Origin of the sequence: Streptomyces sp. NPDC048297 (genome assembly GCF_043201585.1) — a bacterium.
Lineage (GTDB): Bacteria > Actinomycetota > Actinomycetes > Streptomycetales > Streptomycetaceae > Streptomyces.
The window spans coordinates 1-49,967 of the sequence record NZ_JBICZA010000047.1; the positions used below are offsets into that span (position 1 = coordinate 1).

At 72.7% G+C, this 49,967-nt stretch carries 45 protein-coding genes and 2 pseudogenes; 27 read left to right on the forward strand and 20 right to left on the reverse strand.

What is annotated here, in order from left to right; genetic code table 11:
• Nucleotides 1-541: 541 nt before the first annotated feature.
• Nucleotides 542-1,318: a class I SAM-dependent methyltransferase gene (locus tag ACGFYV_RS33885; protein ID WP_393882365.1), complete on the forward strand. Its 777-nt coding sequence runs from the start codon at nt 542-544 to the stop codon at nt 1,316-1,318.
• 105 nt (nt 1,319-1,423) lie between these two features.
• Here ACGFYV_RS33885 and ACGFYV_RS33890 read toward each other — a convergent pair.
• The 6 genes and pseudogenes from ACGFYV_RS33890 to ACGFYV_RS33915 form a co-directional block, all read right to left on the reverse strand.
• Nucleotides 1,424-1,563: pseudogene (locus ACGFYV_RS33890) on the reverse strand (GntR family transcriptional regulator); the annotation flags it as partial.
• Nucleotides 1,564-1,662: 99 nt separating this feature from the next.
• Nucleotides 1,663-2,829, reverse strand: a complete 1,167-nt coding sequence (locus ACGFYV_RS33895; protein ID WP_393882366.1) for a serine hydrolase domain-containing protein — start codon at nt 2,827-2,829, stop codon at nt 1,663-1,665.
• Between the two features lie 133 nt (nt 2,830-2,962).
• Nucleotides 2,963-3,931 carry an acetylxylan esterase gene (locus ACGFYV_RS33900; protein ID WP_393882367.1) on the reverse strand — a complete coding sequence of 323 codons (969 nt, stop codon included), beginning with the start codon at nt 3,929-3,931 and terminating at the stop codon, nt 2,963-2,965.
• Between the two features lie 93 nt (nt 3,932-4,024).
• Nucleotides 4,025-4,609: a hypothetical protein gene (locus ACGFYV_RS33905; RefSeq protein WP_393882368.1), complete on the reverse strand. Its 585-nt coding sequence runs from the start codon at nt 4,607-4,609 to the stop codon at nt 4,025-4,027.
• Nucleotides 4,610-4,858: 249 nt separating this feature from the next.
• Nucleotides 4,859-5,656 (reverse strand): ferredoxin reductase, encoded by a 798-nt coding sequence (locus tag ACGFYV_RS33910; protein ID WP_393882407.1) that lies wholly within the window; start codon nt 5,654-5,656, stop codon nt 4,859-4,861.
• 79 nt (nt 5,657-5,735) lie between these two features.
• A complete protein-coding gene (locus tag ACGFYV_RS33915; protein ID WP_393882369.1) occupies nt 5,736-6,341 on the reverse strand; it encodes a sulfite oxidase-like oxidoreductase in 606 nt (201 codons plus the stop codon).
• A gap of 441 nt (nt 6,342-6,782) precedes the next feature.
• Here ACGFYV_RS33915 and ACGFYV_RS33920 point away from each other — a divergent pair, with 441 nt between their 5' ends.
• The gene (locus ACGFYV_RS33920; RefSeq protein ID WP_393882408.1) at nt 6,783-7,460 is read left to right on the forward strand and encodes a GNAT family N-acetyltransferase; all 678 of its coding nucleotides are present in this window, start codon (nt 6,783-6,785) and stop codon (nt 7,458-7,460) included.
• A 124-nt stretch (nt 7,461-7,584) separates the two neighbouring features.
• Here ACGFYV_RS33920 and ACGFYV_RS33925 read toward each other — a convergent pair whose 3' ends face one another.
• Entirely contained in the window at nt 7,585-8,025 is a 441-nt protein-coding gene (locus ACGFYV_RS33925) for a MarR family winged helix-turn-helix transcriptional regulator (RefSeq protein WP_393882370.1), read from the reverse strand.
• Nucleotides 8,026-8,134: 109 nt separating this feature from the next.
• Between ACGFYV_RS33925 and ACGFYV_RS33930 the strand changes: the two genes are divergently transcribed.
• Nucleotides 8,135-9,259, forward strand: coding sequence for a hypothetical protein (locus tag ACGFYV_RS33930; protein ID WP_393882371.1), 1,125 nt, complete (start codon nt 8,135-8,137; stop codon nt 9,257-9,259).
• A gap of 21 nt (nt 9,260-9,280) precedes the next feature.
• Here ACGFYV_RS33930 and ACGFYV_RS33935 read toward each other — a convergent pair whose 3' ends face one another.
• Nucleotides 9,281-10,510 carry a VWA-like domain-containing protein gene (locus ACGFYV_RS33935; protein WP_393882372.1) on the reverse strand — a complete coding sequence of 410 codons (1,230 nt, stop codon included), beginning with the start codon at nt 10,508-10,510 and terminating at the stop codon, nt 9,281-9,283.
• Nucleotides 10,507-11,091: pseudogene (locus tag ACGFYV_RS33940) on the reverse strand (AAA family ATPase); the annotation flags it as partial. The gene ACGFYV_RS33935 and the pseudogene ACGFYV_RS33940, both read right to left, overlap by 4 nt.
• A gap of 257 nt (nt 11,092-11,348) precedes the next feature.
• Between ACGFYV_RS33940 and ACGFYV_RS33945 the strand changes: the two are divergent.
• Nucleotides 11,349-12,152 (forward strand): putative protein N(5)-glutamine methyltransferase, encoded by an 804-nt coding sequence (locus tag ACGFYV_RS33945; RefSeq protein ID WP_393882373.1) that lies wholly within the window; start codon nt 11,349-11,351, stop codon nt 12,150-12,152.
• A 164-nt stretch (nt 12,153-12,316) separates the two neighbouring features.
• Here ACGFYV_RS33945 and ACGFYV_RS33950 read toward each other — a convergent pair whose 3' ends face one another.
• On the reverse strand, nt 12,317-14,395 hold the full coding sequence (locus ACGFYV_RS33950) for a SpoIIE family protein phosphatase (protein ID WP_393882374.1): 2,079 nt from the start codon (nt 14,393-14,395) through the stop codon (nt 12,317-12,319).
• 380 nt (nt 14,396-14,775) lie between these two features.
• Here ACGFYV_RS33950 and ACGFYV_RS33955 point away from each other — a divergent pair, with 380 nt between their 5' ends.
• From ACGFYV_RS33955 to ACGFYV_RS33970, 4 genes are all read left to right on the forward strand, one after another.
• Nucleotides 14,776-15,654: a hypothetical protein gene (locus ACGFYV_RS33955; protein ID WP_393882375.1), complete on the forward strand. Its 879-nt coding sequence runs from the start codon at nt 14,776-14,778 to the stop codon at nt 15,652-15,654.
• A gap of 196 nt (nt 15,655-15,850) precedes the next feature.
• Nucleotides 15,851-16,225, forward strand: a complete 375-nt coding sequence (locus tag ACGFYV_RS33960; protein ID WP_393882376.1) for a hypothetical protein — start codon at nt 15,851-15,853, stop codon at nt 16,223-16,225.
• A 251-nt stretch (nt 16,226-16,476) separates the two neighbouring features.
• Nucleotides 16,477-18,492, forward strand: a complete 2,016-nt coding sequence (locus ACGFYV_RS33965) for an FAD-dependent oxidoreductase (protein ID WP_393882377.1) — start codon at nt 16,477-16,479, stop codon at nt 18,490-18,492.
• Between the two features lie 31 nt (nt 18,493-18,523).
• On the forward strand, nt 18,524-19,108 hold the full coding sequence (locus tag ACGFYV_RS33970) for a PadR family transcriptional regulator (protein ID WP_393882378.1): 585 nt from the start codon (nt 18,524-18,526) through the stop codon (nt 19,106-19,108).
• Nucleotides 19,109-19,126: 18 nt separating this feature from the next.
• Here the strand turns inward: ACGFYV_RS33970 and ACGFYV_RS33975 are convergent, their stop codons facing one another.
• Both ACGFYV_RS33975 and ACGFYV_RS33980 read right to left on the reverse strand, forming a co-directional pair.
• The gene (locus tag ACGFYV_RS33975) at nt 19,127-19,693 is read right to left on the reverse strand and encodes a hypothetical protein (RefSeq protein ID WP_393882379.1); all 567 of its coding nucleotides are present in this window, start codon (nt 19,691-19,693) and stop codon (nt 19,127-19,129) included.
• 274 nt (nt 19,694-19,967) lie between these two features.
• Nucleotides 19,968-20,951, reverse strand: coding sequence for a fibronectin type III domain-containing protein (locus ACGFYV_RS33980; protein WP_393882380.1), 984 nt, complete (start codon nt 20,949-20,951; stop codon nt 19,968-19,970).
• 395 nt (nt 20,952-21,346) lie between these two features.
• Between ACGFYV_RS33980 and ACGFYV_RS33985 the strand changes: the two genes are divergently transcribed.
• Nucleotides 21,347-22,225, forward strand: a complete 879-nt coding sequence (locus tag ACGFYV_RS33985; RefSeq protein ID WP_393882381.1) for a glycoside hydrolase family 75 protein — start codon at nt 21,347-21,349, stop codon at nt 22,223-22,225.
• Nucleotides 22,226-22,273: 48 nt separating this feature from the next.
• Here the strand turns inward: ACGFYV_RS33985 and ACGFYV_RS33990 are convergent, their stop codons facing one another.
• The 3 genes from ACGFYV_RS33990 to dhaK all read right to left on the reverse strand — a co-directional run bounded on the left by ACGFYV_RS33990 (nt 22,274) and on the right by dhaK (nt 24,405).
• Nucleotides 22,274-22,684, reverse strand: a complete 411-nt coding sequence (locus ACGFYV_RS33990; RefSeq protein ID WP_393882382.1) for a PTS-dependent dihydroxyacetone kinase phosphotransferase subunit DhaM — start codon at nt 22,682-22,684, stop codon at nt 22,274-22,276.
• Nucleotides 22,677-23,288: a dihydroxyacetone kinase subunit DhaL gene (gene dhaL / locus ACGFYV_RS33995; RefSeq protein WP_393882383.1), complete on the reverse strand. Its 612-nt coding sequence runs from the start codon at nt 23,286-23,288 to the stop codon at nt 22,677-22,679. The genes ACGFYV_RS33990 and dhaL overlap by 8 nt, the downstream gene beginning before the upstream one ends.
• A 124-nt stretch (nt 23,289-23,412) precedes the next feature.
• Nucleotides 23,413-24,405 (reverse strand): dihydroxyacetone kinase subunit DhaK, encoded by a 993-nt coding sequence (gene dhaK, locus ACGFYV_RS34000; RefSeq protein ID WP_393882384.1) that lies wholly within the window; start codon nt 24,403-24,405, stop codon nt 23,413-23,415.
• Nucleotides 24,406-24,718: 313 nt separating this feature from the next.
• On the opposite strand from dhaK, the gene ACGFYV_RS34005 reads away from it, so the two are divergent.
• Together ACGFYV_RS34005 and ACGFYV_RS34010 are read left to right on the forward strand one after the other, a co-directional pair.
• Nucleotides 24,719-25,045 (forward strand): DUF3040 domain-containing protein, encoded by a 327-nt coding sequence (locus ACGFYV_RS34005; protein WP_393882385.1) that lies wholly within the window; start codon nt 24,719-24,721, stop codon nt 25,043-25,045.
• A 111-nt stretch (nt 25,046-25,156) separates the two neighbouring features.
• A complete protein-coding gene (locus tag ACGFYV_RS34010) occupies nt 25,157-25,612 on the forward strand; it encodes an RpiB/LacA/LacB family sugar-phosphate isomerase (RefSeq protein ID WP_393882386.1) in 456 nt (151 codons plus the stop codon).
• A 157-nt stretch (nt 25,613-25,769) separates the two neighbouring features.
• Here the strand turns inward: ACGFYV_RS34010 and ACGFYV_RS34015 are convergent, their stop codons facing one another.
• Nucleotides 25,770-26,135 (reverse strand): DUF6479 family protein, encoded by a 366-nt coding sequence (locus tag ACGFYV_RS34015; protein WP_393882387.1) that lies wholly within the window; start codon nt 26,133-26,135, stop codon nt 25,770-25,772.
• A gap of 178 nt (nt 26,136-26,313) precedes the next feature.
• Between ACGFYV_RS34015 and ACGFYV_RS34020 the strand changes: the two genes are divergently transcribed.
• From ACGFYV_RS34020 to ACGFYV_RS34050, 7 genes are all read left to right on the forward strand, one after another.
• Entirely contained in the window at nt 26,314-26,688 is a 375-nt protein-coding gene (locus ACGFYV_RS34020; protein ID WP_393882388.1) for a ferredoxin, read from the forward strand.
• A 121-nt stretch (nt 26,689-26,809) separates the two neighbouring features.
• Complete coding sequence (locus ACGFYV_RS34025; RefSeq protein WP_393882389.1) at nt 26,810-27,988, forward strand: acyl-CoA dehydrogenase family protein; 1,179 nt, start codon at nt 26,810-26,812, stop codon at nt 27,986-27,988.
• A 79-nt stretch (nt 27,989-28,067) separates the two neighbouring features.
• Nucleotides 28,068-28,988, forward strand: a complete 921-nt coding sequence (locus tag ACGFYV_RS34030; RefSeq protein ID WP_393882390.1) for an oxygenase MpaB family protein — start codon at nt 28,068-28,070, stop codon at nt 28,986-28,988.
• Nucleotides 28,989-29,046: 58 nt separating this feature from the next.
• Nucleotides 29,047-30,612, forward strand: coding sequence for a phytoene desaturase family protein (locus ACGFYV_RS34035; protein WP_393882391.1), 1,566 nt, complete (start codon nt 29,047-29,049; stop codon nt 30,610-30,612).
• Between the two features lie 132 nt (nt 30,613-30,744).
• Nucleotides 30,745-31,857: an NAD(P)H-dependent flavin oxidoreductase gene (locus tag ACGFYV_RS34040; protein WP_393882392.1), complete on the forward strand. Its 1,113-nt coding sequence runs from the start codon at nt 30,745-30,747 to the stop codon at nt 31,855-31,857.
• A 67-nt stretch (nt 31,858-31,924) separates the two neighbouring features.
• Nucleotides 31,925-33,397: an acyl-CoA synthetase gene (locus tag ACGFYV_RS34045; RefSeq protein ID WP_393882409.1), complete on the forward strand. Its 1,473-nt coding sequence runs from the start codon at nt 31,925-31,927 to the stop codon at nt 33,395-33,397.
• A gap of 42 nt (nt 33,398-33,439) precedes the next feature.
• A complete protein-coding gene (locus ACGFYV_RS34050; RefSeq protein ID WP_393882393.1) occupies nt 33,440-34,945 on the forward strand; it encodes an acyl-CoA synthetase in 1,506 nt (501 codons plus the stop codon).
• Between the two features lie 224 nt (nt 34,946-35,169).
• Here ACGFYV_RS34050 and paaK read toward each other — a convergent pair whose 3' ends face one another.
• Nucleotides 35,170-36,465, reverse strand: coding sequence for a phenylacetate--CoA ligase PaaK (paaK, locus tag ACGFYV_RS34055; protein ID WP_393882394.1), 1,296 nt, complete (start codon nt 36,463-36,465; stop codon nt 35,170-35,172).
• A 257-nt stretch (nt 36,466-36,722) separates the two neighbouring features.
• Here paaK and ACGFYV_RS34060 point away from each other — a divergent pair, with 257 nt between their 5' ends.
• Both ACGFYV_RS34060 and ACGFYV_RS34065 read left to right on the forward strand, forming a co-directional pair.
• Nucleotides 36,723-37,658 (forward strand): alpha/beta fold hydrolase, encoded by a 936-nt coding sequence (locus ACGFYV_RS34060; protein ID WP_393882395.1) that lies wholly within the window; start codon nt 36,723-36,725, stop codon nt 37,656-37,658.
• Between the two features lie 38 nt (nt 37,659-37,696).
• Complete coding sequence (locus ACGFYV_RS34065; RefSeq protein WP_393882396.1) at nt 37,697-38,401, forward strand: alpha/beta fold hydrolase; 705 nt, start codon at nt 37,697-37,699, stop codon at nt 38,399-38,401.
• Between the two features lie 47 nt (nt 38,402-38,448).
• Here the strand turns inward: ACGFYV_RS34065 and ACGFYV_RS34070 are convergent, their stop codons facing one another.
• Nucleotides 38,449-40,059 (reverse strand): acyl-CoA synthetase, encoded by a 1,611-nt coding sequence (locus ACGFYV_RS34070; RefSeq protein ID WP_393882397.1) that lies wholly within the window; start codon nt 40,057-40,059, stop codon nt 38,449-38,451.
• Nucleotides 40,060-40,241: 182 nt separating this feature from the next.
• Between ACGFYV_RS34070 and ACGFYV_RS34075 the strand changes: the two genes are divergently transcribed.
• The 7 genes from ACGFYV_RS34075 to ACGFYV_RS34105 all read left to right on the forward strand — a co-directional run bounded on the left by ACGFYV_RS34075 (nt 40,242) and on the right by ACGFYV_RS34105 (nt 46,251).
• Complete coding sequence (locus ACGFYV_RS34075; protein ID WP_393882398.1) at nt 40,242-41,042, forward strand: crotonase/enoyl-CoA hydratase family protein; 801 nt, start codon at nt 40,242-40,244, stop codon at nt 41,040-41,042.
• Between the two features lie 29 nt (nt 41,043-41,071).
• Nucleotides 41,072-42,013, forward strand: a complete 942-nt coding sequence (locus ACGFYV_RS34080) for a Zn-ribbon domain-containing OB-fold protein (RefSeq protein ID WP_393882399.1) — start codon at nt 41,072-41,074, stop codon at nt 42,011-42,013.
• Nucleotides 42,010-43,080 (forward strand): thiolase domain-containing protein, encoded by a 1,071-nt coding sequence (locus ACGFYV_RS34085; protein ID WP_393882400.1) that lies wholly within the window; start codon nt 42,010-42,012, stop codon nt 43,078-43,080. Before ACGFYV_RS34080 ends, ACGFYV_RS34085 begins: the two co-directional genes overlap by 4 nt.
• Nucleotides 43,077-44,243 carry a thiolase domain-containing protein gene (locus ACGFYV_RS34090; protein WP_393882401.1) on the forward strand — a complete coding sequence of 389 codons (1,167 nt, stop codon included), beginning with the start codon at nt 43,077-43,079 and terminating at the stop codon, nt 44,241-44,243. The genes ACGFYV_RS34085 and ACGFYV_RS34090 overlap by 4 nt, the downstream gene beginning before the upstream one ends.
• A gap of 82 nt (nt 44,244-44,325) precedes the next feature.
• Nucleotides 44,326-44,568, forward strand: coding sequence for a DUF397 domain-containing protein (locus tag ACGFYV_RS34095; RefSeq protein WP_393882402.1), 243 nt, complete (start codon nt 44,326-44,328; stop codon nt 44,566-44,568).
• A 166-nt stretch (nt 44,569-44,734) separates the two neighbouring features.
• Complete coding sequence (locus tag ACGFYV_RS34100; RefSeq protein WP_393882403.1) at nt 44,735-45,634, forward strand: universal stress protein; 900 nt, start codon at nt 44,735-44,737, stop codon at nt 45,632-45,634.
• 119 nt (nt 45,635-45,753) lie between these two features.
• Entirely contained in the window at nt 45,754-46,251 is a 498-nt protein-coding gene (locus ACGFYV_RS34105) for a hypothetical protein (RefSeq protein WP_393882404.1), read from the forward strand.
• A 16-nt stretch (nt 46,252-46,267) separates the two neighbouring features.
• On the opposite strand, the gene ACGFYV_RS34110 is transcribed toward ACGFYV_RS34105, so the two are convergent.
• Entirely contained in the window at nt 46,268-48,253 is a 1,986-nt protein-coding gene (locus ACGFYV_RS34110) for an N-acetylmuramoyl-L-alanine amidase (RefSeq protein WP_393882405.1), read from the reverse strand.
• Between the two features lie 295 nt (nt 48,254-48,548).
• The gene (locus tag ACGFYV_RS34115; RefSeq protein WP_393882406.1) at nt 48,549-49,694 is read right to left on the reverse strand and encodes an aminoglycoside phosphotransferase family protein; all 1,146 of its coding nucleotides are present in this window, start codon (nt 49,692-49,694) and stop codon (nt 48,549-48,551) included.
• Nucleotides 49,695-49,967: the final 273 nt, after the last annotated feature.

The following is a 49,967-nucleotide window of genomic DNA, read 5'->3' on the forward strand; positions in this document are numbered from 1 at the left end:
GCCCTACCAGCCCGACCGGCACGGCGGACTTCAACGTCTCACAACCCCACAACCGCTCGCTCAAGCGGTGTGAGGTTGACACAGGGGGTGTCATGAGGGGACGTCCTTTCGTGGACGGTCTCGGGGAAACGGAGAACGGAAGGGATGGGGGATGCCGCGAGCGGGAGGCGGAGAGGCCTGCCTCCGGGCGGCGCGGACGGCACCTCGGGTACGGCGATGAAGCCCTGGTCACGAGGTGGTGCCGAGAAGAAGCCCGCACCGGACGGAAACCGTCGGCACGAGGGCTGGGTGAGAAGAGAGCGGCAACGGCGCCCGAACGACGGGACGCGCACCTGCGCTGATCGCACTATACCGGTGCTCTCGCGGCCGTCAACAGGACACCGAGCGCGGATATTCCCGGGCCGCTGCCGGTGAGGACGGACGCCAGGCCATCTTGGACCAGTTGGAGGACCGAAGCTTGGAGGACTGCAGCTTGGAGGGCCGAAGCTTGGAGGACTGAGGCTTGGAGGACTGCAGCGGCGTCTGCCCCTAGGCTGGCGGGATGTTCAGCCCCGAGGGTCCCACGCTGCGTGAACTCGCCGTCCAGGCGCTGTCGTCCGTCGAGCACGGATACGACCTGCTCGCCCCGAAGTTCGACCACACCCCCTTCCGCACGCCCGACGCCGTCCTGGAGTCCGTGGCGAAGGCGCTGGACCGGCTCGGCCCGTTCGAGGACGGTCTCGACCTGTGCTGTGGCACGGGCGCCGGTCTTGAGGTGCTGACCGGGCTGTGCCGCCGCAGCGTCACGGGGGTCGACTTCAGCGCGGGCATGCTGGAGGTCGCCCGGCGGCGGAGCGAGGCCGCGGCGCAGGGGCTCCGGGCGCGTTCCGGTGGCCCGGACGTCGCCTGGGTGCGTGCGGACGCGCGCGCCCTGCCGTTCACGGCCGCCTTCGACCTGGTGGTCAGCTTCGGCGCGTTCGGGCACTTCCTGCCGCGGGAACTGCCCGGACTGTTCGCGCAGGTCCACACGGCACTGCGGCCCGGGGGCCGGTTCGCCTTCCCCGTCCTCGCCCCGCCCCGCCCGACGAGCGCCGCGTTCTGGATGCTGCTCGGCTTCGACGCGGTGATGCGCGTGCGCAACGCCGTGTGGCGGCCACCGTTCGTCATGTACTACCGGGCCTTTAGACTCGGCGACGTCATGGGCGAGTTGAGGCGCGCCGGCTTCGGCGTCGAACTGCGGGCCCTGCCCGAGTTCGGGCAGCGCGCTGACAACAGCCCCCGCGTCCGCCTGGTCGTGGCCCACCGTGAAACAGGGCTCACCCCGGTGCGGAAAGCGTGAACTCGTAGTCCCGGACGTCCTGTTCGGCGTTCACCACAGGTAGGTCGGCCCGGTCGCGGTAGCGGCCCGGATTCTCGACCTCGGACAGCGCCATCGCCGAGAACGCGTGACATGGCTGCCCCGCCGGCCGATGGCGATCCCGCAGCTGTGCCGCAGGACCTCCAGCGCTTGCCGGACCGTCTCCCGGCTGGCCCCGAACGGCGTGACCAAGAGGCCAAGTGCCGCTTGCCGGGCAGCCGTTCACCGCGCAGCCGTTCGCCGGGCTCATTGCGCGACCACATCCAGCATTGGTCCACATCACGGGGCCCGCCGGTTCGGCCGAGACCCGCCCGTGCGACCCGGCGTCACAGGACCCGGTAGAGGGCTTCCACGAGGGCCATCTTGCGGGGGTCGTCCGCGATGTGCGGGCCCATCCGGTTCATCGTGTAGCCGAGCGAGACGCCCGCGTCCGGATCGGCGAGCCCGCAGGAACCCCCGAAGCCGTCGTGTCCGAAGGCGCGCGGATCGGGGCCGTACGCGCCGTCCGGGCCGCTCAGCCACAGGCCGAGTCCGATCTCCGTCTCGTGCTCGAAACCCGCCCCCAGCACGAGATCACGGCACGCGCCCTGCCCCTCGCGCACGCGCTCCGCCGCCTCGGCCGACAGGATCCGCCGGCCACCGTAGGAGCCGCGACCGGCGAAGACGCCGTAGAGCGCGGCGACGGCCCGCGCGGTGCCGTGCCCGTTGGCCGCCGGGATCTCCGCGGCCCGCCACTCGGGCGTGTTCGCCTGCGCCGCGCCCACCGGCGGGTTCGTCAGCGCGGCGATCGCGGCGGGGTGCAACTGGCTGAAAACGGCGGCCTGTTCGCCGGAGGCCGCGTTCCACGCGTGCACCAGTTCGGCCGCCCGGCCGGACTCCTTCTCCGGCAGGCCGATCGTGAAGTCGATCCCGAGCGGCCCGGTCACCTCCTGCTCCAGGAACGCCCCCGGCCGCATGCCCGAGACGCGCCGCACCACCTCGCCGACCAGGAAGCCGTACGTCAGCGCGTGATACCCGGACCGCGTGCCCGGCTCCCACCACGGCTCCATGGCGGCCAGCCGTGCGGTCGTCAACTCCCAGTCGTAGAGCTGCTCCAGCGAGTGCGGCTCCCGCAGGCCGGCCAGTCCGGCGCGGTGCGACAGCAGATGCCGGACGAGCACCCCCTCTTTGCCCGCCGCCGCGAACTCCGGCCAGTACGCGGCCACCGGACGGTCGAAGTCCAGCAGTCCCCGGTCGGCGAGGATGTGCGCGCACAGCGCCACCGGGCCCTTGGTGGTCGACCACACGTTGACCACCGTGTCCCGCTCCCACGCACGGGTGCGGTCCACGTCCGCCCAGCCGCCCCACAGGTCCACCACCGGCTCACCGCCGACGGTCACCGCCACCGCGGCGCCCAGCTCGTCACGCTCCCGGAAGTTCTCCTCGAAGGCCTCCCGCACCGCGGCGAACCGCGGGTCGCAGTGGCCGTGAACCTGTGTGTCGTGCGCGGACATCGAACCTCCGTCGTCGCCGGAAAGCCCGGTCCGCGACGCGGGGACCCGGGCGACCCGAACATACTGACTGGTCGGACTGGTGGGAAGTGCGCGGACAGAGCCCGGCCCGGCCCCCTCGCCGGCAGGGGGACCGTCAGGCGTACGACCGCAGCCAGCGCAGCTTGCGCTGCTCGTGGAACGGGCCGCCGCCCTCATGGTCGTTGAAGTCGTACACCTCGATCGCCTTGTCCTCGTGCGCCCAGGCGTTGAACGCCGCGAACACGGTCGACGGCGGGCAGGTCTGATCCTCCAGGCCCGTCGAGAACAGGGCCGGGACCCGGCCTCGCGCGGCGAAGTGCACGCCGTCGAAGTAGGAGAGGGTGCGCAGCGCGTCGGCCGTGTGCCCGCGGTGCGTCTTGAGGAACAGGGCCACCTCCCGGTACGGGTGACGGTCCGTCAGCGTCGTCGCACGCGGGAAGTCGCACAGGAACGGGACGTCCGGGGCGACGGCCGCCAGGTCCGGGACGAGACCGCCGACGGCGATCGTGATGCCGCCGCCCTGGCTGTCGCCGATCACGACGGTCCGCGAGGCATCGGTGAGCGGGTGCGAGCGGGCCGCCTCCACCGCCCGCACGGCGTCCGTGAACACGCGGCGGTAGTAGTAGTTCTCGGGAGCGTCGATGCCCCGGGTCATGAACCCGGGATAGGCCGGCGCGGCACCCACCGGATCCGCGGTGCCGCCCCCGCCGCCCCACCCGCTGCCCTGCCCACGGGTGTCCATCACGAAGTGGGCCCGGCCCGTCGAGGCCCACAGCAGGTTCTCGTGCGGCAGGCCGCGCCCGCCGCCGTAGCCGATGAACTCGACCACCAGCGGCAGTGGTTCCAGGGCACCGGCCGGCAGCCGCAGCCAGCCCTTCACCGGGTGACCACCGAACCCGGCGAACGTCACGTCGTACACCCGCACCGTGGTCAGCCCGGTGTCCACCGGCTCGAACCGGGCGTCCAGGTCGTGCTCACGGGCTTCCTGGAGCGTCTTGCTCCAGAAGACGTCGAAGTCCTCCGGGGCGCCGGACTTCGCGCGGTACGTGCGCAACTCGTCGAGAGGGAGGTCGAACAATGCCATCGACAACCGCCTTGGTGGAGAGGGAGGGAAGGAGGGTACGTGGGGCCACCGTATTGCGGGCGGGCCGGTGAGGAGAATCGGCACCTCGTCCCGTCAGGCCCGGGGCTGGGTCCACCTCGGGCCCGTACGGGCCCACTCCCGTTCCCACTCGTCCAGCCGGTGCCGCAGCGCGATCCGGCGCTCCAGGGCGTGGCCGAGGAGCACCACCCCCGCCGCGCCGCCCACCGCGCACACGCCGATGGTGACCGTGTGCTGCCACACCGCGACCCTGCTGGGCGGCGGGGCCACGCTGCGTCCCCTGCTGTCGAACCAGACGGTCACCACGTCGTCGGCCCGGGTCCCGCCCGGCACCCGGGCCATCGCGGTACGGGTGCCCTTGCCCGGCTCGGTCCAGCGGACCTGCGCGCGGTACGGGTGCTCACGGTCGCCCTTTGCGGCGGGCAGCCGCCGGGAGGCGGTGCCGACCACCGTCGCGTGCACCTGGTGCCGCTCGGCCCGCTGCGTCCGCGCGAGGGTCTCGGCCCGGTCATGGGCGTACAGACCCGCCGCCACCCCGGCGAGGGGCGCGACCACGAACAGCAGGACGGCGACCACCAGCACCGTCCACGCCTCCACGACGTCCGAACGGCGCCGCAGCGGATTGCGCCGCCAGCGCCAGCCGGGCACCTGGGTCCGCATGGCCACCTCCTCGCCGTGGGCCGGAGCCGGAGGACCGGACGGACCGGGTCACCGGCCCGCCGTCACCCGCGCACGAACGTCCACACCCGTTTCGTACCCCGTACGACGCATCTCGCCCACCCGGTGTACCGCGACTTCAGGCCCTCTGGAGCGCGGCCGACGGCCTGCGCCCCGAGGGCAGCCCCGAGATCACGCCGTCGGCGCGGTCGGGCGGCCCCGAGCGCCCGCCCGGGGCCCGGCACCGCCTGCTCAGCCGAAGCGCTCGATGCGGATCCGGTCCACCGGCTGCCCGGCCGCGACCAGCAGCCGGGAGGCGTGCTCGGCGAACCCGTTGGAGCCGCACACATAGGCCTCCCATCCATGGGCAGGCGCCTCGGCCAGGAGCGGCGCCACATGTGCGGCCGCCATACGACCCACCGGCGTCCCCGCCGGGGCACTGCGCGTGAACACGGCCGTCGTCTCCGCGCCCAGCTCCCGGGCGTAGATCAATTCCTCGGAGCTGCGCGCCGACACCAGCATGCGCAGCGGCACCGACAGACCCCGCGCCCGGTGGTGCCGCACCATCGACATCAGCGGTACGACCCCGGAACCGGCCCCGAGCAGCAGCGCGGGCCGATCGCCCGGCCAGGCGAAGAAGCCGCTCAGCGGGCCGCGCACCTCCACCGTGTCGCCGGGCCTGGCCGCCGTGTGGAACCAGCCCGAGACCTCGCCGTCCGGCACCCGGTCCAAGGTCAGCTCGATGTGTCCGGAATCGTCCGGCGCGGACGCGATCGAGTAGTGGCGCTGCGCCACATAGCCGTCCGCGGCGGTCAGCCGCAGCATCAGATGCTGTCCGGGCAGATGCCCCGCCCAGTGCGGGACCGCGAGGCGGAAGGTGGCCGCGTGCGGCGTCTCGCGCCGGATCCCGGTCAGCGTCGCCGTCTGCCAGGCCGTCGCCACCTGCTGGCTCACGGCGATGCGCCCGGGGACCGCGAAGCGTCGCGCGGGCGCCGGGGGAGCGGGCGCCGCGCCGGGTCCCGTGGTCGTCGTGCCAGGGCCTGTGGTCATCGCGCCGGGTCCCGTGGTCGTGGTGCCGGGACCTGCGGTCATCGCGCCGGGGCCCGCGCTCATCGTCTCGGACATCGGCTCAGTCACCGGAGTACCGCTGCTCCTCCCAGGGATTTCCCCGCTCGTGGTAGCCGTTGCCCTCCCAGAAACCCGGCTCGTCGTGGTCGAGGAGTGTGATGCCCGCGATCCACTTGGCGCTCTTCCAGAAGTACAGATGCGGCACCACCAGCCGTGCCGGACCGCCGTGCTCGGGCGCGAGCGGCTCGCCGTCGTAGTCCCAGGCGATCCAGGCCCGTCCGCCGGTGAGGTCCGCGAGCGGCAGGTTCGTGGTGTAGCCGGTGTGCGAGCGGGCGACGGCATGGGTGGCGGACCCATGGGGGCGCACCACATCGAAGAAGGTGTCGAGCGAGACGCCGCCGAACCGGACCCCGAACTTCGACCAGCCCGTCACACAGTGGATGTCGCCCTCGTACGCCGACGCGGTCAGCGCCCGTGCCTCGTCCCAGCCCCAGGTGTGCGGCCGCTCCACCAGCCCGTCGACGCGCAGGGACCAGTCGGCGGGCGCCAGGTCGGGGGTGACCTCGGCGGACAGGACGGGCCAGTCGTCGCCGGCGTCGTACTGCCCCGGGGGAAGTCCGGGGTTGTGGGCCCGCCGGCGGCCCGTGAAGCCTCGGGTGACGTTCATGGTTCAACCGTACGTTGTCGCCGTGGGTGTTCCGCCCCTGGTCAGCGGGTCGGACAGGGGGACGCGCACGAATTCCGTACGGGTCGCGGGAATAGTCGTCCGCCGCTCTTCCTTGGCATCTGAGAGCCGGCTCGGGTGCGCCGGCCACGGCACGACGGAAACGAGGACGAGGATGCCCGAACGGATCGCTTCCCCGGAACACGGAGGCAGGACCGCATGAGCGATCCGATGAAGACAGCCGACGTGCTCGGGCCGGCCGCGACCGGGTCCCGCCGCCCGGCGGACCTCCCGCAGCAGGCGGGGCACGCGCGGAGCGCCCCCGGGCACGCGGACACGCACGTCGGGGCCGGTACTCACGTTGAGGCCGACGCGTACATCGGGGGCGACACCTCCCACGTCTCCCACGTCTCCCACGTCCTCGACAACCCCACGCTCGCCTCCATGACCGGCCCTCACGCCCTCTTCGCCGAGCGGCGGGGCCGTGTGCTGCGCTACCCGGTCGACGTGTCCCCGTGGTCGGCCCTGCCCGACGAACCGGACGCGGACGACTGGGCGGATCTCGCCGCGCTGGCCGGACCCGGGGCGGAGGTCTCGCTGGCCGCGTTCCACGGACAGGTGCCCGCGGGCTGGGGGATGACCTTCCAGGTGGAGGGCGTGCAGCTCGTGGACGACGGCCTGGCCGCCGCTCCGGAGCCCCAGGCGGTCCGCCTCGGCCCCGCGGACGTACCGGAGATGCTGGACCTCGTGGCCCGCACCCAGCCGGGACCCTTCCTGCCGCGCACCGTCGAACTCGGCACCTACCTCGGCATCCGCCGCGACGGCGCCCTGATCGCCATGGCGGGGGAGCGGCTGCACCCGCCGGGCTGGACGGAGATCAGCGCGGTCTGCACCGACCCGGCCTTCCGCGGCGAGGGGCTGGCCACCCGGCTGATCCTCGCGGTCGCGCACGGCATCCGGGAACGCGGCGAGACCCCGTTCCTGCACGCCAGCGCGCAGAACACCCATGCCATCCGGCTGTACGAGTCCCTCGGCTTCCGGCTGCGCCGCCGCACGACCTTCCTCGGGGCCCGGGTGCCCGAGCACCTCACGGACGGCCTGGCCGCCGTACCGGTGTCGTAGGGGCCGACCGCCCGCAGTCCCTGGGGGCGCCGTGGTCGCCGGGCCGGGCCGTTCCTTCAGCCGGACCTGCCTTCAGCCGGAGCCGCCCTCAGCCGGAAACCCGCCGTCAGTCGGAAACCCGCCGTCAGTCGGACCCGGCGGCCGGGCCGGCGTCGTTGTACCGCTCCAGATAGGCCGCGAAGCGGACCAGGTCCTCCTCGGGCCAGTCCGCGAGCCGCTCCTGGAAGGCGTCCCGGCGGCTGCGGGTGACCTGGGCCAGGATCTCCTCGCCCGCCTCGGTGAGGTGCAGCACGTGGACCCGGTGGTCCTCGGGATCCAGCCGCCGCTCGATCAGCCCGGTCCGCTCCAGCGTGGCGACCTGCCGGCTGACCGTCGACTTGTCCAGGGCGTAGTGCGCGGCCAGGTCGGTCGCCCGGCAGCCGCCGGACAGCTCCAGGTGACCGAGCAGGGTGTACGACACCAGCGACAACTCGGGATGCATGCGCCCCGCCGTGGCACGGGCCCGGCGGGCGAAGATCGTCATCTCGCGCTGGATCGTCTCCACGGCCGTCTGTGCCGCCGTCATGGGAACACCTCCACGGAATCCCGCCACCGCCGTTCTGGTTGTATAGTACAACTTGAAGAAAGAGTTGTATAAGCCAACTGATTGGCCGACCCATGGAGGTTGCGACGCGATGAGGTCACCGGCACTGCGCCATGTATTGACGCACCTGATCACCCCGCTCCTGATGTGTCTGGGCATGGGGCTCGCGTACATGGGGGCCTTCGTGACCCCGGAGCCGCACCACCTGCCCGTCGCCGTCGTCGGCGCGGGCCCCCGGGCGAAGGTGTTCGCTCAGACGGTCAAGGACACCGCGGGGGACAAGCTCGACGTGCGCACGGTCGCCACCCGCGCCGACGCCGTCGGCCTGCTGAAGTCCCGGGAGGTCACCGGCGCCTACGTGCCGAGCGCCAAGGCGCCCGAACTGATCGTGGCGAGCGCCGCCTCCGACGTGGGCGCGACCGCCGTCGAGAAGGTCTTCACGCCGGTCGCCGCCGAGCAGGGCGCCCCGCTGAAGGTCACCGACGTCGCCGAGCCCGTCTCCGACGACCCGACCGGACAGGGGCTGTTCTTCCTGCTGATCGCGGTCAGCATCGGCTCGTACGCCTCCGTCGCCGCGCTCGGCGCCGCCGGAGCCGCGCTCCCGATGCGGATACGGGCGCTGCTCGCCGTCGGCGTCTCCGCCGTGGTCGGCGCCATCGGCGCGCTGCTCGCCGGGCCCGTGTTCCGGCTCGCGCACCACGACCTCGCGGGCGTGTGGGGCATGGCCTGGCTCTACTCCGCGGGCATCCTCTTCATCGGCGTCGGTCTGCACACCTTCCTCAAGCGCTGGACCACGCTGACGATGATGGTGCTGTTCGTGATGCTCAACTTCACCAGTTCCGGCGGTCTGTTCCGCCCCGAGCTGCAGAACGGCTTCTTCGGTGCCCTGCACGCCTTCTGGAACGGTGCCGGCTTCGTCGAGGGCGTCCGCAGCCTGCTGTACTTCGGTAGCGACGGCCTCTCGCGCAACGCCTGGACCCTCGCGATCTGGCTCCTCCTCGGCCTCGCCGTCACCGCACTCGCCGGTGCCTTCGAGCGGGCCGGCAAGCACACCCCCAAGCACGCCGCCGCCACGCCCCAGCCGACCGAGGCCGCCGTACCCGTACAGCGGGGTGAGACGCGGGCCGAGGAGCCGGAGGAACTGAGGAGCCGGGAGCAGGCGGAGCGCCAGGTCGAGGAAGCCGAGGAAGAGGTCGAGGAGACGGTGGGGGTCTGACGGACCGGCGTACGAGGCCGGCTAGCCGATGACCACCGTCCGGGCCCAGGCCGGCGGCGGCGTCGACCGGTGGTCGGGATCGTGTTCGGACCATGACGTGCCGGGCCGGGAGAACAGGCCCACCACGGTCCGGCACGCCGGTCGTGCCGCAGGCCACGGTGTGTGGCCGTCGGTCAGGACCACCACGACGTCGGGCCGTGCCCGCAGCGCGCGGGCGAAGCCCGTCCGCAGATCCGTACCGCCGCCGCCCACCAGCGGGATCCCGGTGGAGCGGCACAGCGGGTGCACGGTCTGGGCGGCGGCGTCGCAGGACACCACGCTGACCAGGTCGCGTCGCCCGCCCACGGCGCGGACGATCGCCGCGACCTCCAGCAGCGCGCTGCCGAGTTCGGTGTCGCTGACGGACCCGGAGGTGTCGACGACCACGCCGACCCGGGGCGGCCGGCGGCGCAGGCTCGGCAGGACGACTCCGGGCAGCGCGGTCGAGCGCCGGGCCTGGCGGCCGTAGCTGTAGTCGTCGCCCGCGCCCGCACCCGAGGTCGCCGCGCGGATCGCCCCGCCCAGCAACTCCCGCCAGGGCTGCGGCGGATGGAACACCTCCTCGGCCCACCGCCGCCACCCCTTGGGCGCGCTTCCCGGCCGCCCGTTGATGCCCTGCGCCACCCGGAAGCGGACCAGGTCCTGGTCCTGCCGGTCGAGTCCGTGGGCGCCCTCCGGCCCCCGTTCCCACTTCCTGCGGCAGCCGTCGGCACCGCTGCCGCACTCCATCCAGGCCAGGTGCTGCAGACGCGGCCCGAGCCGGAACTGCCGCAGGTAGTCCTCCATCAACTCGCCCTCGGGCAGCCCGAGATCCTGCGGACGGACGGCACCCTGGGGCACCGCGAGCCCGTCGCCGTACACGTCGTCGTTGATCTCCAGGTCGGCGGCGATGTTCATGCGCAGCCGCTCACCGGGACCGGTCAACCCGCGCTGCCGGGCGACCCGTTCGCTGCGCCCGTGATGGTCGCGCAGCAGGTGCGCCACCTCGTGCACCCACACCCCGGCCAGGTCCTCGACGGGCATGCGGTCCACGAACGCCGGTGAGACGTAGCACCGCCAGTACTGGTCGACGGCCATCGTCGGCACCTCCCGCGACTCCACCGGGTGCAACGCGAACAGCGCCGTCGCCAGATAGGGGCGTACCCGGGCCGCGTGCAGCCGGGCGGCGAAGAGCTTTTCGAGGTCCAGTGCCCCCGGTGCCTCCGCCGTCATCGGCCCGCCCTCGCGGTGACCGGGGTCCGGCGGGCGGCGTCGGCGCGTCGGGACAAGGAGACGACGCCGGCGAGGCGCTCGATCACGGGCGGTACGGCCCAGTCCTCCCGGCGCAGCGAGGCGAGCGTCGTCGCGGGAACCACCACCACGTCCGGGGCTCCGGTCTCCAGCGCGTGCACGAGCAGCGTCCACGCCGCGTCCCAGCGGGCCCGGTCCGGCCGTTTGCGGACGGCGGCCACCACACCGTCCAGCGCGGCCTGCCGCAGGTCACCCCGTTCGGGCAGCACGGCTCCCGCCGGGGCGGCGAGCAGTTCCTCGGGGTCCGGGAGGTCCATGCGGTCCAGGCTCGCCAGCAGCTCCAGACCCGGACCGTCCCCGACCGTGCCCCTGACCAGCAGGGACAGTACGTCCCGGGCGGATCCGGCGGCGGTGGCGAAGGCGACCAGACGCAGCGTCATGTCCCAGCTGCGCGGCGACGGCCAGGCACCGCCCCGGCGGGTCTCACCACTGGGCAGCCGGTGCACGAGCTCGGGACGCGCCGAGAGGAACCCGCACACCGCGCGCCGCGCGAAGTCCACCGAGCGGGCTCCCGCCGCGGTGCGCCAGAGAGTTTCGAACTCGGCTCCGGCGGCGGCGGATCCGGGGCGCTGGGGTATGGTGGCGGTCCGGTCGCGGACGGTTCGCGGCCGTGGAGCGTCGAGGAGGTGAGACCCATTACCGCTGTGTCAGCTCGGGTGCTCTCTCCTCTTCACCGTCCTGTGTGACGGTTCGGACCACCGGTACCGGTGACCGTGAGAGCGCCCTTCGGCTCCAGGTCCCCGAAAGGCTCTCGGCTTCCATGGCCTCACTGCCCACCCCTTCCCCTTCCTCTCCCTTTTCCCCTTCCGCCGTCGTCTCCGCACTGCGTGCCGCCGGGTGCGTCTTCGCCGAGGACGAGGCGGAGTTGATCCTCGCCACCGCCCGCACATCTGGCGAGATCGCCTCGATGGTCGACCGGCGCACCGCCGGACTTCCCCTCGAACACGTCCTCGGCTGGGCCGAGTTCCACGGTCTGCGGGTCACCGTGGAACCGGGTGTCTTCGTGCCCCGCCGCCGTACCGAGTTCCTGGTCGACCGGGCGCTGGCCCAAGTGCCGGACGCGCGGGTCGTCGTCGACCTGTGCTGCGGTTCCGGCGCGCTCGGCGCGGCCCTCGCGGCTCGGCTCCCCGCCGCCGAGGTGCACGCGGCCGACATCGACCCGGCCGCCGTGCGCTGCGCCCGCCGCAACCTCGCCCCGTTCGGCGGCCGGGCCCACACCGGCGACCTCTACGACGCCCTGCCTCCCGGTCTGCGAGGCCGCGTCGGCATCCTGACGGCCAACGTGCCCTACGTGCCGACCGCCGAGGTGGCCATGCTCCCGTCGGAGGCCCGCGACCACGAGCCGGCCGTCGCCCTCGACGGCGGCGCGGACGGCCTCGACGTGCTGCGCCGGGTGGCCGCCGGGGCGGCCGAGTGGCTCGCACCCGGCGGCTGCCTCCTGTCCGAGACGGGCGAGCACCAGGCACCGGCCGCCGTGACCGCCTTCGAACGCGCCGGTCTGACGACACGGGTCGCCGTGTCGTCGCAGTGGCAGGCCCATGTGGTGATCGGCGTACGCGGGTAGCCGGAGGCCGCGACCCCGTTACGGCAGACCCTGCGCACGCGATCCCGTTACGGCAGACCCTGCGCACGCGACCCCGTTACGGCGGACCCCGCGTACGCGACCTGGCTACGGCAGGCCCCGTGTACGCGGCCCGGCCACGGCAGACCCCTGTGCACACGGCCCGGCTACGGCAGCTCCAGCGCCCGCGCGATCAGCAGCGCCACGTCGTCGTGGTTGTCGGGGTGGTGCAGCGTGCGCAGGAGCAGGTCGCAGACCTCCTCCAGGGGCCGTACCGGGCCGGCGAGCAGGGCGAGCAGGGCGTCCAGGCGCTCGTCCAGCGAGTGATGGCGCGTCTCGACCAGCCCGTCCGTGTAGAAGACCAGTTCGTCGCCGGGTTCGAAGTCGACGGTGACCGTGGTGAACTCGACACCGCCCACCCCCAGGGGCACCCCGGTCGGCAGGTCCAGCAGTTCCGGCGGCCGGCCGGGGCGGACCCGGACCGGGGGCAGATGCCCGGCATTGGCGATCCGGCACCGGCGCAGATGCGGGTTGTGGACGGCGTACACACAGGTGGCGATGGAGTGGTTCAGGGCCGACGTGGTCTTGTCCAGATGCTCCAGCAGCAGCGCCGGATCGAGGTCCAGCGCGGCCAGCGTGGTGGTGGCGGTGCGCAGCCGGCCCATGGTGGCGGCCGCGCTGATGCCGCTGCCCATCACGTCGCCGACCACCAGCGCCGTCTTGTCGCCCTCCAGCGGGATGACGTCGAACCAGTCACCGCCGACCTCGCTGGTCGCACCGGCGGGCTGGTAGCGGTAGGCCACCTCCAGGCCCTTCGTCACCGGCGGCCGGCCGGGCAGCAGGCTGCGCTGGAGGGTGAGCGCGGTGTTGCGGGCGTTCTGGTACCAGCGGGCGTTGTCGATCTGCACGGACGCCCGGGACGCAAGCTCCTTGGCCAGCAGGACGTCGTCCCCGTCGAAGGGCGCGGGGTTGCGGGTGCGCTTGAGGTCCAGGGCGCCGAGCACCTCGCCGCGGGCGATCAGCGGGACGGCCAGATAGGAGTGCAGGCCGGCCCGGCCCAGCAGCGCCGCCGCCTCGGGGCAGCGGGCGATCCGCGGCAGATCGTCGTCCTTCACCTGGGGAACGAGCACCGCCTCACCCGTGCGGACGCACTCGGTGACCAGCCGGTCGGGTGCGTACCGCGCGATCTGGCCGGGCGGGTCGGCTGCCCGCAGGGCGTCCGAGTCGCTCTCGCCGCGCAGCGCCAGGGCCCGCATCACGGCGGGCTCCGTGGGCCCGAGAGTGCTGGGCCGGCCCTCCACGACCGCGTCCAGCAGATCCACGGCGACCACGTCGGCCAGCTCCGGTACGGCGACCTCGGCCAGCTCGGACGCGGTGCGCTCCAGTTCCAGCGTCGTACCGATCCGCGCGGACGCGTCGGCGATGACCGCGAGCCGGCGCCGCGCGGCCTCCGCCTGCACGGAGGCCCGGTGCTGCTCGGTGATGTCGACCAGGGACAGCGCCACGCCGAGGACGTTCTCCATCACGTCGTCGAGGCGGAACAGCGACAGCGACCAGGTGTGGTCCGTGTCCGGATCGGCGGGCGTACGGCCCACCACGACCTCGTCGATCAGCGGCGTGCCCGTGTCCAGGACCTGGCGGGCCGCGCCGTCCAGGGCGTCGGAGGCCAGCAGTGGCACCACCTCGGCCGGCGTCCGCCCCATGTGCTGCTCGGCCGTGACACCGTTGAGCCTCTCCAGGGCGGGGTTCACGGACACGAACCGCAGCTGGGGGTCGAGGACCGCGAGCCCGATCGGCGCCTGCTTCACCATCCGCTCGGACAGCGCCACGTCCTGCTCCAGCCGGCGGACCGTCGACTGGTCGGCGGCCAGGCCCAGCGCGTACACGTCGCCCCGGTCGTCCAGCAGCCGCATATTGCGGAACTCGACCAGCCGGGTACTGCCGTCCTTGCGGCGGATGGGGAAGCCGCCGGCCCAGCTCTCGCCGGTGCGCATGACGTCGGCGAAGAGCCGGCCGACCAGCTCCAGGTGGCGCTCGTGCACCATCAGCCGGGCCGCGTGCCGGCCGAGCGCCTCCTGCGCCGTGTAGCCGAACAGCTCCTCCGCCTGGGGGCTCCACAGGACGATCCGGCCCTCGGCGTCCAGGACCACCGACGCCACGCCCAGGACGTCGAGAAGCCCGCCGGGCCGCACGGGCCCGCGCGGGGGCTCGCTGCCGTCCGTCGCGGGAGCCTCGGGTGCACTCATGCCACGCACCGCCTTCGCCCGTCCGCACGGCACGCCGCCGTCACCCGTGCCGACTCCCCTCGTTCTACCGCGCTCACACCCGACTCTCCGTCGCCTTCGCCGTTATGTCCACCATCTCTCAACACGACGGCGGGCGTCTGCCGAAGTTATGACGGCCGCGCCGCCGGTGGCGCGCCGCGGCCCCGGTCCCGCGCGGTCCCGCACGGTCCCGCCGGACCGGCCAGGCCCGCCTGCGGCCGGTGCGAGGCCGGTGCGGGGCCGCTGCGGTGCGCCCGTGAGAGTTCACTCCCATGTTGCTCGGTTGGTCTGTACATGACCAGCCGACGCGGCCAGACTGTCCGCCGACCGAGTGTTCCCACCCCCCATTCCGAGGAGTCGGCATGCCCGCGCCCACCCGGCAACGTTGTCACGCAGTCCTCGCCGGACTCGTCACCCTGGCCACCGCCGCCGTCGTGTCTCTCGGCGTGTCCGCCCCCGCCTCCGCCGCGGACAGCTGGACCGAGACCGGGTCCGACCGTGCCGACCCGCTGACCGAGAGCCAGGGCCTGACCTCCGTGGAGGTCCCGGCGAACAGCCCCAACCATTACACCGGCATCGGCACCATCCCGGTGAGCGTCTCCGTCCGGGGCTGGAACCACGTCGGCGACCCCGACGCCTCGTACGACGGCTACTTCATCGAGCCCTACCAGCGGGACTCCGGAAACTCGAAGATGTTCCGGGTGCAGGCGCCCGGCGGCACCTGGTCCGAGTACGTGCACACGCTGAGTGCCGGCGAGGCCCTCAACAACTCCTGGGACGCGATCTCGCCCGACGGCCAGTGGATGCTCGCCGGTGAGTGGGGCACCATGAACCGCCTGCTCGTCTTCCCGACCCCGGGCCTCAACCCGGCCACCTCGCCCTCGGCGAACCTCCCGCAGGCCTCCACGGTCCGCCTCGACCACCCCGTGCGCGACATCCAGGGCTGCGACTTCTCCGGCCCGACCTCACTCCTGTGCTCCTCCGACGATCCCGACGGCGCTCTGTTCGGGATGACCAAGCCGCTCGTCCAGGTCGACCTGTCGGCGGCCCCGAACGGCACGGCGGACGTCACCGGGCATGTGACGGCCCTGCGGCAGCTGCCGCTGCGCAGTTCCTGCTCGGGGAGCTTCGAGGCGGAGGGGATCGACTACGACCGCCGCACCGGCATGCGGGTGATCGTCATGTCGCCGGGGTTCTGTGTGCTCACGGACAGCAAGACGTACAAGTTCTCCCGGGGGTGACCTCGGCGATCCCCGGGCTCCTGCTGGCTCCTGCCGATTCCTGCTGATTCCTGCCGTTTCCTTCCGGCCTCTGCCTATTCTTGTCGGTTCCTGCCCGGTTGAGGTGTGTCCGTCGGTCGGTGGTGCTTTGCTGGGGTTGGACGCGGTTCCGCGGAGTGCCCCGTTCCACCGCGGCCCGGCCACGGAAGGAGCGATCATGAAGAAGACCGAACCGTCGCACCCGGAGTCCGTCTCGGTGGAGATCAGCGGATGCTCCAAGGAGGACGCCCGAATCGTCTTCGACGTGCTGAGCGCGTGCTTCGCGTCGGACCGCGGCGAGGACGAGATTCCGCAGCAGCTCCACGAGACCCGTCCGATGGTGTGGCTGGGTACGTACGACGTCGCCGAGGCCCGCCGGGAGCACTGCCCGCCGGTCCACCTCGACTCGGCCGTCCTCGCCGACGTCCAGGGCGGCTACTGGGCCGTCGACCGGTTCCGGCACACCCTGGACGCGATGTTCACCGTCCGCGAGACCTGCACGGCCTCCGGCGACCAGGAGCGCGACCTGCATCTGCTCCTGGAAAGCCGCTGACCGCGAGAAACCCGCACACGACAGCGCCCCGGCCGGTCCGCCCCGGCCGGGGCGCTGTGTCGTGCGTGCCCTGCGACGGAATGCCCTGCGACGGCGTGTCCTGCGATAGCGGGCCCTGCGATGGCATGCCCTGCGATGGTGGTGTGCCGCACCGTGGCCGGGCTCACCTCTCAGCGATTGTGCAACTAGTTGCATAAAGGCGCGCGTGTCCTCTACAACAGAAGACGACGACACCGCGCACGGAGGGCCCGATGAGCCGTTACCCGCACCTGATGTCCCCGCTCGACCTGGGATTCACCACGCTCCCCAACCGCGTGCTCATGGGCTCCATGCACGTGGGTCTGGAGGAGGCCGAGCACGGCTTCGAACGGATGGCCGCGTTCTACGCCGCCCGCGCGCGTGGCGGAGTCGGCCTCATCGTCACCGGCGGCATCGCGCCCAACGAGGAGGGGCGCCCGTGGGAGGGCGGCTCCAAGCTCACCACCGAGGAGGAGGCCGAGCGGCACCGGCTCGTCACCGACGCCGTGCACCGCGAGGGCGGCCGGATCGCCCTGCAGATCCTGCACTTCGGGCGGTACGCCTACCACCAGGACCTCGTCGCGCCGAGCGCCCTGCAGGCCCCGATCAGCCCCTTCGTGCCGCGCCCCCTCACCGACGCCGACGTCGAGCGGACCATCGACGACTACGCCCGCACCGCCCGCCTCGCGCGGCAGGCCGGCTACGACGGCGTCGAGATCATGGGCTCCGAGGGCTACCTCATCAACGAGTTCATCGCCACCCGGACCAACCAGCGCGCGGACCGCTGGGGGGGCTCGTACGAGAACCGGATGCGGTTCCCCGTCGAGATCGTGCGGCGCGTGCGCGAGGCCGTCGGCGAGGACTTCATCATCATCTACCGGCTCTCCATGCTCGACCTGGTCCCGGGCGGCTCCACCCTGGAGGAGGTCGTCACCCTCGCCGAGGCCGTCGAGGCCGCCGGCGCGACGATCATCAACACGGGCATCGGCTGGCACGAGGCCCGCATCCCCACCATCGCCACCTCCGTCCCGCGCGGCGCCTACACCTGGGTCACCAAGAAGCTCATGGGCCGGGTGACCGTCCCGCTGGTGACCACCAACCGCATCAACACCCCCGAAGTCGCCGAGGAGTTGCTCGCGACCGGCCACGCCGACATGGTCTCCGTGGCGCGCCCGATGCTCGCCGACCCCGACTTCGTCGCCAAGGCCGCCGCCGGCACGCCCGAGGCCATCAACACCTGCATCGGCTGCAACCAGGCCTGCCTTGACCACACCTTCAGCGGCCAGATCACCTCCTGCCTGGTCAACCCGCGCGCCTGCCACGAGACCGAGCTGATCCTCGCCCCGACCCGGCTGAAGAAGAGCGTCGCCGTCGTCGGCGCCGGACCCGCGGGCCTCGCCTGCGCCGTCTCCGCCGCCGAACGCGGCCACCAGGTCACCCTGTTCGACGCCGCGAGCGAGATCGGCGGCCAGCTCAACGTGGCCCGCAAGGTCCCCGGCAAGCAGGAGTTCGACGAGACGCTGCGCTACTTCCGCCACCAACTGGACGCGCACGGCGTGGACGTACGCCTCGGCACCTGGGTCACGGCGGCGGACCTGGCCGACTACGACGAGGTCGTCGTCGCCACCGGTGTCACCCCGCGCACCCCCGACATCCCCGGCGTCGACCACCCCCGCGTCGTCGGTTACCTCGACGTCCTGCGCGACGGCGTCCAGGTCGGCGACCGCGTCGCGATCCTCGGCGCCGGCGGCATCGGCTTCGACGTGGCCGAGTTCCTCACCGACGGCGGCGACAAGGCGAGCGAGGACCCGCAGACGTACTTCCGCAACTGGGGCGTCGACATGGACTACACGATGGCGGGCGGCCTCGCGGCCCCGAAGCGGCCGGCTCCGCCGCGCACGGTCCACCTGCTCCAGCGCAAGACCACCAAGGTCGGCGCCGGCCTCGGCAAGACCACCGGCTGGATCCACCGCGCCGAACTGAAGCACCGCGGCGTGACCATGATCCCCGGCGTCAGCTACGACCACATCGACGACGCCGGAGTGCACATCACCGTCGGCGAGGAGAGCACGGTCCTCGAGGTCGACACGGTCGTGCTGTGCACCGGCCAGGAGCCGCGCCGCGACCTGTACGACGAGCTGATCGCCGCCGGACGCGCCGCGCACCTGATCGGCGGCGCGGACGTCGCGGCCGAACTGGACGCCAAGCGGGCCGTCAAGCAGGGCACCGAGCTGGCGGCGAGCCTGTAGAGAGCGCCGCGCGCGTCCCTAGGATGAGTCCATGTCACTCCCGCACGCCATCCTCACCGCCCTGCTGGAGAAGCCGTCGTCGGGTCTGGAACTGACCCGCAGGTTCGACAAGTCGATCGGCTACTTCTGGTCGGCGACCCACCAGCAGATCTACCGCGAGCTGGGGAAACTGGAGGCCGAGGGCTACATCCGCACACTGCCGGCCGAGCAGCCGGCCCGCGGGCAGAAGAAGAGCTACGAAGTCCTGCCCGCGGGCCGCGCCGAACTGGCCCGCTGGACCGCCACCGCCCAGGACCCCAGGCCCCTGCGGGACGTCCTGCTGCTGCGCCTGCGCGCCGCGGCGGTGGTCGGTACGGCCGGCGTGGAGTCCGACCTGCGCAGCCATCTGGAGCTGCACCGGCGGCAGTTGGCCGAGTACGAGGACATCGAACTGCGCGACTTCCCGCCGGGCCGGGCCACCCCCGAGGACCGGCTGCGCCATCTGGTCCTGCGAGCCGGCGTCGAACTGGAGACCTTCTGGACGCAGTGGCTCACCCACGCCCTGGAGGAGTTCGCCGAACTGACCGAAAAGCCGGCCCCGGAAACTCCGGAGCCGGCCGACGGCACGCCGGGCTGAGCGCCGCTGTGTGCCCGCTCAGAACCGGTACGGCTTCGAGCGGCGGCGCAGGAACCAGGCCGTGGCGATGACGCCCGAGCCCACCAGGGCCGCGCCGATACCCAGGGTCAGCGGGCCGTAGTCGCGGGCGGCGCCGCCCAGCCCGCCCGCGACACCACGAGTCGGCGCGGGCTGCACGGGTTGCGCGGGCTGCGCGGCCTTGGCCGTCGACGCTGCCGTCGGCGCGGAGGGCGTGGACACGATGACGGACTGGGTGCCCGCGGTGACGCCGTTGGAGCAGACCACCACCACCGTGTACGTCCCGGGGCTCACCCCGGACCAGGCCGCGGACTGGCTGATGGTCGTGCCGGACAGTGCCACCTGACGGCCCTGGGCGAAGTTCGCCTGGCCCTTGCCGAGCAGCGAGGCGTTGCCCCAGTTGCCGTTGGTCTGCGTACAGGCGCTGGTGACCACCGAGACCGTGGAGCCGGTCGTGCTCACGGAGATTCCCGACGCCGCGGCCGACGGCCCGGCGAGGGAGACCGGGAGCGCGGCGGCGGCAGCCAGGGTCAGACCGGAACGGAGGAGAAGTCGGGAGTTGCGCATTGGCTGGCCTCCGGCGGCACGGTTGGCGGTACGTCCCATGCGCCGCCGAGGTCGGGAAACGTCCGTGCTGCCTCACGTGCAGCCAACGCGGCCCGGAGCCTGACCGCACCCGAAGCGCCTCCGGTCGGGTGACGGACTCCTGCGCCGCCGTTGCGCTCCCGTGGCCCGGCGCAAGGCGACACGCCGGCACACCGGCATGGCGGCATGGCGATATGGCGACACGGAGAGATGACGGGGCCGTGCGGGGCCGGCGCCGACCGTACCGGCGTCGACGTCAGCCGTTCGCGCCCGTCGTCACCGTCCGCTCCGCCGAGAAGCCGCCCCAGGTGCCGTCGGGCAGCCGCGCCCGCAGGCGCACCCGGTGTTCGGCCCCCGCCTCGCGCCCGAGGTAGAAGCTGTGATGGGCCCGGCCGCGCGGCGGATCGCCGCCCCACACCAGGGACGTGGCGTCCCGGCCGTCGAGCTGGATCAGGTACTCGGTGATCACGCCGTCCACGTCCGGCGGATCCCAGGACAGATCGACGGAGTAGGCGCCCGCGGACCGGTGCGTCGTGGCGGTGAAGTCCGTGGGCGCGGTGCCCCGGCCGTCGTCGGTGCCCGGGGTGGTCAGGCGCACCGCCGCGCCGGCGGGCGAGAGGTTGTCGGCCGCGTCCCGGGCGCGGACGGTGAAGACGTAACCCGTGCCGGGGCGCAGCCCGGTGACCACGGTCGCGGTCTGGCCCCCGCCCACGCTGTGGATCTTCACTCCGCCCTGGAGGATGTCGTACGACGACACGCCCCGGTCGTCCCGGGAGGCGGACCACGACAGCTGGACCGCGCGGTCGCCCACCGTCCGTCCCGCCGGCCTCGACGGGCGGGTCGGTGACGTGCGGTCGGCGGCCACCCGGGCGGGCGTCCGCGCCCGTACCGCCCGGCTCGGCGGGCCGAGCCGGCCGCCGGTGTCCCGGGCCCGCACGGTGAAGACGTACAGGGTGGACGGCCTGAGCCTGACGACGTCCACCATGTGCTGCGAGCCCGGTACTTCGGTGACCTTCGCAGGGCCGCGATAGACCTCGTAGGCGCGGATCGCGGGACCGCCCCGGCCGTCCGGGACGTCGTTCCACATCACGTGCACGCTGGTCGCGCTGCCGGCCGCCGCCGTGATGCCGGTCGGGGCGCCGGGCGCCCGGCCGTCGTCGGCCGCGCCGCCCCGGCCGCAGGACGCGACCGACAGCAGGGCCACGCAGACCGGCAGACACCGGAGAGGAACGCGTCGCACGGTTCTGCCTCCCGGGGGACGGCATCGCGGCAATGGTCCGGACCAATATGGCGTGGGGGGTGGGGCGGTGACAAGGGGCCGTGTTGGTGAGCACGTGGGGGAGTTACGTATGCTGAGGTCATCTGCGGCTGAACTTCCCGAGAAAGCAGGGGAGTTCATGCCTGTGGCGCGGACACGCTGTCGTCGCCGAAGCCGCGCCGACGCGGGTGGCCCGGGGATCTGAGCCGACACTCACTCAGATCCTCGGCCCCTGTTGTCTCCTCATGGGTCGTCAGCCCGCTGCGCAGGGCGTCAGGGCGCTGCTCCATCCGGCCCCAACCGGCTCGCCGTCCGTGCGAATCCGCACGGGATTGTGCAGGGTGTCCGAAATGTCCCCGAGGAGAGGGTCTCTGAGAGTGCGTGTCCAGTCGCTGACGCTGGCCGCGGCCGGTGCCGCCCTGCTTGCCCCGACGACATTTCCCGCCGCGGCGGCCCCACCCCAGCGGCGGCCACCGGTCCACCGGGAGGGCGGCGTGAGTGCCGCCCCGCAGACATACCGGGAGGCAGGCTTGAGTGTCGTACCGCAGCCACACCGGGAGGCAGGCTTGAGCGTCGTGCCGCAGGCGCCCCAGCAGGGTGGCGTGAAAGCCGGACCGCCGGTCCACCGGGAGCGCGGCGTGAGCGTCGTCCCGCACACCCACCGGGAGCACGGCGTGAGCGCCGCCGATCTGCTGGCCCGGGTGCGCACGTGCCACCAGGTCTCCCGGGGCCGGTACCGCCCCGACGACGGAGCGGCGGCCGACGTCGCCGTCTGCGGCACCCGCGACGCGGTGTTCTGGAAGACCGACATGGACGTCGACTGCGACGGACGGCCCAGCGCCCGCTGCAACCACCGCGCCGACCCGTTCTTCTCCTCCACCACCGCCTACCGGCAGTCCGGCGGCCGGTACCTGAACGCCGCGACGCTTCCCTACATCGTGATCCCGGCCCCCAGCGGCATCTGGGACCACCGGGACCAGGGCATCCGGGGCGGCTCCGTGGCTGCCGTCATCTACCGCGACCGGGTGCAGTACGCGGTCGTCGGCGACACCGGCGCCAAGGACGTCATCGGCGAGGCCTCCTACGCCACCGCCCGCAACCTCGGCATCCACCCCGACCCGCAGGGCGGCGGCGCGTCCTCCGGCGTCACCTACATCGTGTTCAAGAACACCCGGATCAGCCCCATCGAGAACCATCGGGCGGCAGTGAGTACCGGCGAGAGGCTGGCCCGCCGGTTCGTCCGGCAGGGCGGCTGACGGCCAGGCCTCTGCCGCGCCGGCCGGGGGAGCGGGCCGGGCCCCGGCTCAGACCTTCCGGTAGGCGTACGCCTCCGCCGCCGCGGCCTCGACCGCGTCCAGGTCGGCGCCGGTGGAGGCCGTGACGACCGCGGCCACCGCACCCTCGACGAACGGCGCGTCCACGAGGCGTGTGCCGCCCGGGAGTTCGTCGCCCTCGGCGAGAAGGGCCTTGACGGTGAGGACCGCACTGCCGAGGTCCGTGAGAACGGCGACGCCGGCACCGCGGTCGACGGCCGCGGCCGCGGCGGCGATCAACTCGGCACTGGTGCCGAGCCCCCCGCCCTCCGTGCCGCCCGCGGCGGCGACGGGCACCGCCTCGGCCCCGCCCGCGAGTCCCTTCGCCAGCTCGGCGACCGACGCCGCCACCTGCGCGCTGTGCGACACCAGCACGATCCCGACCAGCTTCTCGTCACTCATCTCCGGCTCCCTCGGCCGCTTCTTCCAGCGCGGCGATCAGCAGCGCCGAGGACGTCGCCCCCGGGTCCTGGTGGCCGATGCTGCGCTCCCCGAGATAGCTGGCCCGGCCCTTGCGCGCCTGCAGCGGGGTGGTGGCCACCGCGCCCTCCTCGGCAGCCGCCCGCGCGGCCGTGAAGCCCTCGCCGAGCGCGTCCACGGCCGGGACCAGGGCGTCGACCATGGTCTTGTCGCCCGGCGCCGCGCCGCCCAGCGCCATCACGCCGTCCACGCCGACCCGCAGTGCCTCGCCCAGTTGCGCCCCGGTGACCTCGGAGGCGTCCCCGAGCGCCTTGCCGGTCCGGCGCAGCAGGGTGCCGTACAGCGGCCCGGAGGCGCCGCCGACCGTGGAGATCAACTGGCGCCCGGCCAGGGTGAGGACCGCACCCGGGGTGGTCGGCGCCTCCTTCTCCAGGGTGGTCAGGACGGCCGCGAACCCACGCTGCATGTTGCTGCCGTGGTCGGCGTCACCGATGGCCGAGTCGAGGTCGGTGAGCCGTTCCGCCTCACGGTCGACGGAGGCGGCGGCGGCCGTCATCCAGCGGCGGAAGAAATCGGCGTCGAGCACGGGATCTCCTTGCGTGGTAGGGAAGTTGACCGCTGCGTCCTGGTAGGAGGGTTGACCGTCGCCTCCTGGTGGGGAAGGTGACCATCGCTTCCTGGTAGGGAAGTCGACCGCTGCGTCCGCCGTGTCACATGCCCCAGCGCAGCGCCGGGGTTCGCACCGGCGCGTCCCACAGCCGCAGCAGTTCCTCGTCGACCTGGCACAGCGTCACCGAGGCGCCCGCCATGTCGAGGGAGGTGACGTAGTTGCCGACGAGCGTACGGGCCACGACCACACCCCGCTCCGCGAGCACGCGCTGCACCTCGGCGTTGAAGCCGAACAACTCCAGCAGCGGCGTGGCGCCCATGCCGTTGACCAGGACGAGCACGGGGTCGCGCGGGGTCATGTCGTCGAGAATGGCGTGCACCGCGAAGTCGGCGATCTCCCCGGAGGTCATCATGGCCCGGCGCTCGCGCCCCGGTTCGCCGTGGATGCCGATGCCCAACTCCAGTTCCCCCGACGGCAGATCGAAGGTCGGGGAGCCCTTCGCCGGGGTGGTGACCGCGCTGAGCGCGAAACCGAAGCTGCGCGCGTTCTCGTTCACCTGGCGCCCGATGGCCTCCACCCGCTCCAGCGGCTGCCCCTCGGCCGCCGCCGCACCCGCGATCTTCTCCACGAACAGGGTCGCCCCGGTGCCGCGCCGGCCGGCCGTGAACAGGCTGTCGGTGACCGCCACGTCATCGTTGACCAGCACCTTCGCTACCTGGATGCCCTCGTCCTCGGCGAGTTCGGCCGCCATGTCGAAGTTGAGCACGTCACCCGTGTAGTTCTTCACGACGAACAGCACGCCGGCCCCGCTGTCGACCGCCGCCGCGGCCCGCGCCATCTGGTCGGGAACCGGCGAGGTGAACACCTCTCCCGGGCAGGCCGCCGCGAGCATGCCCGGACCGACGAACCCGCCGTGCAGCGGCTCGTGCCCCGACCCACCGCCCGACACCAGCGCCACCTGCCCGTCCACGGGCGCGTCCCGGCGGACGATCACCCGGTTCTCCACGTCCACGGTCAGCTCCGGATACGCGGCCGCCATGCCCCGCAGCGCATCCGCCACGACGGTCTCCGGGACGTTGATCAACATCCTCATCTGTCTCTCCTGGAAGCCGGGAAGGCAGGCCGTCGACCTGCGCCTGCGCTGGTCACGTCGGGTATGGGGTGAGGTGTGAGGTCGGGCGCGTGCTCGGTGACGCGTCGTCAGCCCGGGGCGGTGGCACCGGTGCGCGCGCCTCGGGATCGTGCGGATCGTGCCGGTCGGGGCTCCTGGTACTGACAGTATCGGCCCAGTGGCGTCCAAGGTCACCTCCACGTTCCCGCCGGGCTTTCGCCGCGCCGTTCCGGGGAACCCGGCCGGTCGGGAGCGGAGAGCGTGCAGGCCTTCGGCCGGAGAAGGAGCCGTTTCCGTGGACGACCGGAAGAACCCCGACGACGTACGACTGTCACCGCGCGAGCGGATCGTGTTGCTGGAGATCGAGGCGAACCTGCGGCGGGACCGCCGGCTCGCGCACCGGATGCGCCGCGCGGGGCGGGACCTGTGGCTGCCGCTGTCCGTCGCGCTGCTCGCGGTCGCGTCCGTCTTCGTGGCCGTGATGGGCATCCGCACCTCGGATCCCGCCCTGCTGTGGTGCTTCGCCCTGCTGTGGTCGCTGACCCTGCTGCAAGCCTTCCGCCTGCTCTGCCGCGCCGCGCGACAGCGCGGTTCCCGTGCGCGTGTCACGCCCTGGCTGTGAGGAGACGGAGACGGGGACGGAGACGAGAGACGGACGAGGGGGAGACGAAGGCAGGCGGGGGCGGTCGGGGACGCGGACGCGCGAGGGCAGCCGGGGGATAGGCTCCGTGCCATGCGGATCTCCGTCTCTTCCGACATGGACGAACCCGTGGCCCGTCTCCTCGTCGAGGAGTTGCGCCGGCGCGGACACGAGGTGCGGGAGCACGGCGCGCTGCGCGCCGGCGCCGACCCGCAGTGGGCGGCGTGCTCCGAGGCGGCTGCCCGGGACGTGGCCGAGGGGGCGGCCGACCAGGCGGTCGTGTGCTGCTGGACCGGTACCGGGGCCTCCATCGCCGCGAACAAGGTGCCCGGCGTCCGGGCCGCGCTGTGCACGGACGCGTACACGGCCGACGGCGCGCGCCGCTGGAACGACGCCAACGTCCTCGCACTCGGCCTGCGGCTCACCTCGGAACCGGTGCTCAAAGAGATCCTCGACGCCTGGTTCGCGGCGGAGCCGAGCCAGGACGCCGAGGACCGGCAGAACGTGGCCCGCGTCGGGCGTCTCGACGCCGCCGGAACGGTCTCCTGACGACGGCGAACGGCGCCGGTGCGGGCCGACGGGAAGATCGTCGTTCGTTCGGTTGTCGGGGTTGCGTGTCGGGATCGCTTGTCGGGATGGGGCTTGCCGGAGGCTGCTTGTCGGAGGTTGGTCGCGAGTCGTGAGTCGCGGCTCGTGGGCCGGGGATTCAGTGGGCGCCGAGACCGCCGCCGCCGAACGAGCCGCTCGACCCCTTGCTCCAGCGCGGGCGCTCCTTGGTCTCGCTCGGCCTGGTGCCCTGGTTGGTCAGCTCGTACGGAGTGAGTGGGCGCTCGCCCTTGGGGATGTGCGGAATCTCTTCCGGCTCCCTGTTCTCCCTGATCTCGCGCACCGCACCGTCCGGAGGCAGGTGCGGCTGCTCCTCGGGGCGTGGCCGGGGGGACTCGCGGTACTTGACGCGTGAAGTCATCCAGTAGCCGCCGGCGAGGAACGCCAGCACGGCCACGGCCACCACGAAGAGACCGAGACTCATCAGGCCGCTCGGCGCGGCCAGCTGCATCGTTGCGGTACTCATAAGACAGGAATACCCCACCCGGAACGGGACGAACCGGACACGTTGGGTGGTCGTTGGGTGGCCGACGCCCGACGCGGGGCTCGCGCGTCGCGCCCCGCATCTCCTGCCCCGTATCTCTTGCGCGTGTCTCCTGTCCCCTCGCGGGTTTGCGTCGCCGCGGCCCGGCTACCCGCCCCGTGTGACAACGCCGACCTCGGAGCAGCAGCTCTACCGGTTCCTCGAGGACCGGTTCACCTGTGCCCAGGCCTGCGCCGACTGCGCGCGGGCGTGCGCGGTACGTGCGAGCCTCCTGGACCCCGACGGCACCGCGCCCCGCGAGCGCGTGCGCCGGCTGGGCATCATCTGTGCCGAGGTGTGCGACACGACCTGCGGCATGCTGTCCGAGCAGAACCAGCAGGACGAGGAGCAGATCAGGATCCGGCTGAAGTGGTGCCGCTCGGTCTGCGAGGACTGCGCGCAGGCCTTCGACGCACAGCCCGGCGCCGAGTCCGCGGAGGCCGCGTGCCGGGCCTGCGCCACGGCGTGCGCGGAATTCATGACGATCCTCGGCTGACGTCGACGCGCCGCCCCACAGCGGGCCCGCGATATTCACCGCGGGCTCGCCATTCCCAATTTCTGGAACACGTTCTACGGTGTGCGCCGTCAGGACCGCCCTTGGGGAGCCTGGAGGCGCCGTGCATCTCGACCACACGCCCGAGCAGCAGCGACTGCGCAGCGAACTGCGCGCCTACTTCGCCGAACTGGTGCCGGACCACGCCTACACCCGGTACGCGGAGCCGGCCGCGCAGAAGCGGTTCTACCGCGAGACCATCCGCCGCCTCGGCGCGGACGGCCGGCTCGGCGTGGGCTGGCCCGAGGAGTACGGCGGGCGCGGGATGACGGCGATGGAGCAGTTCATCTTCTTCGACGAGGCCGCGCAGGCCGGCGTACCGCTGCCGCTGATGGCCCTGAACACGGTCGGCCCGACGATCATGCGGTTCGGCCCGGAGGAACAGAAGGCGTACTTCCTGCCGCGCATCCTCGCCGGGGAGATCGACTTCGCGATCGGCGACAGCGAGCCCGGCGCCGGCACCGATCTCGCGTCCCTCAAGACGCGTGCCGTACGCGACGGCGACGAGTACGTCGTCGACGGGCAGAAGATCTGGACCACCAACGGCGACACGGCCGACTGGGTGTGGCTGGCCGTGCGCACCGACCCCGAGGCGCCGCCGCACAAGGGGATCACCATGCTCCTGGTGCCGACCTCCGACCCGGGCTACTCCTGCACCCTCATCCGTACGCTCGCCTCGCACGACTCCACGGCCAGCTACTACGAGAACGTCCGCGTCCCCGTCTCCCGCCGGGTCGGCGAGGAGAACCAGGGCTGGCGGCTGATCACCAACCAGCTCAACCACGAGCGCGTCACCCTCGCCGCCCACGGCACCATGGCGATCCGCGCCCTGCACGACGTGCAGCGCTGGGCGATGGAGACCAAGCTCGCCGACGGCCGTCGCGTGGTCGACCTGCCCTGGGTCCGCCGCCTGCTGGCCCGCACCCACACCCGGCTCGACGCCCTGAAACTCCTCAACTGGCAGATGGTCACCGCCGTCCACGAAGGCACCCTCACCCCCCAGGACGCCTCCGCCGTCAAGGTCTACGGCTCCGAGGCCCGCCGTGACGCCTACGCCGCGCTGATGGAGATCGTCGCCGCGGCCGGCCCGCTGAAGGAGGGCTCGGCGGGCGCGGTCCTGCACGGCGAACTGGAACGCGGCTACCGCTCCGCCGTGATCTTCACCTTCGGCGGCGGCAACAACGAGATCCAGCGCGAGATCATCTCCTGGATCGGCCTGGGGATGCCGCGCGTACGGCGATGACCGACCCCACCTGCGACCAGGCCTTTGACGAACCGGGGACAATGGCGGGGAAGGGGCGGCTTGCCGGCGGATCGCGGAGGTGCTCGTGGGGCTGCGGACCCGGATCGCGGACGAACTCAAGGCGACCGTGCACGGGGGAGATCTCAAGCTGGAGCGGTACGAGGGGCCGGCCGGTGACCCCGGGCTGCTCGGGATCACCCCGGGCGATCCGGCCTGGCGGGTGCACGGGCATCCGACCGGCATGCTCGCCGGGGGATTCGCGGCGCTGATGCTCCAGACGCTGCACCCGCTGGCCATGGCCGGTGTCGACCAGCACTCGGACTTCCGGACCGACCCGATCGGCCGGCTCGTCGGCACCGCACGGTTCGTCACCACGACGACCTTCGGCTCGACGGACGCCGCGCAGGACGCGGCGGCGCTGGTGCGGCGGATCCATACCCGGGTGCGCGGCACCGCCCCGGACGGACGGCCGTACCGGGCGGACGACCCCGGGCTGCTCACCTGGGTGCACACCGCCGAGGTGCGCAGCTTCCTGGCCGGATACCAGACGTACGCGCCGCGGCGGCTCCGGCTCACGCCCGCCGAGTGCGACGCGTACTACGGCCAGGTCGCCCCGGTCGCCGAGATGCTCGGCGCGCGGGAGGTGCCGCGCACCGCGCGGGAGGTGGAGGACTACCTGAGCCGTATGCGTCCGCAACTGCGGGCGACACCGGCCGCGTTGGACTCCGTACGGTTCCTGCGCGGGTTCGGCCGGACGGGGCGTGAGCGGCTGGTCGTGCGCGTGCTGATGAACGCGTCGGTCGGGCTGCTGCCCGACTGGGCGCGGGCCGAACTGGGCATGCACCGGCCGGCAGCGGTCCGCGCCTGGTGGGACCGGCCGGTGGCGACGACGGTCGGCCGGACGATCGAGTGGGCGCGCGGCCCGTCCGAGATCCATGCCGCCGCGCGGCGCAGGCTGGCCTCGGCGCCGACGGGGACCGGGCCGCTCGGCCGACCTTGATCGAATCGGGCCGCGCCCGACTCTGGCCGTCGTGTTCCCTCGCGTGTTACGAAGAACCATGTCTGCAAACGAAGGAACCCGGACGTACGACGCCGTCGTCGTCGGCGGGGGCCACAACGGTCTGGTCGCCGCCGCCTACCTGGCCCGCGCGGGCCGCTCCGTGCTGGTGCTGGAACGCCTGGACCACACGGGTGGCGCCGCCGTCTCCACCCGCCCGTTCGCCGGCGTCGACGCGCGGCTGTCCCGCTACTCCTACCTGGTCAGCCTGCTGCCGCAGAAGATCGTGAGCGATCTGGGCCTGGACTTCCGGGTGCGCGGGCGCACCATCTCGTCGTACACGCCCGTGGAGCGCGGCGGACGGGCCACCGGGCTGCTCGTCGGCGGCGGCGAGGAGCGCACCCGGGAGGCCTTCGCCCGGCTGACCGGCGGCGAGCGCGAGTACGCGTCCTGGCAGCGTTTCTACGGCATGACCGGCGAGGTCGCCCAGCGGGTCTTCCCGACCCTCACCGAGCCCCTGCCCACGCGGGAGGAGCTGCGCCGCCGCGTCGACGACGAGAGCGCCTGGCGGGCGCTGTTCGAGGAGCCGATCGGCGTCGCCATCGAGGAGAACTTCACCGACGACCTGGTGCGGGGCGTGGTCCTCACCGACGGGCTGATCGGCACGTTCGCCGACGCCCACGACGCCTCCCTCGCCCAGAACCGCTGCTTCCTCTACCACGTCATCGGCGGCGGCACCGGCGCCTGGGACGTGCCCGTCGGAGGCATGGGCGCCCTCACCGACGCGCTGGCCGCAGCCGCGCGGCAGGCCGGGGCGGCCATCGAGACCGGCCACGAGGCGCTCCGCATCGACACCGACGGGCACGGCGCCGAGGTCACCTACCGCATCGCCGACGGCGAAGGCGTCGCCGCCGCCCGCCACGTCCTGGTGAACGCCTCGCCGCAGGCGCTGGCCGACCTGATGGGGGACACCGCCCCCGAGCCCGCCGAGGGCGCACAGCTCAAGGTGAACATGCTGCTCAAGCGGCTCCCCAGGCTGCGCGACCGCTCGGTCGACCCCCGCGAGGCCTTCGCCGGCACCTTCCACATCGCCGAGGGGTACCAGCAACTGGCCGCCGCCCACGCCCAGGCCGCCGCCGGTGAACTCCCGGCCGCGCCGCCGTCGGAGATCTACTGCCACTCGCTGACCGACCCCAGCATCCTCGGCCCCGAACTCGCTGGCGCCGGCTACCAGACGCTCACCCTCTTCGGCCTGCACGTCCCGGCCCGGCTCTTCGCCCGGGACAACGACGCCGTCCGCGAGGAGCTGCTGAAGTCCACCCTCGCCCAGCTCGACGCCCAGCTCGACGAACCCCTCGCGGACTGCCTGGCCACCGACGCCGACGGCCGCCCCTGCATCGAGGCCAAGACCCCGCTCGACCTCGAACGCGACCTGCGCCTGCCCGGCGGCAACATCTTCCACCGCGCCCTGTCCTGGCCCTACGAGCAGGAGGGCACCGGGCGCTGGGGCGTGGAGACCCGGCATGGCAACGTCCTGCTGTGCGGCGCCGGCGCGGTGCGCGGCGGCGGCGTGAGCGGCGTGCCGGGGCACAACGCGGCGATGGCGGCGCTGGAGGGGTGGCGCTGAGGGCTGCGGCCCGGTGCCGGGCGCCGGGCACCCCGAGTTGTGCCGGCAGAGCCGCCCCCGTCTCCGCAAGGAATCTGACGGAGCATCAGAAAAAGTCTTCCGTCGTCCGCGCGACTGCGGCATCCTGCGCCCATGCAGACGGAGCTGAGCAAGAGACTGGGAATCGAGCACGCCGTCTTCGGCTTCACACCGTTCCCGGCCGTCGCCGCGGCCATCAGCCGGGCCGGCGGCTTCGGGGTGCTCGGCGCGGTCCGCTACACCGACCCCGGCGACCTCAAGCGCGACCTCGACTGGATCGAGGCGCACGCCGAGGGCAGACCGTACGGGCTGGACGTGGTGATGCCGGCGAAGAAGGTCGAGGGCGTCAGCGAGGCCGATGTCGAGGCGATGATCCCCGAGGGGCACCGGCAGTTCGTGCGGGACACCCTCGCCGAACACGGGGTGCCCGAGCTGGGCGAGGGCGAGGCGTCCGGGTGGCGCATCACCGGCTGGATGGAGCAGGTCGCCCGCACCCAGCTCGACGTCGCCTTCGACTACCCGATCCGGCTGCTCGCCAACGCGCTCGGCTCACCGCCCGCCGACGTCGTCGCCCGCGCCCACGACCGGGGTGTGCTCGTCGCCGCGCTCGCGGGCAGCGCCCGGCACGCCCGCAAGCACCAAGAAGCGGGCATCGACATCGTCGTGGCGCAGGGCTACGAGGCCGGCGGCCACACCGGGGAGATCGCCTCCATGGTGCTGACCCCCGAGGTCGTGGAGGCGGTCGATCCCCTGCCCGTCCTGGCCGCCGGCGGCATCGGCAGCGGACAGCAGGTGGCGGCCGCCCTCACCCTCGGCGCCCAGGGTGTGTGGCTGGGCTCCATATGGCTGACCACCACAGAGGCGGACCTCCACTCGCCCGGCCTGACCCGCAAGCTCCTCGCCGCCGGGTCCGGGGACACCGTCCGCTCCCGCGCCCTGACCGGGAAACCGGCCCGTCAGCTGCGGACCGCGTGGACCGACGCCTGGGACGATCGGGCCGGACCCGGCACGCTGCCCATGCCGCTGCAGGGCCTGCTGGTCGCCGAGGCCGTCTCCCGCATCCAGAAGTACGAGGTCGAGCCGCTGCTCGGCACCCCCGTCGGCCAGATCGTCGGCCGGATGACCAGCGAGCGCAGCGTCCAGGCCGTCCTCGACGACCTCACCCGCGGCTTCGAGCAGGCCGTCGACCGCGTGGGCCGCATCGCCGGAAGGAGCGGCCGGTCGTGACCGCACCCGTGAGCAAACCCCCGCCGGCTTCTGGGCCCAGGCCGCCCAGGACCCCGACCGCACGGTCCTGATCGCCCCCGACGGCGAACCGTGGACCGCCGGGCGCCTGCACGCCGCCGCCAACCAGCTGGTCCACGGACTGCGCGCGGCCGGCCTCCGGCAGGGCGACGCGTTCGCCGTCGTCCTGCCCAACGGCGTCGAGTTCCTCACCGCCTACCTGGCCGCCTCCCAGGCCGGCTTCTACCTCGTCCCCGTCAACCACCACCTGGTCGGAACGGAGATCGCCTGGATCGTCGCCGACTCCGGCGCCAAGGTGCTGATCGCGCACGAGCGCTATGCCCGCGCCGCGGCGGACGAGGCCGGCCTCCCCGCCACCCACCGCCACGCCGTCGGCGAGGCCGACGGCTTCCGGCCGTACGCCGAACTCCTCGACGGACAGCCCGAGTCGGCGCCCGACGACCGCACGCTCGGCTGGGTCATGAACTACACCTCCGGTACGACCGGACGCCCCCGCGGCATCCGCCGCCCGCTGCCCGGAAAGGCCCCCGAGGAGGCCTACCTCGGCGGGTTCCTCGGCATCAGGCCCTTCGACGACAACGTCCACCTCGTCTGCTCGCCGCTCTACCACACGGCCGTCCTCCAGTTCGCGGGCGCGTCCCTGCACATCGGCCACCGCCTGGTCCTCATGGACAAGTGGACCCCCGAGGACATGCTCCGCCTCATCGACACCCACCGGTGCACCCACACCCATATGGTCCCCACCCAGTTCCACCGCCTGCTGGCCGTCCCGGACGAGACGCGGGCCGCCTACGACGTGTCGTCCATGCGGCACGCCATCCACGGCGCCGCCCCCTGCCCCGACCACGTCAAGCGGGCCATGATCGACTGGTGGGGGACGTGCGTGGAGGAGTACTACGCGGCCAGCGAGGGCGGCGGCGCCTTCGCCACCGCCGAGGACTGGCTGAAGAAACCCGGAACGGTCGGCAGGGCCTGGCCCATCAGCGAACTCGCCGTCTTCGACGACGACGGCAACCGGCTCCCGCCCGGCCGGCTCGGCACCGTCTACATGAAGATGAGCACCGGCGGCTTCTCGTACCACAAGGACGACGACAAGACCCGCAAGAACCGCATCGGCGACTACTTCACCGTCGGCGACCCCGGCTACCTGGACGAGGACGGCTACCTCTTCCTGCGCGACCGCAAGATCGACATGATCATCTCCGGCGGGGTCAACATCTACCCGGCCGAGATCGAGTCCGCGCTGCTCGCCCACCCCGCCGTCGCCGACGCGGCCGCCTTCGGGATCCCGCACGACGACTGGGGCGAGGAGGTCAAGGCCGTCGTGGAGCCCGCCCCCGGACACGAACCGGGGCCCGCCCTCGCCGCCGCCCTCCTCGACCACTGCTCCCGCCGGCTCGCCGGCTACAAGTGCCCCAAGAGTGTCGACTTCATCGCCGAGATGCCCCGCGACCCCAACGGCAAGCTGTACAAGCGACGGCTGCGCGAACCGTACTGGCAGGGGCGGGAACGGCCGGTGTGAGGGCCTTGACCTGTCCCTCCGGTGGCCCGAAGATCGGCTCTCATGACGCAGGGACACGGCAGCACGGTCGACGGGGTGCTGCGGCGCAGCGCCCGGCGCACCCCGGCGCGCGTCGCGCTGGAGTACCGCGAACGCACCTGGACGTACGAGGAACTCGACGACGCCGTCTCGCGCGCCGCCGCCCTGCTGCTCGCGCGGGGCGCCGGCCCCGGCGACCGCGTCGGCGCCTACGGCCACAACTCCGACGCCTACCTGATCGCCTTCCTGGCCTGCTCCCGCGCGGGTCTGGTCCATGTGCCGGTCAACCAGAACCTGACCGGCGACGACCTGGCGTACATCGTCGGCCAGTCGGGCAGCACGCTCGTGCTCGCCGACCCGGACCTCGCCGGCCGGCTCCCGGACGGCGTACGGGTGATGCCCCTGCGGGACACGGAGGACTCCCTCCTCGCCCGGCTGGCGGACACACCGCCGTACGACGGACCCGAACCGCGCACCGAGGACCTGGTCCAGCTGCTGTACACGTCCGGGACCACCGCGCTGCCCAAGGGCGCGATGATGACCCACCGTGCGCTGGTGCACGAGTACCTGAGCGCCATCACCGCCCTCGACCTGAGCGCCGGCGACCGGCCCGTGCACGCGCTGCCGCTGTACCACTCGGCGCAGATGCACGTCTTCCTGCTGCCGTACCTCGCGGTCGGCGCGACCAGCATCCTCCTGGACGCGCCGGACGGCGACCGTCTCTTCGACCTGGTCGAAGCGGGCCGTGTGGACAGCCTGTTCGCGCCGCCGACCGTGTGGATCGGCCTGGCGAACCGCCCCGACTTCGCCACCCGCGACCTGAGCGGCCTGCGCAAGGCCTACTACGGCGCCTCGATCATGCCGGTGCCCGTGCTCGGCCGGCTGCGCGAACGGCTGCCCGGACTCGCCTTCTACAACTGCTTCGGACAGAGCGAGATCGGCCCCCTGGCCACCGTCCTCGCCCCCGACGAGCACGAGGGCCGGCTCGACTCCTGCGGCCGGACCGTGCTGTTCGTGGACGCCCGTGTCGTCGACGACAAGGGCGAGGAGGTGCCCGACGGCACGCCCGGCGAAGTCGTCTACCGCTCACCGCAGCTGTGCGAGGGCTACTGGGACAAGCCCGAGGAGACCGCCGAGGCCTTCCGGGGCGGCTGGTTCCACTCCGGCGACCTCGCGGTGCGCGACGCCGACGGCTACTTCACGATCGTCGACCGGGTGAAGGACGTCATCAACTCCGGTGGGGTGCTGGTGGCTTCACGCCAGGTCGAGGACGCGCTCTACACCCATGCGTCCGTCGCCGAGGTGGCCGTGATCGGCCTGCCGGACGAGCAGTGGATCGAGGCCGTCACGGCGGTCGTCGTCCCGCGCGGCGAGGTGACGGAGGGGGTGCTCGTCGCGCATGTACGCGAGAAGCTCGCCGCCTTCAAGGCGCCCAAGCGGGTGCTGTTCGTGTCCGAGCTGCCGCGCAACGCCAGCGGCAAGATCCTCAAGCGGGAACTGCGGGAGCGGTTCGCGGCCGACGGCGCTTGACCTCAAGTCCGGTCCAGCTTCTACGGTCGGCGCCGCCGCCGCGATCGACTTCCGCACGAAGGCGTTCGGCGCCGTGGAACTCTTCCGCATCCCCGGCCCGGACGGGCTCATCACGCACGCCGAGGTCGCCGTCCAGGGATCCACCGTCCCGCTGAACTGCACGAGCGCCCCCGAGCGCCCAGAGCGCCCCCGAGCACCCCCCGAACATCTCCGGCGAGAGCGTCTCAGCGTGGCCGCAGATCCACGATCCGGCGGATCTTGCCCACCGACCGTTCCAGCGACTCCGGTTCCACGATCTCCACGGTGACGGACACACCGACCCCGTCCTTCACGGCCGCCGCGATCGACAGGGCCGCCGCGTCCCGGGTCTCGGGCGTGGCGCCGGGGCGGGCCTCGGCCCGCACCGTGAGGGCGTCGAGGCGGCCCTCCCTGGTCAGGCGCAACTGGAAGTGCGGCGCCACGCCGGGGGTGCGCAGCACGATCTCCTCGACCTGGGTCGGGAACAGGTTGACCCCGCGCAGGATCACCATGTCGTCGCTGCGTCCGGTGATCTTCTCCATCCGGCGGAACGTGCGGGCCGTGCCGGGCAGCAGCCGGGTCAGATCCCGGGTCCGGTACCGGACGATCGGCATGGCCTCCTTGGTCAGCGAGGTGAAGACCAGCTCCCCCCGCTCGCCCTCGGGCAGCACCTCACCCGTGATCGGATCGACGATCTCCGGATAGAAGTGGTCCTCCCACACATGGAGTCCGTCCTTGGTCTCCACGCACTCCTGGGCGACACCCGGGCCCATCACCTCGGACAGCCCGTAGATGTCCACGGCGTCGATCGCGAACCGCTCCTCGATCTCGCGCCGCATCTGCTCGGTCCAGGGCTCGGCGCCGAAAATACCCACCCGCAGCGAGGTGGTGCGCGGGTCCACGCCCTGCCGTTCGAACTCGTCCAGCAGCGTGAGCATGTAGGACGGGGTGACCATGATGACGCCGGGTTCGAGATCCTGGATCAGCTGCACCTGGCGGGAGGTCATCCCGCCGGACGCGGGGACGACCGTGCAGCCGAGGCGTTCGGCGCCGTAGTGGGCGCCCAGGCCTCCGGTGAACAGCCCATAGCCGTAGGCCACATGGACGACGTCGCCGGGCCGTCCGCCCGCGGCGCGGATCGAGCGGGCCACCATGTCGGCCCACACAGAAAGGTCGTTGTCCGTGTAGCCGACCACCGTGGGCAGCCCGGTGGTGCCGCTGGAGGCATGGAGGCGGCGCACACGTTCCCGGGGCACGGCGAACATGCCGTACGGGTAGTTGTCGCGCAGGTCGGTCTTGCTGGTGAAGGGGAAGTGGGCGAGGTCGGCGAGCGAGCGGCAGTCCTCGGGGCGGACACCGGCCTTGTCGAAGGACTCCCGGTAGAAGGGCACGTGGTCGTAGGCGTGCCGCAGCGAGGCGCGCAGCCGCTCCAGCTGCAGCTCCCGCAGTTCCTCCGGCCCCAGCCGCTCGCCCGCGTCGAGCAGGTCCGTCGCATCCGCCATCGGGACGTCTCCCTCGTCAGCCGCACAATCCGGACGACCGATCATTCGGTCGAACTGTTCGGGGCCAGTAATTCAGGCCATCCCGGTTCAGGCAAGAGGCCGGCCCGGATTTTTCCGGCCGGACCGTGCCGGGAGCGTGCTCGTGGAGATGCGGATGTGACATCGCCCGCTGCGCGTGCGCCCTGGAATCGCCGGGCTTTCGGACCGGTACGCAAAGGCGTTGCGGCACGGCCGCGTGGAACAGGATGATCATGCGCATGCCGAACTTCACCACAGCCGACGGCACGCGGCTCGCCTACCACCTCCGGGGCAACGGCAACGGCAACGGCAACGGCAACGGCAACGGCAACGGCAACGGTGGCGGTGGCCGCGGCGAAGGCGACGGCGCACCGCTCGCCGTGCTGCCCGGCGGCGCCATGCGGGCCTCCGCCTACCTCGGTGACCTGGGCGGTCTGGGCGAACACCGTCGCCTCGCCCTGCTCGACCTGCGCGGCACCGGTGACTCCGCGGTACCGGCGGACCCGGCGACGTACCGCTGCGACCGCATGGTCGAGGACGTGGAGACATGGCGCGCCCACATGGGTCTGGAGCACATGGATCTGCTCGCTCACTCGGCGGGTGCCTGTCTGGCGCTGCTGTACGCGGCCCGCCACCCGGACCGCATCCGGCGGCTCGTCCTGATCACCCCGAACCTCTCGGCCCTCGGTCTGGGGCCCACGCCCGAGGACCGGCTGGCCGCGGCCCGCCTGCGGACGGACGAACCGTGGTTCGCCGAGGCGTTTCCCGCGTTCGAGGCGTGGCTGACGAAGGGCGCCGACTTCGACGAGGCGTTCCTGCCGTTCTTCTACGGCCGCTGGGACGACGCCGCCCGCGCGCACACGGAGCGCGAGGAGGAGCAGACGAACGACGAGGCCGGCGACCAGTACTTCGGCGAGGGGGCCTTCACTCCGGACGCCACCCGGGCCGCCCTCGCCGCCCTGACCACGCCGGTCCTGCTGCACGCCGGCGAGGTCGACGGTTCGCCACGGCCCGACGTCGCCCGTCGCGCCGCCGAGGTGTTCCCGAACGCCCGGGTCGCCGTCCAGCCCCGCACCGCCCACTACCCGTGGCTGGACGACCCGCGGCGCTTCGTCCGCAACACGCTCGCCTTCCTCGACGGGACCGCGGACACCGCTCTGCCCTCGGCGAAGTAGACCGCACGGCCGCCGACCGGCGCCTTAGCGTGCCTCGCATGGACACCGCTCTCCCGTACACGGTCGAGGCGAACGGCATCACCCTGGCCTGCCGCAGCTGGGGCCCACTGGGTGCGCCGCCCGTCCTGCTGCTGCACTGCCGGGGCGCCGACGGCGCGGACTGGACCACGATCGGCGAGCGGCTCGCCGCGCCTCCGCACCCGCGCCGGGTGCACGCGCCCGACCTGCGCGGCCACGGACGCAGCGACCGGCCCGGGGACTACCGGTTCGAGGCGATGTGCGAGGATGTCCGCGCCCTGCTCGCCGCCGTCCGCAGCGAGAGCGCCGACATCGTGGGCCATTCGCTCGGCGGCATCGTGGCGTACCTGCTGGCGCAGCGCCATCCCGGGGTCGTACGGCGTCTGGTGCTCGAGGACGTACGCGCGCCGCAGCCGCTGGACCCGCCCCGGCCGCTCGCCGAACGGCCCGAGGGAGAGCTGCCGTTCGACTGGGCCATGGTGCGGGCCACCGACGGGCAGCTCAACGCACCCGATCCTGTGTGGTGGAACCACATGGGCCGGATCACCATGCCGACGCTGGTGATTGCGGGCGGTGCCACCAGTCATGTTCCGCAGGACGAGGTCGCGCGGCTGGCGGAGCTGATCCCGGACGCCCGGCTGGTGACCGTCGACGCCGGGCACCTGGTGCACGAGGCTCGGCCGCGGGAGTATCTCGCCGTGCTGGAGCCGTTCCTGTACGGCTGACGGTCCTGTACGGCTGACGTTCCGGTGCGGCCAACGGTCCTGTACGGCTAACGGTCCGCCGTCACCGCCACCTCCCGCGCCCACCGGTAGTCCGCCTTGCCGCTCGGGGAGCGCCGGATGGAGTCCGTGATGACCAGTTGGCGGGGGATCTCGTAGCCGGCCAGCCGGGTGCGGCAGTGGTCCTGGATGTCGGTCAGGGAGGGGTGCGGGGCGCCCTCGCGCACTTGCACCACGGCCGCCACATGGTTGCCCCACGTGGCGTCCGGCACCCCGGCGACCAGCGCGTCGTACACGTCCGGATGCGCCTTGAGGGCCTGCTCGACCTCCTCCGGGTACACCTTCTCGCCCCCGGTGTTGATGCACTGCGAGCCCCGGCCGAGGACGGTGACCACGCCCTCCTCGTCCACCGTCGCCATGTCGCCGAGCAGCACCCAGCGCCGCCCGTCCTTCTCGAAGAACGTCTCCTGCGTCTTGCGCGGGTCGTTGTAGTAGCCGAGCGGGACGTGGCCGCACTGCGCGACCCGGCCCACGTCGCCCACGGTGACAGGTTCGTGCGTGGCCGGATCCACCACCTGCGTACGGGAGTTGACCCGGATGCGGAAGCCGCGCTCGGGTCCCGAGTCCTCCGTCGCCGTCCCGTTGAACCCCGACTCGGAGGAGCCGAAGTTGTTCAGCAGCAGGGCGTTCGGGACGAGTTCGCGGAACTGCCGGCGCACCGTCTCCGACATGATCGCGCCGGACGAGGAGACGCTGAACAGCGCCGAGCAGTCCGTGCCCTTCAGCGGGCCGCCGAGGGCGTCGATGAGCGGCCGGAGCATCGCGTCGCCGACCAGGGACATGCTGGAGACCTTCTCCTTCTCCACGGTCCGCAGCACCTCCTCGGGCACGAACCTGCGATGCAGGACGACCCGTTGGCCGAAGTCGAAGGCGATGAAGGCGGTGAGGGTGGACGTGCCGTGCATCAGCGGAGGAGTGGGGAAGAAGGTGATCCCGGACCCGCCCGCCGCGACCCGCTCCGCCAGCTCCTCGGGCGCCTTCACCGGCTCACCGGTCGGCGCGCCACCGCCAAGTCCCGCGAAGAACAGGTCCTCCTGACGCCACATCACCCCCTTGGGCATGCCGGTCGTGCCGCCTGTGTAGATGATGAACTGGTCGTCCCCCGACCGGGCGGGAAAGCCCCGGCCCGGCGATCCGGCAGCCTCCGCCCGCGCGAACGGCACCGCGCCGGGGACGTCTCCCGGCGCGCCCACCCGCACCAGATGCCTCAGCCCCGGCGTACGCGGCAGCGCCGCCGCCACCCGGTCGGCGAACTCCGCGTCGAAGACCAGGGCGACCAGATCCGCGTCCTGGTAGAGGTAGACCAACTCCTCTTTCACATAACGGTAGTTGACGTTGACCGGGACGATTCTCGCCTTCAGGCAGGCCAGTACCGTCTGCAGGTACTCGACGCCGTTGTACAGGTGCAGGCCCAGGTGTTCCCCGGGGCGGATCCCGCTGTCGATCAGATGGTGGGCGATGCGGTTGGCGGCCGAGTCCAGCTCCGCGTACGTCAGCCGCCGTTCGGCGCCGGTACCGGGATGGTCCACGTACACGAGAGCCTCGCGGCCCGGGACCACGTCCACGACCGACTCGAACAGGTCGGCAAGGTTGTACTCCACCGCTCCTCCTGACCCCGGGCAAGTCCGGCCTGGCAGCTGTCGGTCCGCCGGTCATCAGAGCAAAGGGCGGCGCAACTGTGAAGGGCCCGCGCCGAATAAATCTGACTGCCTGTCAGAAAACCCTTGAAGTGCTTCCTCCACTCCTGCAACCTGTTCTCGTTCTTACCGAGGGGAGATGACCCATGGGTGGGACCGAACATCTCACCGTGCGGCGCGAAGGCGCCACACTGGTACTCACGCTCAACCGGCCCGAAGCGAGGAACGCGCTCTCGCTGCCGATGCTCGTCGGCCTGTACGACGGCTGGACCGAGGCCGACGAGGACGACACGATCCGCTCCATCGTGCTCACCGGCGCCGGCGGCGCCTTCTGCGCCGGCATGGACCTCAAGGCCCTGGCCGGGGACGGCATGGCCGGACCGCAGTACCGGGACCGGCTCACGGCCGACCCCGACCTGCACTGGAAGGCCATGCTGCGCCACCACCGCCCCCGCAAACCGGTGATCGCCGCCGTCGAGGGCCCCTGCGTGGCCGGCGGCACCGAGATCCTCCAGGGCACCGACATCCGGGTCGCCGGCGCGTCCGCGACCTTCGGGCTCTTCGAGGTCCGGCGCGCTCTGTTCCCGATCGGCGGCTCGACCGTCCGGCTGCAGCGCCAGATCCCGCGCACCCACGCCCTGGAGATGCTGCTCACCGGCCGCCCCTACAGCGCCGAGGAGGCCGCCCGCATCGGCCTGATCGGGCACGTCGTCCCCGACGGCACCGCGCTCGCCGAGGCGCTGGAGATCGCCGAACGGATCAACGCCTGCGGGCCGCTCGCCGTCGAGGCCGTCAAGGCGTCCGTGTACGAGAGCGCCGAGCTGACCGAGACCGACGGCCTCGCCGCCGAACTCGCCCGTGGCCGGCCCGTCTTCGACACCGCGGACGCCAGGGAAGGCGCCCGCGCCTTCACCGAGAAGCGGCCCCCCGTCTACAAGCGCGCGTGACCCTTTGGGCCACGGAAGGAGCACCCCCGATGCCCGAACTCCTCAGAGCCCCCCTCGTGGTCGAGTTCCCCTTCACCCGGTCCCTCGGCCCCGTCCAGAGCGCCTTCCTCACCGGGCTGCGCGAACGCCGGATCCTCGGGGTGAAGACCACCGACGGCCGCACCCTCGTCCCGCCCGTGGAGTACGACCCCGTCACCTCCGAGGAGATCCGCGACCTCGTCGAGGTCGCCCCCACAGGAACGGTCACCACCTGGGCCTGGAACCACGAGCCCCGCCCCGGCCAGCCCCTGCCCACCCCCTTCGCCTGGGTCCTGGTCCGCCTCGACGGCGCCGACACCACCCTGCTGCACGCCCTGGACGCCCCCGGCCCGCACGCTGTCCACACCGGCATGCGCGTCCGCGTCCGCTGGGCCGAGGAACGCTCCGGAGCCATCACGGACATCGCCTGCCTCGAACCGTACGAAGGAGCGCGGGACCAGGTGAGCGGGCACAGCGGAGAGTTCGCGAACCCGGTCACCGGCATCGTCGCCCCCGCCCGCCTCGACTACACCTACACGCCCGGCCGCGCCCAGTCCGCGTACCTGGAGGCCCTCTCCGGACAGCGCATCGTCGGCGAGCGCTGCCCGTCCTGCCACAAGGTGTACGTCCCGCCCAGGGGTGCGTGCCCCACATGTGGCGTCGCCACATCCGAACGGGTCGAAGTGGGGCCCCGAGGCACCGTCACCACCTACTGCATCGTCAACATCAAGGCCAGGAACCTCGACATCGAGGTGCCCTACGTCTACGCGCACATCGCCCTCGACGGCGCCGACCTCGCCCTGCACGCCCGGATCGGCGGCATCCCCTACGACGAGGTGCGCATGGGTCTGCGGGTCGAGCCGGTGTGGACACCCGGAGCACGCCACCCCGACCACTACCGGCCGGCCGGGGAACCCGACGCCGACTACGACACCTACAGGGAGCTGCTGTGACCAGCGAGGGAGCACCGGGCGCCCGGGACATCGCCGTCGTCGCCTTCGCCCAGAGCGACCACCGGCGCTCCACCGAGGAATCCTCCGAGGTCGAGATGCTCATGCCGGTGCTGCACGACGTCCTCGCGCAGACCGGCCTGAAGACCGCCGACATCGGCTTCACCTGTTCCGGCTCCAGCGACTACCTCGCCGGCCGCGCCTTCTCCTTCACCCTCGCCCTCGACGGCGTCGGCGCCTGGCCCCCCGTCTCCGAGTCGCACGTCGAGACGGACGGCGCCTGGGCGCTGTACGAGGCGTGGATCAAGCTGCTCACCGGGGACGCCGACACGGCCCTCGTCTACTCCTACGGCAAGTCCTCGGCCGGCTCCGTCCGCGACGTCCTGACCCGGCAGCTCGACCCGTACTACGTCGCCCCGCTGTGGCCCGACTCCGTGGCCCTGGCCGCGCTCCAGGCACAGGCCCTCATCGACGCCGGCGACACCGACGAGGCGGCCCTCGCCGCCGTCGGCGCACGCAGCCGGGCCGACGCCGCCACCAACCCGCACGCCCAGCTCACGGGCCAGGTCCCCCAAGGGGACTACGTCGTACGGCCCCTGCGCACCGGCGACTGCCCGCCCGTCGGCGACGGCGCCGCCGCCGTGATCCTCGCGGCCGGCGAACGGGCCCGCGAACTGTGCGAGCGGCCCGCCTGGATCCGGGGCCTCGACCACCGCATCGAGGCCCACTCCCTCGGCGTCCGCGACCTCACCGACTCCCCGTCCACCCGGCTCGCCGCCGAACGCGCCGGCGCCTTCGAACGGCCCGTCGACACCGCCGAACTGCACGCCCCCTTCACCGCGCAGGAGATCGTGCTGCGCAAGGCGCTCCGGCTCGACGACACCGTGCGCGTCAACCCCTCCGGAGGCGCCCTCGCCGCCAACCCCGTCATGGCCGCCGGACTCGTCCGCATCGGCGAGGCCGCCGCCCGCATCCACCGCGGCGACTCCGACCGCGCCCTCGCCCACGCCACCTCCGGCCCCTGCCTCCAGCAGAACCTGGTCGCCGTACTCGAAGGGGATCCACGATGAGCAAGGAGCCCGTGGCCGTCACCGGCGTCGGCCAGACCCGGCACGTGGCCGCCCGGCACGACGTGTCGATCACCGGACTCGTACGGGAGGCCGCCCGGCGCGCCCTCGACGACGCCGAGCTGGCGTGGGCCGACATCGACGCCGTCGTCATCGGCAAGGCGCCCGACTTCTTCGAGGGCGTGATGATGCCCGAGCTGTACCTCGCCGACGCCCTCGGCGCGGTCGGCAAGCCCATGCTCCGCGTGCACACCGCGGGCTCGGTCGGCGGATCCACGGCGCTGGTCGCCGCGAACCTCGTCGCGGCCCGCGTCCACCGCACCGTCCTCACCCTCGCCTTCGAAAAACAGTCCGAGTCCAACGCCATGTGGGGCCTGTCCCTGCCCATCCCCTTCCAGCAACCCCTCCTCGCCGGCGCCGGCGGCTTCTTCGCCCCGCACGTGCGCGCCTACATGCGACGCAGCGGCGCCCCCGACACCATCGGCTCCCTCGTCGCCTACAAGGACCGGCGCAACGCCTTGAAGAACCCGTACGCCCACCTCCACGAGCACGACATCACCCTGGAGAAGGTCCAGGCCGCGCCCATGCTCTGGGACCCCATCCGCTACTCCGAGACCTGCCCGTCCTCCGACGGCGCCTGCGCCATGGTCCTCACCGACCGCGCCGGAGCCGCCCGCGCGCCCCGGCCGCCCGCCTGGATGCACGGCGGCGCCATGCGCAGCGAACCGACCCTCTTCGCCGGCAAGGACTTCGTCTCCCCGCAGGCCGGCAAGGACTGCGCAGCCGACGTCTACCGGCAGGCCGGCATCACCGACCCGCGCCGCGACATCGACGCCGTCGAGATGTACGTCCCGTTCTCCTGGTACGAGCCCATGTGGCTGGAGAACCTCGGCTTCGCCGCCGAGGGCGAGGGATGGAAGCTCACCGAGTCCGGCGTCACCGGACTCGACGGCGACCTGCCCGTCGACATGTCGGGCGGGGTGCTCTCCACCAACCCCATCGGCGCCTCCGGCATGATCCGCTTCGCCGAGGCCGCCCTCCAGGTGCGCGGCCGGGCCGGAGAACACCAGGTGGACGGCGCCCGGAAGGTGCTCGGTCACGCCTACGGCGGCGGTTCGCAGTTCTTCTCCATGTGGCTGGTGGGATCCGAGCCCCCCGACTCCTGAAAGGTCCTCAGGACGTGGCCTGTCGGCCGTCGTGAGCGGTCGCTAGGCTGACCGCGCACGACGAACCGGGAGGAGCACGGACGTGGCCGAGAGCATCACCCAGCAGCCGCCGCTGATGGGCTGGGACAAGCCGGAACTGGACCTCACCAACGCCGAGTGGCAGTCCAGCAGCCGAGGGCGGGGCGACGTCCAGATCGCCTTCGTCGAGGGGTTCATCGCGATGCGCAACAGCGAGCGCCCGCACAGCCCGTCCCTGATCTTCACCCCCGCCGAGTGGGGCGCCTTCGTCTCCGGGGCTCGCGAGGGCGAGTTCGACCTGACCTGACCAGAGCCTGACGCGGCCCGACCCGACGGGCCTGCCGACGCGAGCCGAACCGGGGGAGTTCCGGCCGTATTTCCGGACACGCGAGCACCCACGCCCCGCACGGGCCGCCGTCTGAGCGAGGCTGGCACCGGCAAGGGGGGAACCCGCATCCCGGAGGTGAACAACCATGAGCGCCGCACCGGTCATCGCCGCGGTCGACGGATCCGAGGACAGCCTGCGCGCCCTGGACTGGGCCCTGGACACCGCCCGCCGCCGCGCGGCACCACTGCGCGTGGTGCACGTGCGGCAGTACGCGGCCTGGGGCCAGGCCGACGTCCTGGTCGCCGGGCCGGCCGACGAGGCGGGCGACCCGGTGCTCGACGAGGTACGCGCCCGGCTGAGCGAGCGCGCCGGCCCTCCGGCCGTGGAGTACGTCGCGGTCGAGGGGGTGCCCGGCGCGGTCCTGCGCGAATTCGGCGCCGACGCCCAGCTGTTGGTGCTCGGCTCACGCGGCCGGGGCGGCTTCGCCAGCCTGCTGCTGGGATCCACCGGGCTGGCCGCCGCCCGGGACGCCGCGTGCCCCGTGGTGATCGTGCCCCGGCCCGGCCGCGAGGTCCACGGAGAGGGCACCCCGGAACCCGGACCCCGGGTGGTCGTCGGCCTGCACGTCGACAGCCCGGACGACGCCGTGCTCGACTTCGCCTTCGCCGAGGCCGCCCTGCGCGGGGCACGCGTCCAGGTGATCGCCGCCTACCCGTGGCCCGTGCAGACGTGGGCGGCCGGGCAACTGGTGGTCGCGTTCGCCGAGCAGAAGGCCGTCGAGGACGAGACCCGGTCCCTCGCCGAGAACTTCCTCGCGTCGCCGCGCACCCGGCACCCCGGGGTCCGCGCCGACGCCGAGGCCCTGCCCGGTGACGCGGCCGGCCACCTCGTCGCCGCCTCCCGGGACGCCGACCTGGTCGTCGTCGGCCGGCACCGGCGCCGGCTGCTCGCCCCGGTCCGCATGATGGGCTCGGTCACCCAGGCCGTCCTGCTGCACGCCGCGAGCCCCGTGGCGGTCGTACCGCCGGTCCCTTCGCAGGAGTGACACCACCCGGCCACGCGCACGGGACGACGGACACGCTCCGTGACAGACACCTCCGCACGGGCGACGCGGAGGCGGCGCCCGCACGCCGCCGGACACACCCGGGCACGTACCATGGCGGCATGTCGTTCCTCCGCCGCCGCAGCGCCACCCCCGCCGGTCCCGACTTCGACGTGCTGGCCATGGACCCGGGCGACTGGCCGGGCAATCTCGGCGCGGGCCTGCTGCCCGCCCCGGACGGCACCTGCCAGGGCGTCTTCCTGCGTTACGACCTGTTCGGCGGACGCGGCCCCGCCATGATCATCGGCAACCTCCCCGAGGGCTCCCCGGCCCGGGACGTCACCGAGGGCGAGATCCCCTTCGAGGTGGGCCAACTCCTCCTCGCGCTGGAGAACGACGAGGAGGTCACCGTCGTCGGCACCGAGGACACCCCCGTCCTCCAGGGCGACAACCTCCTGATCGTGCGCCGTCTCAAACTCTCCGAGAGCCGCATCTCCTGCGTGCAGTTCGACCGCAGCGACGGCGTCCTCGTGACCATCGCCGCCTGGGACCGCCCCATCACCGACGACCTGTACGCCCTGCTGAAGCCGCTCCCGGCGGAGCTTTTCCAGCAGGGCTGAACAGGGCCCCGCCCGGCTAGCCGGCGGACGGCACCAGACGGACGTCCGCCGCACGGACGAACGCCACCCGGTGGCCGTACTGGATCTCGTAGCACAGGTCCTTGCCGATCACGACCCGGTGCGAGTCGGTGGTGAAGGTGACCGCGTAGTAGTACTCGCCCGGCATCGTGTCACCGACCACGTACTTCTGCCCCGCCGGGACGGTGTACGGCAGCGGCACCACCGACTGCGCGGGGACGCCCGCCGGGTAGGCCTCCTTCTCCGGGTACGCCCGGCCGTACACCGGGACGCTCGCCAGGCCGTCCTTCGGGGTGACGAGCAGACCGGACGCCGGAACCGCGGTCGCCTGCTTCGCCGGGTTCCGGAACCATGCCTTCTGCCCCAGGTACCAGATCGCCGTCCAGTCGCCCCAGCGGTCCGCCAGCGCGTACTGCTGACCGGTGGACACCCGCGAGGACAGGTCGTTCACCCCGTCGGTCGGGCCCTTCCCCAGACCGATGTCCTTGATCAGCGGCGCGTTCACGTCGTGGTCGGAGTACAGCCGCACCTCGCTGGAACCGTGCGCCGTGCAGGGCACGCCCTGGGTGGTGCAGCCCGAGTACACCGGCTGGTTCGACGCGTAGTCCGGCAGGATCGTCACCAGCCCGGCGTGAGCGCCGCCCGTGCGCTCGAAGGGGTGTCCGAGCAGCTCGAAGTAGTGCCGCCAGTCCCAGTAGGGGCCGGGGTCCGTGTGCATGCCGGGAATCGTCGAGGTGGTCGGCCCCGGCACGTTGTCGTGGCCCAGGATGTGCTGCCGGTCCAGCGGGATGCCGTACGCGTGGGCCAGGTACTTCACCAACTGCGCCGACGACCGGTACATCGCCTCCGTGTACCAGGCGTCCGGAGCGGCGAGGAAGCCCTCGTGCTCGATACCGACGGACCGGGCGTTGACGTCCCAGTTGCCCGCGTGCCAGGCCACGTCCTTCGCCTTGACGTGCTGGGCGATCAGCCCGTCGGTCGAGCGGATGGTGTAGTTCCAGGACACATAGGTGGGGTCCTTGATCAGGTTCAGCACCCCGTCCCACGCACCCTCGGTGTCATGGATGACGATGTACTTGATCCTCTGCGAGGCCGGGCGGTCCCCCAGGTCGTGGTTGCCGTAGTCGTTGTCCCCGAACTCCTCGTACGGCGCCGGGACCGACACACAGGACACCGACTTCGGGCACTCGACGTCGTCGCCCGCCGCCGCGGCGCGCAGGCCGGTCCGGCGCAGCTGCGCGGTGTCGGCGCCGAGCTTCGGGCGGGCGTCCAGGGCGGCCAGGGCGACCAGCTGGCCGTCGTCCGTGGTGCGCTCCTCGCCGGTGCGCAGCACGTCGTACACGTCGTTCGCGTACGCCGCAGCGGTCGCCGTGTCGTCGGCGCCGGAGAAACGGGCCACCGCGCCGTACCAGGCCGCCGGATCGGCGCTCAGGGGCTCGCCCATGTCCTTCTGGGCCGCGGCGAGCAGCGCGGCACCGCCGGCCACGTTGGCCGCCGGGTCGGTGCGCAGCCGGTCCGCCGGGATGCCGGTCAGCTCGGCCGCCCTGGGCAGCGTCCTGAGGCGCGCGGGGAGCGCCGTGTCGGCCGGCACCTCGATGTCGGGGTGCAGGGCCGCTCGGGCGCTGTCACCGCGGGCGTCCTCGGAGCCTTCCGCGTAGTGCTCGGTGGTGGCGAGGGCGGTCCGCGGGTCGGTGAGGTGCATCGGGCCGTAGCCACCGCTCACGCTGGGCGCCCCGGCGTGCCAGTCCCAGCGGGACTGGAGATAGGAGACGGCCAGCAGGACGCTCTGCGGCACGTGGTACTCGGCGGCGGCGGTGACGAAGGCCTGCTGCAGACGGCCGGCCGAGGACATGTCGGTCGCGCTCTGGGCCGGGGCGGCACCGAGCAGGGGCAGCAGCAGCGCCGCGGAGGCGAGTGTGCCGGCGGCGCGCCGCAGATGTCTGTGGCCGGGGGCGGACGTGGGGTCGGTGACGGATCCTCGCAATGCGGCCTCCTGGGACGGGCGGGCGTGGCGGGGCGTGCGGGGCCGAGCTGGCTCTGTGGTACCGGCTTGCCGACGATCCGTCAATGATGCCCTCAGGATGGCGATTTCCCATGTCACACAGGGGATCGGCGAGTTTCGCGGCGGCGGTGCGCGGGCCTGCGGGGCATCACTGGTGTATACCAGTGGCCCTCGTGGCAGGCGTCCTACGGCCGCGTACAACTGGCCGCAACGAGGTCGGGAACACGAAGGCTCGCGGTGCGCCGCCGCTCTGGCGCACCGCGGAACCGTCGCTCCGTCAGCGAGTGCCGACCGCCGCTCGGACGGCCCGCCGGGCCATCTGGCAGTCGTCGTGCAGCCGCCGCAGCAGCAGCCGCTGTTCCTCGCCGGACGGCACGGCACCCGGGTGGGCCGTGCCCGGTGCCGCCGGGGCCGCGTCGTGCATCGAACGCTGCACCGCCGTCTCGTACGTACGGATCTCCCGGGTGAGCAGAAGCATCAGGTTCACCAGGAAGGCGTCCCGGGAGGCCGGGCCCGCCGACTGGGCGATCTGGCTGATCTGGCGCCGGGCCACCGGAGCGTCTCCGAGGACCAGCCACAGCGTCGCCAGGTCGTACCCCGGCAGGTACCAGCCCGCGTGCTCCCAGTCCACCAGCACCGGACCGGCCGGTGAGAGCAGGATGTTGGAGAGCAGGGCGTCGCCGTGGCAGAACTGGCCCATGCCCTGGCGGCCGGCCGAGTGCGCGATGCCGTGCAGGAGCTTCTGCAGGTCGCCCAGGTCCCGGTCGGTCAGCAGACCCAGTTCGTGGTCCCGGGAGATGCGGGCCGCGTAGTCCAGCGGGGCGTCGAAGGTGCCCGCCGGTGGCCGCCAGGCGTTCAGCCGGCAGATCGCCCCGAGCGCGGCCCGGATGTCGGGGCGGGGCGGTGCCTCCAGCGGATGCCGCTGCAGCGCCGCCACCCGGCCCGGCATGCGCTCGATCACCAGGGTGCAGTTGTCCGGGTCCGCCGCGATCAGTCTCGGCACCCTGACCGGAGGCCGGTGCCGGACGAACGAGCGGTATGCGGCTATTTCGTGGCGGCTGCGTTCAGCCCATGCGGGTGAGTGGTCGAGGAGACACTTGGCCACGGCCGTGCTGCGTCCGGTCGTCCCGACCAGGAGGACGGACCGCCCGCTGCGGCGCAGCACCTGCACCGGAGTGAACTCCGGGCAGATCCGGTGCACCGACGCGATCGCGGTGCGCAGCTGCGCACCCTGCGGGCCGGACAAGTCGAGTCTTCCGCTGACCGGTTGGGGACCGGACTGACCGGGGACGCGCAGCGGCCGGCCCGCGCCCAGCACGGGGACTCCCGGTCGCGCCGCCGGGTCGAGGTACGGCCCGCCGCCCGCCGGGCGGGGACGCAGCGGCCGGGGCGGAGCGGACACGGAGGACGATGCTGCGTACATGGGAGATACAGATCCCTTCGTGTGCCTGCGGTGCCTGCCTGTGGGGCGCGTTCGCGGCGGTATCGACGTGGTGCTGTCGAAAGTCGAAGCCGTGCTGTCGAACGCGTCCCTCAAAGTGCTTGCTTCATATGCGAACGCCGTCCCGGCCCGGGGGCCCCGGGGGGCCCCCGGGGGGGGGCGCCCCCCCCCCCGCCCGGGGGGGGGGGGCCGGCCCCGCCCCCCCCCCGGCCCCGGCCCCCCCCCCGGGCCCCCCCGCCCCCCCCGGGCCCGAGG

Excerpts from the sequence above, each read along its gene's own strand:
- ACGFYV_RS33885 (WP_393882365.1), top strand. The coding sequence starts at position 542 with ATGTTCAGCCCCGAGGGTCCCACGCTGCGTGAACTCGCCGTCCAGGCG.
- ACGFYV_RS33895 (WP_393882366.1), bottom strand. The coding sequence starts at position 2,829 with ATGTCCGCGCACGACACACAGGTTCACGGCCACTGCGACCCGCGGTTC.
- ACGFYV_RS33900 (WP_393882367.1), bottom strand. The coding sequence starts at position 3,931 with ATGGCATTGTTCGACCTCCCTCTCGACGAGTTGCGCACGTACCGCGCG.
- ACGFYV_RS33905 (WP_393882368.1), bottom strand. The coding sequence starts at position 4,609 with ATGCGGACCCAGGTGCCCGGCTGGCGCTGGCGGCGCAATCCGCTGCGG.
- ACGFYV_RS33910 (WP_393882407.1), bottom strand. The coding sequence starts at position 5,656 with ATGACCACAGGCCCTGGCACGACGACCACGGGACCCGGCGCGGCGCCC.
- ACGFYV_RS33915 (WP_393882369.1), bottom strand. The coding sequence starts at position 6,341 with ATGAACGTCACCCGAGGCTTCACGGGCCGCCGGCGGGCCCACAACCCC.
- ACGFYV_RS33920 (WP_393882408.1), top strand. The coding sequence starts at position 6,783 with ATGACCGGCCCTCACGCCCTCTTCGCCGAGCGGCGGGGCCGTGTGCTG.
- ACGFYV_RS33925 (WP_393882370.1), bottom strand. The coding sequence starts at position 8,025 with ATGACGGCGGCACAGACGGCCGTGGAGACGATCCAGCGCGAGATGACG.
- ACGFYV_RS33930 (WP_393882371.1), top strand. The coding sequence starts at position 8,135 with ATGAGGTCACCGGCACTGCGCCATGTATTGACGCACCTGATCACCCCG.
- ACGFYV_RS33935 (WP_393882372.1), bottom strand. The coding sequence starts at position 10,510 with ATGACGGCGGAGGCACCGGGGGCACTGGACCTCGAAAAGCTCTTCGCC.
- ACGFYV_RS33945 (WP_393882373.1), top strand. The coding sequence starts at position 11,349 with ATGGCCTCACTGCCCACCCCTTCCCCTTCCTCTCCCTTTTCCCCTTCC.
- ACGFYV_RS33950 (WP_393882374.1), bottom strand. The coding sequence starts at position 14,395 with ATGAGTGCACCCGAGGCTCCCGCGACGGACGGCAGCGAGCCCCCGCGC.
- ACGFYV_RS33955 (WP_393882375.1), top strand. The coding sequence starts at position 14,776 with ATGCCCGCGCCCACCCGGCAACGTTGTCACGCAGTCCTCGCCGGACTC.
- ACGFYV_RS33960 (WP_393882376.1), top strand. The coding sequence starts at position 15,851 with ATGAAGAAGACCGAACCGTCGCACCCGGAGTCCGTCTCGGTGGAGATC.
- ACGFYV_RS33965 (WP_393882377.1), top strand. The coding sequence starts at position 16,477 with ATGAGCCGTTACCCGCACCTGATGTCCCCGCTCGACCTGGGATTCACC.
- ACGFYV_RS33970 (WP_393882378.1), top strand. The coding sequence starts at position 18,524 with ATGTCACTCCCGCACGCCATCCTCACCGCCCTGCTGGAGAAGCCGTCG.
- ACGFYV_RS33975 (WP_393882379.1), bottom strand. The coding sequence starts at position 19,693 with ATGCGCAACTCCCGACTTCTCCTCCGTTCCGGTCTGACCCTGGCTGCC.
- ACGFYV_RS33990 (WP_393882382.1), bottom strand. The coding sequence starts at position 22,684 with ATGAGTGACGAGAAGCTGGTCGGGATCGTGCTGGTGTCGCACAGCGCG.
- dhaK (WP_393882384.1), bottom strand. The coding sequence starts at position 24,405 with ATGAGGATGTTGATCAACGTCCCGGAGACCGTCGTGGCGGATGCGCTG.
- ACGFYV_RS34010 (WP_393882386.1), top strand. The coding sequence starts at position 25,157 with ATGCGGATCTCCGTCTCTTCCGACATGGACGAACCCGTGGCCCGTCTC.
- ACGFYV_RS34015 (WP_393882387.1), bottom strand. The coding sequence starts at position 26,135 with ATGAGTACCGCAACGATGCAGCTGGCCGCGCCGAGCGGCCTGATGAGT.
- ACGFYV_RS34035 (WP_393882391.1), top strand. The coding sequence starts at position 29,047 with ATGTCTGCAAACGAAGGAACCCGGACGTACGACGCCGTCGTCGTCGGC.
- ACGFYV_RS34040 (WP_393882392.1), top strand. The coding sequence starts at position 30,745 with ATGCAGACGGAGCTGAGCAAGAGACTGGGAATCGAGCACGCCGTCTTC.
- ACGFYV_RS34050 (WP_393882393.1), top strand. The coding sequence starts at position 33,440 with ATGACGCAGGGACACGGCAGCACGGTCGACGGGGTGCTGCGGCGCAGC.
- paaK (WP_393882394.1), bottom strand. The coding sequence starts at position 36,465 with ATGGCGGATGCGACGGACCTGCTCGACGCGGGCGAGCGGCTGGGGCCG.
- ACGFYV_RS34060 (WP_393882395.1), top strand. The coding sequence starts at position 36,723 with ATGCCGAACTTCACCACAGCCGACGGCACGCGGCTCGCCTACCACCTC.
- ACGFYV_RS34065 (WP_393882396.1), top strand. The coding sequence starts at position 37,697 with ATGGACACCGCTCTCCCGTACACGGTCGAGGCGAACGGCATCACCCTG.
- ACGFYV_RS34075 (WP_393882398.1), top strand. The coding sequence starts at position 40,242 with ATGGGTGGGACCGAACATCTCACCGTGCGGCGCGAAGGCGCCACACTG.
- ACGFYV_RS34080 (WP_393882399.1), top strand. The coding sequence starts at position 41,072 with ATGCCCGAACTCCTCAGAGCCCCCCTCGTGGTCGAGTTCCCCTTCACC.
- ACGFYV_RS34090 (WP_393882401.1), top strand. The coding sequence starts at position 43,077 with ATGAGCAAGGAGCCCGTGGCCGTCACCGGCGTCGGCCAGACCCGGCAC.
- ACGFYV_RS34100 (WP_393882403.1), top strand. The coding sequence starts at position 44,735 with ATGAGCGCCGCACCGGTCATCGCCGCGGTCGACGGATCCGAGGACAGC.
- ACGFYV_RS34105 (WP_393882404.1), top strand. The coding sequence starts at position 45,754 with ATGTCGTTCCTCCGCCGCCGCAGCGCCACCCCCGCCGGTCCCGACTTC.
- ACGFYV_RS34115 (WP_393882406.1), bottom strand. The coding sequence starts at position 49,694 with ATGTACGCAGCATCGTCCTCCGTGTCCGCTCCGCCCCGGCCGCTGCGT.